Genomic DNA, 57,671 nt, shown 5'->3' with positions numbered 1-57,671 from the left:
CTGAACGAAAACAGCGCCTTGAAAAATTTCTTCATTAGGCAAATCAGATATTTATTTAAAGTGGCAGTATTCTAATCGAAAATGCTGGTTAAAATTTGAAAATATTGCAATCAAATGTGTGTTTTAGGTATAAAAAAAGATCAGCACAGGACTGATCTTTTTCACAACAAGACGAACTTACTTTTCTAAGTATTGTAATTTGTCTGGTTTGCCATTCCATTCTTCACGATCAGCAGGTTGATCGCCAATTTGTGTAATGTTTGGCCAAGTCTGTGAAAGTTCAGCATTTAGCTCGATAAACACTTCCTGACCTTCTGGTAATTCATCTTCAGAGAAAATAGCGTTGGCAGGACACTCTGGTTCACATAATGCACAGTCGATACATTCGTCTGGATTAATGACAAGGAAGTTCGGACCCTCGTAGAAGCAGTCTACAGGACAAACTTCAACGCAGTCTTGATATTTACATTTAATACAGTTTTCAGTGACAACAAATGTCATGGCGACAGCTACCTAAAAATATGGTTCTAATTCAGAATAGTCTATTTTAGGCAAAAATCACTACAACTAACAATCGCTTTTACTGATATTTGATATAGACAGTGCTGCTAAATTTGATAAAAGGGGGATAAAACCATCAAAAAAACTTATAAATGACAAAGACTCTCAATTGAGAGTCTTTGTTTAGCTCAAATATTTTAGAAATAACAGCGGCTAAGCGTTCAATTGTTCCTTTAAAGCATACAATTGTTCCAGCGCTTGTCGTGGCGTTAAATTATCGACATCTATACTGCGTAATAAATCTAAAGCAGGTGATGGTTTTTCTACCTCTATTACACGTTCAATCACTTCTGGTTCAGCTGAGCTTGTTGCTGGTGCAAATAGGTCATCTTGAACGGCTAAATTGACATTTTTGTGCTGCTGTTTTTCTAAAATTCTTAAACGGTTTTGCGCTTCTTTAATCACATTGGCTGGAATGCCTGCCAATTTTGCCACTTGCAAACCGTGACTTTGGCTTGCAGGACCTTGTTGAACTTTGTGCAAGAGAATCAGGTTGCCATTCATTTCTTTGGCGGTTACGTGGTAGTTATCCACCCCAGATTCTTTGCTTAATTCGGTCAATTCAAAATAATGCGTTGCAAATAGGCATAAACATTTGATGCGTTTGCTTAAATCCAACACACATGCCCATGCCAAAGATAAGCCATCGTAGGTACTGGTTCCGCGACCAACTTCATCCATCAGCACCAAAGACTGTGAGGTTGCATGGTGTAAAATTTGTGAAGTCTCAGTCATTTCGACCATAAAGGTCGATTTACCTGTCGATAAATCATCGGCAGAACCAATACGGGTAAACACGCGATCAATAGGACCTAATACGGCTGTTTGGGCAGGCACATAACTACCACAATAGCCAAGTAGGGCAATGAGTGCGGTTTGACGCATATACGTTGATTTACCGCCCATATTCGGGCCAGTAATAATTGCCAAACGATGATTGTAGTCGAGTAAAGTATCATTCGGTGTAAAGGCGGTTTTACTCAAGGCCTCAACAACAGGATGACGTCCTGCAGTAATTTTAATTCCAATTTCAGGGCTATATTCAGGGCGTGCCCAATTGCGTAAACGTGCTTGATGGGCAAAGTTTGCCAATAGATCAATTTGTGCAATCGCGCTGCTCATCATTTGTAATTGAGCAATGTCTTGGCGTAATTCATCCAATAGCATTTCAAATAGCATCTTTTCACGGGCTAAAGCACGGGACTCGCTAGACAGGACTTTATCTTCAAAACTTTTTAGCTCTGGGGTGATGTAGCGTTCTGCATTTTTTAAAGTTTGACGACGGATATAGTGTTCAGGTGCTTGCTCGGCTTGGGCGCGAGTGAGTTCAATGTAGTAACCACTAACACGGTTGTAGCCAATTTTTAACGTTGGGATACCGCTTTCTTGGCGCTCTTTGACTTCTAAATCAATCAGGAATTGCCCCGCATGATCACGGATTTTGCGTAGTTCATCGAGTTCACTGTCAAAACCCTCTGCAATGACATTGCCATCACGCAATAGTACAGGTGGGTTTTCTACAATTGCCTGCATCAGCCGTTGATGCAGTCCATGAAAATCGCCCAGTTCTTCATTCAGGTTTTGAATGAGTGCGGATTGTTGTGCAGAAACAATGGGCTGTAAGGCATGACGCAAATAGGGAATTTGCGCACAGGCCTGACGTAGTTGTACCAAATCACGTGGGCGTGCGCTACCGAGTGCGACACGACTCAGCACACGTTCAATATCACTAATTTCTTTCAGTACCAAACGCACAGGCGACTCATGGTAACCTTGTATTAAGGCTTGAATTGCATCCAGTCTTGCATCTAACAATGCCGTGTCACGCAAAGGTTGCATCAAGGTACGACTCAGTAAACGGCTACCCATGGCAGTTTGGCAATCGTTAATCAGTTGGAATAAAGAAGTGCCGTGTTCAAATAATGGTTCAACCAATTCCAAATTACGTCGGGTCACAGGATCAAGCGCAATAAAATCGCTGCTTTGTTCTAATTGAATACTGCGAATATGTGGTAAAGCCGTTTTTTGGGTTTCTTTGGCGTAGTGTATTAACGCTGCCGCTGCTGCTTTGGCTAAGGGCAAATGATCAATACCAAAACCTGAAAGTGACGATACAGCAAATTGATCACAAAGCGTTTTTTGTGCATTGTTCAGGTTGAAATCGACATTTGGGCGTTTAGTCACAGGGCAGTCAAGCTGCTTTTTAACCTGTTCAATAATATTCGGATCGACAATATCTTCATCGACCACAATTTCGCTTGGCATTAAACGAGAAAGTTCAATCGCGAGTTGTTCAGGCAAATAATCCATTTGCTGAACTTTAAAAATCCCTGCACTTAAATCCAGCAATGCGATACCAATTTGGTTTTGCTGTAAGCATAAAGAGACCAAGTTGGAAGATTGATGACTGTTGAGCAAGGCATCATCGGTGAGCGTGCCTGGGGTGATAATCCGTACTACTCCACGCTCTACAGGACCTTTGCCTGTCACCTCGCCAATTTGCTCACAAATTACCACGGTTTCGCCTTTTTTGACCAAGCGAGCGAGATAACCTTCAGCAGCATGATATGGCACGCCCGCCATTGGAATAGGTTTGCCACTAGTTTTACCACGGTGGGTGAGGGTAATGCCTAAAAGTTTGGCAGCTTTGTGTGCATCATCAAAAAATAATTCGTAGAAATCGCCCATGCGATAGAACATTAAAGAATGTGGATGTTCCATCTTCACCCGTAAGTATTGCTGCATCATTGGAGTGTGTGAAGATAGATCAGCCATGATTTCTGTCATGTTCATGCAGTTGAAGTCCTTTAATTTGAAGCGTAATTTAAGTGTAAGTATGTGACTAGCTTATTTTACGCCATCTTAGTCAAATTAGTGAACCTGCATGTCATTGTTGCTCGCTCTCTAACGAGTCGAACATCGAGCGGTTTAAGCTTTTAAATGGATAATATTCAATTGATCGGGTGTGTTAGTGAGCACACAGCCATAAAAAATATCGCCCATAAAATCTAAACCGACAGTTTCAAAAATGATATCGCATAGCTCAAAGAGCTTAGCTGTTGAAAATGTATGATTTGCGAAGTTAAAAGTGAAAATTATTGTGTCATTTGGCTGAATTTTACTGAGTTTTTCGTGTAATTCATCGTTATAAAAAGCATCGAAATTTGATTGTTTTCTATGGATTCATTTAGAAAGTAGTGCATGTTGTAACATTATGCTTTGCATGGTCTTATTTCTAGCTAAAAGCCGTACTTTGGAAAAACTTCATCACAATCAAAGTAAAAAGAGCCATCATCTTTTCAGATCATGGCAAGCTATTATTCAAACTCAAGCTATGTAGAACTTAAAAATTCAAACTATATGACACGCCCAAAATATTTTGGCTCATGCTTAAATTGGCTTCGCCACCACCAAAATCAGCGGGGATAGAGTTGTTACCTTGCACTGTTTCTTTGAGTGCGTGTGTATAAGCCACACTTACATTTTGTTGATCATCGAGTCGCCAAGTTGCACCAATACTTAAATGCTCTTGTACCACACCTGGTGCCAAAATATTTAGGAAGGTTTGATCATTTTTAACAGGCTGATCGTTATAGCTATAACCCGCACGTAAAGTCAGTTTTTCTGAGGCTTGATAAGTCGCTGAAATTTTATAGACATTGATGTCATCCCATCCAAAACCAGGACCTTGTGTTGTGCCAAATTTATTGTTTGCGAATAATTGATCCAGTTTATTGCCAACAGAATCTACATCTGAATAATTAATGCGTAAGTAATCTGTCGCGACTGATAAAGCAGGGGTAAGTTGATAATTTAAACCTAGACCATAGCTTTCAGGTACGTCAAAATCACCTTGTTTGGCAAATAAACCTTCATATTTCTTAAAGCGGCTGGCATTAATTTTAGATGAATAGCTTGCACCAAGGGTCAGTTTCTCATTTGGTTTTGCAGACCAGCCAATACGTGCACCTACACCGTATGAATCGTCATTGCCACGGTCGCTAATTGCTGCATCGTTGGACGAAGCACCACCAAATACATCACCAGCAAAACCTTGTGCGCTAAAACGTTGATATAAAATATTTGCAGCCAAAGCTATAGATTGATTTTCTGCATATTTCCAAGATAAAGCAGGTGAAATAAAGGCTTGGGTTAATGAAATACCTGCGCTTCCTGTATTATCATAAACTGCATAAGGATTATTTTTATAATTGGTATTCATGCCACCATTGCCATAAACCGCAATACCCGCAGTGACTTGTTCATTCACTGGGTGAACATAACCTACATCTGGAATTACAAAGTATTTACGGCTATTGCCATCATACTGACCATTTGCTCCATAACCATTTCCTGTAATTTCAGACTCACGATCTGGAGAGAAAATAGTTAAACCTGCATCAACACGCTTATCTAACCAGCTCAAACCCGCTGGGTTGCTTGCAATAGTCAGACTGTCCTGAAAATTGGCAATGGCTGTGCCTGCGTTTCCTTGAGATTTCACACTATATGCATGCATGAAATATCCTGTTGTTGCAAAAGCAGATGTTGAAAACAAAGGTGCGATAACAGCAATTGAGATAAAAGAAGATAGATATTTCATGAGAATATAGATCGAGTAAAAACAATATATGCGGCAGTATATTGAAAAGTTGTATTCTTGTATTTGAATATAAATTCATATCTTTATTCTATTTTTGAATATATAGCTATGAAACAGCAAGGGTATTCATTCTATATGTATATCAAAATGATGCTTCAACTCTTTTGACCAAAGAAGCTCCCTTGGGAGCTTCTTTATTGATTTACATTGCTTTAATTCATAATTATAAAGTGCTTTATGCCAAGTTTTCTAACACAAATTGTGGCGATTTAATAAATAATCGAATCAATGCTTGAGCAGAACTCGACGGTTGACGGACACCACGTTCCCAACTTTCTAAAGTTCGGGCAGAGATACACAATTTTGCCGCAAGTTCAGTTTGTGAAATATTCATTTTTTGTCGAACTTTAATGATCTGTTGTGCTAAATCCAAACAAGCCGTTTGCTCTACAGTATGATTCACATGATTATGACTGTGTTGAAGCAGATGCATAGTTATCTCCTCCTTAGGGTCGAATAAACAAGTCAATGAGTTATTAAAATAAGTATTGTCCTACAGCTGCATAAATTTGATACTGCAAAATTTACACTTTAGAGTGAAGCAAAGATGGCAACACTGTAAGAAATGATAAGAAAATTCAAGAGTCAAAACGAGGCGGAGCACGACCTTGTGGTAGAATAAAAAGCGGCTCAGTTTGAAATAGTGTTGGTGTAAACGATGTTTTAAAAGACAAAATCCGAATTTGCGTTCGGACTAAAATTGGTCTGAGTTTGTTTTCAAATAATGGTAGTGCAAAACTATAAACTAGACAGTATTCACATTCATGATCTGTATGCGCCGCATCTTCAGATGATGCATGTTCGTGTGAACTTTCAAGTTCCAATGCAACATGAGTCGCAGTTTCATGGTGTGTAGATGAATACGAAGAATGGGGTGCGGTGTGTTCTAAAAATAATGCTTGGGCAATAGTTTCACAGACAGAGGAAAAATGTTGTTTCTCTGGCAATAAAGGCTGTAGGAACACAGCGACTTGTAACAAGATTGCAAATAATCCTAGCAATCTGCCCAACATCATAAACACTGTATCAATCTTTTATTCAATTTATTCATGTAATACTATAACAAAAATGCCAATGATAAATATTGAAGTATTACACGAAGTTTTAATTAATATTTAACCTTAATATTGAGCGTTATTTAAGCACGCAGATTCAACAGACCCTAGTATCATCTTGTAAAAGAAACTGTCGGAAAACCTGCTTCCAGCCAAGCTTGCATACCACCTTGCATTGAATAGACTTTCTCGAAACCCATTCTTTGTAAGGCTTGAGTGGCAAGTGCAGAACGCGCACCAGTACCACAAAGTAAGTAAATATCTCGTTCAGCCAGATTGGTAAGGGCACGTTCAACATCGCAATAGTGGTTTACTACAGGGTGTTGTGCAATTTTCACTTCTAACATGCCGCGTGGAAAATTCACTGCACGGTCTATTGCACAAGCCTGATGTTCTTCAGGTTCTCGTACATCAATCAAAATAATATCGGGATGTTGCAAATATTTTTCATGCAATTCTTGCACGCTAATTTCTGTAATTTCACTTTTGGCTTCAGTGATTAGTTGATCTGGTGTTTTCATTCATCCACACTCATTTATTTTGAGTCTATATAATATAATCTTATATATTTAATAAGATTTTATTATTGTTAGCAAATGTGTCTGATCGAATATCGTTGTGATTTTCTATAAAAAACATTTTAAATCAGGTGTTTAAATCCTAATAAAATTTAAGCCATCAATTGATCAAAAAGTCATATCTTATTCAACTATAAGGTATATACTAGATTTAACACTTTTGTTCGATTGTTCAGGGGACGTAAAATGCCTGCAAGATTTTTTGGAATTTTTCTGGGTTTAATTGCAGCGGTATTAATCATTGGTGGATTATTCATCAATATGATCAGTGGTGAAGCTACCGTCGTGGAATACTGGATTTTATTGTTGCTTCCATGTTTCGGTGTGCCAATTTTATCTGCAGTGTGCCTAAAAGAAATTGACTAAGCACAAAAGTACAAGTTTTCTTTACATTAAAATTGATAGCTGATTTATTCATCGCATTTGATTTTAATAATACAAAAACCCATGAGATCATGGGTTTTTGTATTTATAGCAAAATAGTTTATCTCGAGTCTTTATGTGAATATTTGCAAAGCAGCGTTGCAGAATTGGGCTGTTCAGTAGCCTAGTCATAGTTATATGCTATTAAAATGTAACGACAATATTTAAGCTCAATAACATGCAAGCATTCCATTATCAGGCATTGCCAATCGATGTTCACTTTGGCGTAGGTCATCTGCAAAAAATCCAAGAGATTTTACGTCCTTATGCCTATCAGCGTATTTTAATTATTACTACTGCAGGGCAACAAGCCGCAAGCGAGCGTTTATTGGCACAAATCCAAGACATGGCTGTAGCGGTCTATCCTCATGCGGTGATGCATGTGCCAAAAGAGGTTGCAGATCAGGCCATTCAAGATGTGCAGCGTTTAGGAGTAGATTGCTGTTTGGCATTAGGCGGTGGCTCTGCGATTGGTTTAGCCAAAGCGATTGCCTTAGAAACTCATTTGCCGATTATTGCAATTCCGACCACTTATGCAGGTAGTGAAATGACAGCGGTGTATGGCATCACCGAAAACCAGCTGAAAACCACAGGCAAAGCAGCTCAAGTTTTGCCTAAAGTAGTGATTTATGATCCTGAATTGACACTCAACTTACCCACTGAAATTTCGGCATGTTCGGGCATGAATGCGATGGCACATGCAGTTGAGGCATTATATGCACAGGATAAAAATCCCATTGTAAGTTTAATGGCGCTAGAGGCGATTACTCAACTGGCACAGGCTTTACCTGAAATTGTGCAAGCGCCTCATAATATGCAGGCACGTGAACACGCTTTATATGGTGCATGGTTGGCTGGTGTGTGTTTGGGTTCGGTGGGGATGGCAATTCATCATAAAATTTGCCATAGCTTAGGTGGACGTTATCAGTTGCCACATGCGCAAACCCACGCCATTGTGTTGGCGTATTCAGTGTATTACAACCGACATGCAGATATTGCTGCAATGAATCAACTGGCAGCGGCTTTAAATGTGTCAGATCGGGAACAGTTGGGCTTGGCGATTTATCAGCTTAACCAAAGATTGAATATTCCAATGGCACTTAAAGATTTAGGATTACCCGAAACAGCACCTGCCCAAGTGGCACGTATTATCTGCGATAGTCCATATTATAATCCACGCGAATATGACTATGCCGAATTAGAGGCCTTATTGACCAAAGCTTATTGGGGACAAGCACCAATCTAATACTGCTGAGAAATAGCATGATAGATAAAAAACCGAAGCCACTTAGACTTCGGTTTTTTATTTGCCGTGACGGATTACGGTTTATACAAGCCTAAATCTTGCAAATGTAATCTAAGAATACGTCGCAGTTCCAATACAGCTTCTGGCGTTTCCTGAATGGAATGTCCGCCTTTAATAATTTTTTCTGAAACAGCGCCATCTAAGTGGGCACTGTTGTAATGCACCACATCGTCATTCATTAACAGATGCTCAGTGCTGTCGGTATTATTGCCAATAATACTGTGATATTTAAATCCTTTGACAGGCAAAATATCTTCAGTTAATTCCGTAAATTTGGAATTTTTACTTAAATCACTCGGTCCATTTTGAATGACGCCATGCCCAATTTCTTTGGTTAGATTTTTTAAATCGACTTCATGTTGCTGCAAGGTATCCGCAAACGCGCTTAAAAATGCAGTCGGTAAGCGAATGACTTTACGTGCTGCAAGGGTGAACCAGCGGTCTGCAAACTCTGTACCTTTATGCGGTGCAGCCAAGAATATTGCACGGTTAAAATTGGTGATGGGTTTAAGGCGCAAACGTGCTTGCAACAAAGGATCAGATTTAAAGCGTTCCAGACGTCGGTTTTTAAGCATTTGCATGGCAGGTTGAGTTAAATCAGTATCGCTGACCAACAAACGTGCCAAAATACCACCCATGCTGTGTCCAATTACTACAGCATCTTTTTTGGCTGCAGCAGAAGGACTGACCTGTTTAAAGCCTTGTTGAAGCAAGGCATAAATTTGGAAACGGCTTTCTAAAATTGGCATATTGGTCGAGTAAAACACTTGCCAGACTTGAAAGTTTTCCCGCAATACAGGATCGCCCATAATATCGTTGGTTAAGCGAATCCACGCTTCGGGGCTACTGGCCAAACCATGAATGAGGACAATGACTTTTTTATTCGGATTATACGGCTCAAGTAAGTACAAATGCGGCATACTGAGTCGTTCTTCACGATCAATTAAGGATAAATAAGCCGATTTACCTAAATTATTTTGCGCTAACCACAAGCCATAAGGTGCAGAAAAGTTAGCTGCAAGCGGGTAGTTCTTTTGTGCAATTTGGGCAGATTCATATTTATACGGATCATAAGCCTTGAGCTTAAAATGCGGCCGATTCAAAATATCTTCAATGGAATTGGCGCTATGTGGTTCTGCAGTGATTGTCGCGGCTAAATAGCGAGCTTGGTGAATATTTGGATTTTTTCCTGCAGGATAATCATATTTTAGCGGATCAATAATATATTTGCTTTTGCTCAGATCATCGTTTGGATTTTCAGGCAATACCACCAGAAATTCAGACCCAAAACCATCACGGCGCGTGACCGAGCGCAAACCCGAAAAGTTCAGGTTATAGGTTGACATCAACTGCTGAATTTTTTGTTGTTTCAGCTGCGGGTAGTACTCAAAATCAATGTCATAAATGCTGTTGCCAACACGAATTTGTTGTTGCAATTCATCGTGTTTATAGCGCAGCGCATAGCTGCTGACCAATTTGGCAATCGCCTGATTATAAAAATCCCGAATTTGGACTTGTCTGTTATCAAAAAGACGGTCTTGCGGCGCACGTTTGGTTTTAAACATGTAGGCGTAACTATAACGAATACTTTGATCGAGCATGTGCAATTGCTGATCTAAACATTGTTCATAATTGGCCTGATGAATTTTTTGTTGTTCTTCCGATCTTTTACTGTTCAGAATACTGATTTTACAGGACGATGAATTTGCCAGTTCAATCGCTTTCGCTAAATATAATTCACTGGCGGTTGAGAGCAGTTGTTCATCCTGAATTTGTGGGATTTGCTTGAGTGCACTCACACATTCTTCAGGTTTTTCGGCACAAATATTGGCTTCACGTCCTGTCATCGACAAGACATTTAAACTGGCTTCACTCAGTTTTTTGCGCGATAAAATACTATCACGTTCATTGGCAATACTAACTTTTAACGCCTGATTTTTAACACTGACCACCTGACAACCAGACAGCAGTGTTGTACTGAGCAATGCAGCAATCACAATTTTATTCATGGAAAGTCTGGCTTAATTTTTAAGATTTTTTTCCATCATACGTTTTTTTAAAGCTTTTTCAATTGCGTAGAAAGCAAAATAGACCGTCGAAACGGTCTATTTTTAGGTATTTTTGTATCGATTTTTTATTAAGTGCGTGGTGCGATCACTTGCCACACATTCCAGCGACCTTGCTTTTCAATTTCAGCAATCAAACGGTCAGCCACTTCGGCTTCTTGCGGGTATTTGATTTTATAGTTTTTCAAAGTTTGTACTGCATTTTTCTTTTGTTCCATGGCAATATAATTGTTTGCCGCAGACAAATAAGCTTCCTGCACACCTGCTTTCATGGCTTTGTCTAAATAAGGAATGGCTTCACGATGACCGCCACCTTCAGACAGACCGAAACCAAACCAGAAATTCGCTTCGGCATCTTCCTGATTAATTTTTAAGATACGCTGCGCATAGTTAAGTGAGCGTGTGGTGTAAACAGAGCCTAAGTCTAGGTTACGTGCCATAACACTGGCTTTAAATGCACGCATCAAAATATCAAAAGAGGCATTTTCATTGGCTGCCAAAGTGTCTAATTGTTGAGTCACTTCTTTGAGCTTTGCCTCGAAACCACGACGTTCCTGACGTTCGCTAAAACGTGGTGGATAGTGACGTGCTTTGCCTTCGACCAATTGTAAGAAGTCATCAATTTCGGTGATGTCAATTTCGTTTTCACCTGCCAAAACTGCAAACTTCAAGCTACGGGCATTGTTATTGACCGTAGGTACAATCAATTTGTTTTGATCTAAGGTAATGCTTTTGCTTGGATCATTTGGGTTAGTAACCACCATTTTAGTCACAGGCTGTGCTGCTGCTTTTTGTAGGTTAATTTCAAATGGTGGTGGGGCATCATAATTAAATGGATTTAAGGCATAGAATGGTGCACTTAATTCAGGTTCGGTAAATACGATAGGTGGTTTTACTTCTTGTTTTGGTGGTGCAACACAGGCGCTAACGAGCGTTGCGGCTAGAATACTGAGTGCCAAAGGCTTAAGAGTCATGGTGTTCTTCCGTTCAATTTATTTTAAAAGTGAGAGGTGATTGTGTCGGATTAAAATATTGCATGTCGGTCAGTCTAAGAAATCTGTTCCGAACATGCAATACAATTGAGGGGGCTTAGTTACACAGTGATACGAAGTTTTTTTAAGTATGTAGGATTGATCAAATAAACAGCCCTATTTACTTTGTGCTTCACACTCACGTCTAACATCTTCAATTATTTTTAATTCTTCTGCACTATAAGGTTGTTCATTTTGCTGTGGGTTTTTAAAGCTTGGGTCAAGTAAAGAGAGACGCTGACATAATAAATTCATACGTTTTTCATTTTGTTCCAAGCGATCTAGTAATACTCGCATGCCGTCCAATACTGGGTCAGATTGGTCCTGCGTTGCTGCATAAGGTTGGAAACCAATACTGGCAGCATAATCACGACGACGTGCTTCCTGATCATCGGCAGGTTTATTTTTCATAATAAAGCGCGCAGGGTTACCCACAGCAGTTGCGCCTTCAGGTACTTCTTTGGTCACAACCGCATTAGAGCCAACTTTGGCATTTTTATGTACGGTGAATGGGCCTAGAATTTTCGCGCCTGCACCGACTACTACGCCATCTTCCAAAGTTGGATGACGTTTGCCTTTATTCCACGTTGTGCCGCCTAAAGTCACGCCATGATATAAGGTGACATCATCACCAATTTCAGCAGTTTCACCAATCACCACGCCCATGCCATGGTCAATAAAAAAGCGACGACCAATTTTTGCACCGGGATGAATTTCAATTCCTGTAGCAAAACGGCTAAATGACGAGAGTAGACGTGCCGACCCCTTGCAGTCTTTGTTCCATAATTCATGCGCCACACGATGCATAATTAAAGCGTGAATTCCTGGATAAGTGGTTAAGACTTCAAGTGTATTTCGAGCAGCAGGATCGCGCGCGAAGACAGCTTGAATGTCTTCTTTGAGCTGTTTAAGCATTAGTTTGATCCTCGTCCTGTGTTGATGTAGATTTTTTCCATGAACCGTTATTCATTGCTTGTACGCGGCTAAAAATACCGCGAAGTAAATGGTATTCCATACGATCTAATTGTATACGTCCGAAAAGCCGACGCAAGCGCAAAGGCAATAATCGTGGATTTTTTGGATCCATAAATTCAATTTCTGCCAGCATTTTTTCTAAATGTGGATAGAACTGTTGCATTTGTTCATGGTTGACCAAAGGTTCATCCCATTGCATCGCTTCAGAATCTGTCACTTGCATCGTCGCTGCAGGATCGGCAATTTTTCCGACAATATCGATGGCAGCCATACGCATTTCATAGCAAATCACTTGAATGGCTTGAGCAACATTGAGCACACCATATTCTTCATTGACAGGAATCGTCACGTGATAATTCGCCAAAGCCAGCTCTTCATTGGTTAAACCACGATCTTCACGTCCAAAAATAATGGCAACATTTTGCCCATGCTGTGCCACAGCATTTAACGACTTTTCTGCCGCAGGGCGTGCATCTAAGAGTGGCCAAGGAATAGTACGACTACGTGCACTGGTGCCAAAGACCAAATGGCAGTCGGCAATTGCATCTTCGAGCTGTTCAACCACTTCAATCTGTTCAATTAAATCGGTTGCACCTGCCGCCAAAGCATCAATATCTGGATGCGGATAGGTTTTTGGATCAACCAAAACCAATTTACATAGCCCCATGGTTTTCATGGCGCGTAAGGCACTACCGATGTTGGCAGGCAGGGTGGTATTCACCATGACAATACGCACGTGGGAGAGGTGTGCGGCAACAGCTGCATTGTCGGTTTGACTCATAACAAATCCAGATGGGTTAAATTTTTAATTAAGAATATTGATCAACTTCGGTATGGTATAAATCCATAGCATCATCCATGCTCATATCAGCAGGTGGTGGAGCAATCGATGCAGGTTTCGCCACATCGACAGCTTTCGCGGCTTTGGATTTCACTTGATATTCGATATGCAGGCTTTCTTTACCAAAATAGTCACGCAATTTGACCAAGGCTTCATCTAAGGGTGCGATTTTCCACTGAATGCCCAAATGTAATTCTGCAGTGGCATAAGCATAGTCAAGGTGCAATAAAACAGGAATATGCGTGCATAAATCCACATTACAATAAGGCAGCAACATATTTTGTAAGTCTTGACTCAAGGTCTTGCTTAAATGTTCTGCATGCAAGTGAATTTGAATACTATTGGCGCGTTTTTGACGAATTTCATTCAAGCTAAACGCTTTGGTTAAGCGTCCCATTGGGCGGTCAAAACCTTCACGTTCGTAAATTTCGCCTTCAATCACCACCACTTTTTCAGTTTGTACAATATCTTTAAAGCGTTGGAAGCGCTCATGGTTGGCAGATACTTCAATACGTGCCGTACCATCATCTAAAGTGACCACCATCCGATTTGGGAAGTTGGCGACATCCACCACCAAGCCTGCAAAGACGGTGGTCACACCACGACGGGTTGGCGTCAGTTCATTAATTTTACTTGGAATAAAGGCTTTTAATTCATTGCGATAGACATCAATCGGGTGACCAGTGAGGTAAAGTCCAAGTGTGTCTTTTTCACCTTTAAGTCGGACTTCATCTGACCATGATTTTACAGGTTTGGCAGGCTTACGTTGTACTTCTTCAACTTCACCAAATAAATCCATGATGCCTGTTTCACGGTTGGAACGTGCTTGTTCCGCCGCTTGTACCGCTTCTGGCAATTGTGCCATTAAACTTGAGCGTTCGATGCCTAAACAGTCTAATGCACCCGCACGAATTAAGGCTTCAAGGGTTCGTTTGTTGATTTTTTTCAAATCAATACGATGACAGAAGTCAAATAAATCGCGGTATGGACCTTCTTTTTGGCGAGAATCAATCACCGATTGCATGGCTTGTTCGCCCACGCCTTTAATTGCGCCAAGTCCGTAGACAATGGTGCGTTCATCGCTGGCGTGGAAATGATACAAAGACATATTTACCGAAGGTGGTAAAACTTCCAGACCATTGTGGCGACAGTCATCAATCAGAAACACCACGTTATCGGTGTTTTGCATTTCCGACGACATTACCGCAGCCAAGAATTCGGCAGGGTAATGTGCTTTCAGCCATGCCGTCTGATAGGCAACGAGGGCATAAGCAGCCGCGTGGGATTTGTTAAAACCGTAGCCTGCGAACTTTTCCATATAGTCGAAAATATGGTTGGCTGTGGCGGCATCAATGTCTTTTTTCGCAGCACCTTCAATAAAGATTTGGCGCTGTTTCACCATTTCTTCAGGTTTTTTCTTACCCATAGCACGACGTAGTAAGTCCGCACCACCGAGGGTATAGCCTGCACAATACTGTGCCGCCTGCATTACCTGTTCCTGATAAACCATAATGCCGTAGGTTGGTTCAAGCACACCTTCTAGCAAAGGATGCAGATACTCAAACTCGCCACCGTGCATACGGTGAATAAAGTCTGGAATGAGATCCATCGGGCCAGGACGATACAAGGACACGAAGGCAATAATTTCCTCAAATTTGCTTGGGCGTGCTTCTTTCAGCATCTTTTTCATGCCCACGGATTCAAACTGGAATACCGCTGTGGTGTTGGCATTGGCAAAGACTAAATAGGCGTCTTTATCGTCCAATGGAATATGGGCAATATCTAGCGGTGTATCGGCTTGGATGCGTTTATTGATATTTTGTACTGCATCTTCAATAACCGTCAGGTTACGTAAACCCAAGAAGTCAAATTTGACCAAACCTGCCGATTCAACATCGTCTTTATCGTATTGTGCAACACGGGCGGTTCCATCAGCATCGCACATAACCGCAGAAAAGTCGGTGATTTTGGTTGGTGCAATGACCACACCACCTGCGTGTTTGCCTGTGTTGCGGGTAATGCCTTCAAGTTTTAAAGCCATTTCCCAAATTTCTGAAGCATCGTCATAGTCTGGGTTAGATGGATTGGTCACCACATCTTTCAGCTGTGGTTCGGCTTCAATTGATTCTTCCAAACTAAGCCCTAAAGGTTTAGTTGGAATCAGTTTAGAAATACGGTCTGCCAAACCATAAGACTTGCCCAAAACCCGTGCGACATCTCGAATCGCACCTTTGGCGGCCATAGTACCGAAAGTGGCAATTTGTGATACCGCATCACGTCCATAGGTGCGTGCCACATAATCAATGACTTTATCGCGTCCTGCAATACAGAAATCGACGTCAAAGTCGGGCATGGATACACGTTCTGGGTTTAAGAAACGTTCAAAGAGTAGTTCATAACGCAATGGGTCTAAGTCGGTAATTTTTAAGCTATAGGCGACCAATGAACCCGCGCCCGAACCACGACCCGGCCCAACAGGTACACCATTATTTTTAGACCATTGAATAAAGTCCATGACGATGAGGAAGTAACCCGGGAAGCCCATCGAATTAATAATATTAATTTCGTATTCAATTCGCTCATCATAAGGTTTGCGAATCTCTGCCCAGTCTTCATCGCGCTGCGCGACAGGATAGAGCACATTTAGACGTTCTTCTAAACCTTGTTTGGATAGGTGTGCGAAGTAGGTATCAATGGTGTGTCCTTCTGGAATTGGATAATCTGGAAGGAAATATTTACCCAATTGCAGCGTGACGTTGCAGCGTTTGGCAATGTGATAGCTGTTTTCAATAGCACTTGGAATGTCGGAAAATAATTCCGTCATTTCTACAGCGGTTTTAAAATATTGCTCAGGACTGTAAGTTTTAGGACGACGGTTATCTCCTAAAACATAACCTTCGGCAATGCAGACTCGCGCTTCATGCGCTTCATAATCTTCACGGCGGACAAAGTGCACATCATTATGTGCCACCACACCAATATTATATTTTTTAGCTAATTTAACTGCTTCGGCAATAAAAGCATCTTCATCGGGACGATCTGTACGGGTCAGTGCCAAATAAACCCGATTACCAAATTTTTCGATCCATTCTTCCAGCAACGGTTCGGCTTTTTGCGGATTGGACGTGATCAGCATTTTGCCGACATCACTTTGAATGCCGAGTAACAGAATCAGGTCATCGGCTTGTTCTAAAATCCATGCTTTATTGACGCAAGGGATGTTGAGTTGCTGACCTTCAATATAGCCACGCGACACCAATTCGGTCAGGTTACGCCAGCCGTGATTGTTCATCGACAATAAAGTCACACGATGATCGGCGTCATTTAAACGCAGCACTGAACCTAAAATCGGTTTGATGCCTTGCCCCAAACATTTGCCATAAAACTTTACGGCAGCGTGCAGGTTAGAGAGATCGGTCAATGCCAAAGCAGGCATTTCTTCATTGACTGCAGCTTTAATCAAGTCAGGTACGCGTACAATCGACTCGGTAATCGAAAATTCTGTATGTATACCTAAATGAACAAAGCGCATGAATCAGTCCCTTAAAAAATCACGGGTTAGTTTAGCATGCTCTGCTCAAGACAAAACATGCTGCAAAGTTTTTCCTACGGTTTTCGATGATCTTGACCGTATATCAAAATTTCAGTTTTTTGGATGTTGATATGGCGTGAATCACGTATGCATGGAGAAGGAGTGTGGTTTTAACCCCTTACACACTCATACGAGTAGCAAGGAGTTAAATGGTGAATCTATTTCTGATGTGTAGATGAAAGATTTATCTGAGTTTAGATAACCAATCGCCTAAACTTTGCACCAATTGCACTAAAATTAATAAGACCACCACGGTTAGCATCACGACACTACTATCAAAGCGTTGATAACCATAAGAAATAGCAAGGTCACCAATGCCGCCTGCACCGACTGCGCCTGCCATAGCAGTTGCGCCAATTAAGCTAATGGTGGCTGTGGTTAGGTTCAAAATGAGTGAGCTACGTGCTTCAGGTAAAATAAATTTGAAGATAATCTGTAAGGGTGTAGCACCCATTGCCTGTGCAGATTCGACAATCCCTTCATTGACTTCAAGCAGTGAAGTTTCTACCAAACGACCAATATACGGGCCGACATAAATGGTCAGTGGAACAATGGCTGCCCAAGTTCCGATGGATGTACCCACTAACAATTTAGTCAGCGGAATCACCGCAATCAATAAAATAATAAAGGGTAGGGAGCGTAGTGCGTTTACAATCGGGTTAAGCCCGTGATAAATCACACGGTTTGGCAAAATACCTGTCGGACGAGTCACTACAAGGGTAATGCCCTGAATAAAGCCCCAGATACAACCAAACAACATGGCAAAGAACACCATGTGAAAGGTCTCTTGTAAGGCTGTAACAAACTGGTCAATAGATAAAGAGCTTTTCCAGAAAGGCGCAGTTACTGAGGTCAGCCACTGTACAATTAAATCTCTCATGCTTGTACTCCTGACTGTTCAACTTCAACACCATTGGCTTGCAGAAATTCAAGTGCTTGTTGAATGACCCTTGCATCACCGAGCAATTGTATAAACATTTGCCCAATCACAGCGCCATCAATTTCGGTCATATTGGCAAATAAAATATTCAGGCTGATATCAAACTGTTTAATGACGGCTTGAATTACGGTTTCCTGAGCTGATTTACCTAAAAACTTCAGACAATAAATGCTGTGCTGATTTTGATTTTCCAGATTATTCAAAATATTGATAGGCAATTGCTGCTGCAACACGGTTTGAATAAAGCTTTTGGTGGTCGGATGTTGCGGTTGACTAAATATTTCTAGGGTTGAACCTGTTTCAATGACTTTGCCTTGTTCCATCACCGCCACATAATCACAAACCGATTCAATCACATCCATTTCATGTGTGACCATTACAATGGTAATGCCTTGTTCGCGGTTAATTTTTTTCAGTAATTCCAGCACAGATTTGGTGGTTTGTGGATCAAGTGCTGAAGTTGCTTCATCGCAGAGTAAAATTTTAGGATGATTGGCGAGTGCGCGGGCAATACCGACACGTTGTTTTTGTCCGCCTGAAAGTTCATCAGGGTAGGCGTCTTTTTTATGTTTTAAATCAATAAACTCAAGTAATTCATTTAAACGCTTTTCGCGTTCGGCTTTGTTCCAGCCTAACAGTTTCATCGGCATTTCAATATTGGCAGCCACAGTTTTGGTCTGCAATAAATTGAAGTGCTGAAAAATCATTCCAATATGGGCACGTTCTTGACGTAATTCGCGGGCATTGAGTGCAGTAAAATCTTTTTGATGAATGATGACTTGCCCAGCATTAGGACGCTCCAACAAATTGATCAAGCGGATTAACGTACTTTTACCTGCACCACTATAGCCAATAATGCCAAAAATACTGCCTGTTGGAATTTGTAGGTTAATTTGATCCAACGCACGCAGTGTTTGACCTTTGAGCTGATAGTGCTTTGAAATGTTTTTAAATTCAATCATATCGTCAAGAAATGTCCATAAATGAAAAAACAGGCAAAGTTCGCTTTGCCTGTTTTGTTTAACGCATTATATTACTATTTTGCTGCTTCAGTGAAATAGCTGACAGGTTTATTTACCGCAACTTTTGTTCCGCCAAAGTGCTGATCAATATATTGCTTCACCGCTTCGGTATGATACAACGCACCTACTTTTTGCAAGATTGGGTCATTTTGACGATCTGCAGCAGTCGCGAGAATGTTGACATTCATTTTTGTGCTCTGGTCAATTGGCTCGTAATAAATTGAATCTTTAAGTACGTTCAAACCACCTTCCATTGCAAGAGTGTTGCCCAAAACAATTGCATCGACTTCATCTTTTACACGTACAGCCGTTGCCATTTGAATCGGTTTGATTTGAATTTGCTTCGCATTTTCTACGATGTCTGCAGGCGTGCCTTGAACATTGTCAAAACCATCTTTCAGTTTAACCAAACCAGCCGATTGAAGTAATAACAGTGCACGTGATTCATTGGCACCATCATTTGGAATAGCAATGGTTGCACCTGTTTTGAACTCATCCAACTTTTTCACTTTGCTTGAGTAAATACCCATTGGCTCTAAGTAAGTTGTCGCTACTGGTGCAATTTGATCTTTATTGTTGGCATTAAATGCCACCATATAGGCATAAGATTGGAATGCGTTAAGATCAATTTCTTTATTTGCTACCGCCGTGTTCATTGACACGTAATCGGTGAAGTTTTTCACTTCAAGTTGAATACCTGCTGCTTTGGTTTTAGGTAAGTCGGCAATAAAACGCCAAATATCTGCATCTGAACCAGTCGATGCCATAGTGACAGTGTGTAGAGCAGAAGAATCTTTTTGTGCCGCGTCAGTCGCAGGCGCTTCTTGTTTGCCACAGCCAGCCAAGCCAACTGAAAGACCAAGTACAAGACCAAGGAGCTTTTTCATGAATATATCCCGAGCAAGTTTAAGCCGTGCCTAAAGTTGCCAATGATTGAGAAGAATCAAATCAGCACGATGGATGGAATCGCATGATGATGATTTTGTATGTTTCTCAAATATGTTGTAGGTATTGTTTGAGTACTGAAAAAGTCAGCCCACAGCTCAATCAATAATTTTGAGATGGATGGGCAATTCACTTTTTCAAAAGATGCACCATCATAACAATAAAAAATAATTCTATATAGTGCTGTGTATGTTATGCATATCACTGTTTTTACAACAGAAAGCGAATAAGTCAAAATAAGTTCTTATAAATAAATATATTCTGTAAAGATTGTGAATTTGAACAAGTGTTTAAATATTTGGGTGCTTTAGAATTTATTCTGAAATAGAAATATGAAAATAGCAATCAGGTGTTATTTAGGCTCATTCATCTATTGATGCCATAAAAAAGCTCGTACAGTGACGAGCTTTTTTATCGACTTAAATTTTTAGACTAAACTTTTAAACTAAAAACATTAAGCATTTTCACGAGCAATGGCACGATAACCAATATCTTTACGATATTGTACGCCATCAAAGGTAACTTTTTCACACAGTTCAAGGGCTTTGGCTTGCGCTTCGCCAATGGTATTACCGAGCGCAGTTACACACAGTACGCGACCACCATTGGTCACAATTTCACCATTGGCATTGCTTGCTGTACCTGCGTGGAATACTTTCGCATCAGCCATTTGAGTCTCTAAACCAGAAATCACATCACCTTTGCCTGAAGTTTCAGGGTAACCCGCAGTCGCCAATACAATCCCGACAGTTTTGCGTTCATCCCAGTCTGCTTCGGCAGGTAAGTTGCCTGCAATACCTGCTTCAACTAAATCTACCAAAGATGACTTTAAGCGCATCATAATTGGCTGCGTTTCAGGGTCACCAAAACGGCAGTTAAACTCGATCACTTTTGGTTGACCTTTGTCGTCAATCATTAAGCCAGCGTATAAGAAACCTGTATAAACATGACCGTCTTTTTTCATACCTTCAACAGTAGGACGCATCACTTCATTCATGGTTTTTTCAAATACGTCTGCAGTCACGACAGGGGCAGGAGAGTAAGCACCCATACCGCCAGTGTTTGGACCTTGGTCGCCTTCAAAAATACGCTTGTGGTCTTGTGAAGTTGCCATAGGGAGGATGTTGTCGCCATCAATCATACAAATGAAAGAAGCTTCTTCACCGGCAAGGAATTCTTCAATAACTACACGCGAACCCGCATCACCAAATTTGTTGCCTGCTAGCATGTCATCAATTGCATCGAATGCTTCTTGATTGGTCATCGCTACGATCACGCCTTTACCTGCAGCAAGACCGTCCGCCTTGATCACGATTGGAGCACCATTTTTTTCAACAAATGCTTTTGCCGCATCAACTTCAGTGAATACGTCATAGAATGCAGTTGGAATGTTGTGGCGTTTTAAGAAATGCTTGGCAAAGGCTTTAGAACCTTCAAGCTGCGCAGCAAACTGGGTTGGGCCCCAAATTTTTAAACCCGCTTCACGGCAGGCATCTACCACACCATTGACCAGTGGTGCTTCAGGACCAACAATGATTAAATCAACAGCATTATTTTTGGCAAAGTCGATGATTGCAGGGTTATTTTGAATATCTAACGCTACATTCTCGCATTTGTTTTCTGTTGCAGTACCCGCATTACCCGGTGCAACGAAGACTTTAGCGACTTTGTCATCTTGTGCGATTTTCCATGCCAACGCATGTTCACGACCGCCGCTACCTAAAACTAAAATATTCATCTAAAAATCCCTCAAAGAATAAAATCCCCCTAGCGAAGCTATGCTTTTCACCCTTGAAAAGGAAGGAGATTGTGCATAAAAACACAGTTCCCTTACGTGAAAAGTCCCCCTTTTATAAAAAAGGGGGATTTCGGAGGATTATTAAATACGACTTCTAATTAATGAGTTTAATTAGTGACGGAAATGACGCATGCCAGTGAAGACCATTGCAATACCAGCTTCATCTGCTGCTGCAATCGTTTCTTCATCACGCATAGAACCACCCGGTTGAATAATGCATTTGATACCAGCTTTAGCTGCGTTATCAATACCATCACGGAATGGGAAGAATGCGTCAGATGCCATTACTGCACCTTCAACCACTAAACCTGCATGTTCTGCTTTAATGGCAGCAATACGAGCAGAGTTTACACGGCTCATTTGACCTGCGCCAACACCAATGGTCTGACGGTTTTTCGCATAAACAATTGCGTTCGATTTTACGTATTTCGCAACTTTCCAAGCAAAGATCATATCGTCAATTTCTTGTTCAGTTGGTGCACGTTTGGTCACAACTTTTAAGTCATCTTTAGTGATCATGCCCAAGTCTTGATCTTGAACCAATAAACCGCCGTTGACACGTTTGTAATCCATTTGTGGAGCGCGTGCATCAATCGCAGGAAGTTCGCCACATACCAGTACACGTACGTTTTTCTTCGCGCCAGTCACTTCAAGTACGCCATCAGCAATGCTTGGTGCAATGATCACTTCAACGAATTGACGGTCTACAATCGCTTGTGCAGTCGCAACGTCTAACTCACGGTTAAACGCAATGATGCCACCAAATGCAGATTCAGGGTCAGTTGCATAAGCAAGGTCATAAGCTGCTTGAATACCGTCTAAAGAGACAGCAACACCACATGGGTTCGCGTGTTTTACGATCACACAAGCAGGTTTTGCAAATGATTTCACACATTCAAGTGCGGCATCAGTATCTGCAATGTTGTTATAAGATAATTCTTTACCTTGAAGCTGTTTCGCTGTAGAAACAGAAGCTTCAGTTGCAGCAGGGTCTACATAGAACGCTGCAGATTGATGCGGGTTTTCGCCGTAACGTAAATCTTGCGCTTTGTTCAATTGTGTATTGAATGTACGTGCAAATTGGTCAGCAGTACCTTCTTCTTTACCTACACGTGCACCTAAGTAAGAGGCGATCATGCCGTCATATTGTGCAGTGTGTTCAAATGCTTTCACTGCCAAATCAAAACGAGTTTCGTAAGACAATGCACAGTTGCTTTTCATTTCTGCAATAACAGTCGCATAGTCAGAAGCATTTACTACAATACCTACAGAAGCATGGTTTTTCGCTGCAGCGCGAACCATAGTAGGGCCACCAATGTCGATGTTCTCAATCGCATCTGCAAGTGAACAATTTGGTTTTGCAACAGTCGCAGCAAATGGATAAAGGTTAACAACAACCAAGTCGATGGCATCAATATTGTGTTCTGCCATGACTGCTTCGTCTAGACCACGACGAGCCAAGATACCGCCATGAATTTTTGGGTGTAACGTTTTTACACGACCATCCATCATTTCAGGGAAACCAGTATGCTCTGATACTTCTACGACAGCAATATTGTTGTCTTTAAGCAACTTATAAGTACCGCCAGTAGATAAAATTTCTACCCCAAGAGCAGCAAGGTCTTGTGCAAATTCAACAATACCTGTTTTGTCAGAAACAGAGATTAAAGCGCGTTTAATAGTCATGATCTTCGTCACAGTTTTCAATTACAGATTAAAACAAACTAGCAAAATGCAGGTAAAAAAAATGCCTGCGGAGGTCGCAAGCATTTTATCACTTATTCACTCATTAAACCGTGAGCTTTTAACTTTTTACGTAAAGTACCACGGTTTAGTCCAAGAATTTCAGCAGCGCGTGTTTGGTTACCGCGAGTGTATTCAAGAACAACAGATAAAAGAGGTTTCTCCATTTCTGCTAACACCATGTCATACACTTGTGAAGGTTGTTCACCTTGTAGTTGTGCAAAATAATGGCGAACTGCGCGATCTACGTGAATACGTAAAGCAACATCAGATTGTGCAGTAAAAATAGGAGATTTGCTATTCATGCGAATTAATCCGAAAATTAGATATCACTGGGATAAAGTGATATATCAATGTGGTCTATAAATTAAATGAACTCCGTTTTAGATCCTAAAACGGGAAGTTCTAAAACTGGAACATTTAGCTTGCCACAACTCTAGGCATTGGTCGAAATTTAAGCGTAACAATACATTAATAATTGTTACAGACCAAAATCAAAACAAAAAATCTACTCTGTACGCGATATATAAAAATAAAGCGCATTAGACAGATCTATATTTGTTGTGAATCTTGCGAGGAGTTTGCAGCACAAAGCTTTCGTGGCGCGTATGATACCATTGTATGAGAAAAAGTGAGCAAGAAAACTGCAATTTTTTTAATTTTTTTCGCTATTTTTTCACTATTTTTTTGTGAATTAAGGCTTGATAATTTCTAAAGTATAGGCATCGAAGTCGTTTCGTGATATTGGAACTAAAATGTCAAACTTAAATGGACTGTTTTTAGGAATACGTTGAATGCTCGAAAGACTTTCGACCAAATACTCCTGTGGGGAATAGATGTAAGTCGATAATGTTTGTTGTTTTTCTTTTAAAGTGACTTTGATATTAGGCAAAGCCAAGCTTTTATCATAGTAATTGATCAGCTCACCCGTAAATTGTGTATTCATACGATCTACACGTTTAACCTTCACGCGATTTGCTGAAATTAAGCTATAGCGTTCTTCTAAACTGCTACAGTTAAAAAATTGACAGACTTGGGTAAACACAGAATTCAGTGCAGGGCTGCTGTTTAAAAACTTTGGGTTAAACCACAAAATTTGGAAGATCAACAAGCCAATCAATAAAAGATTAATAATTCCCCAAAGTAAGTAGTAACCATTGCCATGCTTTTTTTCACTTTCAAGATCAGGCGCAGACAACTTCATGGCAGGAATGTTGCCAATCGGTTCAGTACTGAAATAATTGAGGTTATTCAGATAGGTTTTCAGATCAATATTGGAATGTTCAACTTTACGCTGAAAAATATCTAAAATATGTTGCGGTTGCGCAAGTTCAGCAGTTGCCTGCATAAAACTGCGGTTTTGAATGTGATGTAATTGTGATGTGACTGAGTTTTTATTTTGAGGAAAGGCAAATACCAAATGCGAAAGAGCATTAAAGGTATTGTCGCATTTAGGACAACAAACCATCCCTTGCGCAACGGTCAGCTGCGCAACGGATACTTTATAAACAGTTTGGCATTCAGGGCACTTGGTTTGCTTGTCACTCATAACTCAAAAATTACAGTTAGTGGGGATGGCGTTTCCCAGAAATTCGACACCAGTTTTCTTCACGTTTTTCGACTTGTACTATATCAAAAAATTCAGAATAAACACTAGAAACTTCAGCAACTTGCTCTTCAATTACACCTGCAAGTGCGAACTCGCCCTCAGATTTAATTAAAGTTGCAAACTCTGGCGCAAGCATCATCAATGGGCCTGCCAAAATATTGGCAACTAAAATGTCTGCTTTTTCATTACCGATGGTTTCATTGAACTCTTCTGGAAGTCCCACATATAAGTTTTTAAGTACACCGTTGAGTTCTGCATTTTGTTTGGTCGCTAAAACTGCTTGCGGGTCAATATCAGTCGCATAGACTTTTTTTGCACCGAGCAACAAAGCCGCTACTCCTAAAATACCTGAACCACAACCGTAGTCGATCACGACTTTATCTTTTACATTGGTTTTACCTAACCATTGCAGGCACAGGAACGTACTGGCATGGTTACCTGTACCAAAAGCCAAACCTGGGTCAAGTTTAATATTGACTGCATCTGCCTCAGGTGGTTCTAACCATTCAGGTACAATCCAGAATTTCTCTGCAATCTGGATTGGCTCGTAGTAATCCATCCATGAGCGTTCCCAAACCTGATCTTCCAAAAATTCACTGCGTAAAGGGGCATCTGGCATTTGCGCACGAATAAAGGTTTCTAAGGCTGCAACATCAATTTCTTCACCTTCGTCTTGTGCATAAATACCTGTCACAATGACTTTGTTCCAAAGTGGTGTTTCACCTGGCAGTGGCTCAAGTAAGTCCTGATTTTCCGCATCATCTAAGGTTACGCTGACTGCACCCAATGAACTGAGCAGGGTTTCAGTAAAATCGACTTGCGCTTGATCAACAGTAATATGTATTTGTAACCACTTCACGGAGATAACCTAAAATTTAATGCGAAAGCGCTATTGTAACTGAACTGCTGCAGACGCTGTTATTTTTTATTCGGATTGCGAAAGGGAAAACTCTATACGATTGGAAGTTTCAAATTCGCTTTATGCTTATAGTCGAATAATGTGACAAAAATATAACTCTAAAAAATATAAGTTAAGAATTTGTTTGAACCATCATCGCTCAATCATCCCCAAAACAGTCAAATTGCTGGATTGGGGGTGATTGAGAGACTTGTTTAGGATGCAGATTGCTCCGATGCAGGTGTCGGCACAAATTTATTTAGTAATGTGCCTAAAATTGCGGCAAAAATATACATGAAAATAGAATAAACCGCAGCAGGCATGGCAATGGTTGAGCTTGACATAACGGTTAGGGCGATAGTCATTGCAAGGGTACTGTTGTGAATGCCAATTTCAAAGGCGCAGGCTCGGGCTTGTTGGCTATTTACGCCAAAGAAACGCGGGACAAAATAACCAATCAATAAACTGCAGGCACAGAACAGGGCAGTGGCAAGTCCTACATCTGCCAAATAAAGCATGATGTTGTTTCGCTCTTTGGCAATTGCGCCAATAATAATCACAATTAGAAAAACCACAGCAAAAATACGCACAGGTTTGTTTAAGCGGTCTGCCGTTTGAGGGCTAAAATGGCGTACTAACATCCCTAAAGTGACAGGGATAATAATAATTAAAAACACCTGCAATACTTTGGCAAATTGTAAGCCAACTTGTTGCCCATCCTGCATAAAATGTTGAATGGCAAAGTTGACAATCAGGGGCAAGGTAAATGCTGCAATCACGGAATTCACGGCAGTGAGGGTGATGTTTAGTGCAATATCACCTTTATATAAGTAGCTAAATAAGTTGGCTGTTGGCCCACCTGGAGATGCTGCTAGTAGCATGAGTCCGACTGCAAGCAGTGGTGGTAAATTCAGCAGTTTACAAATAAAGAATGCAATTGCTGTCAGGACGACCAATTGACAAAATAAAGCAATAAACACTGCTTTGGGGTGTTTGCTCACCCGTTTAAAGTCGTTAGGAGTGAGTTCTAAGCCAAGTCCAGCCATGACCACGGCCAAAGCCAGCGGCAAAAATATTGTGATTAATCCTGAATCCATAAACACTCCTTTGTTTTTACATCTACAATAATTTATTTGATATTTAACTGTTTGTTTAATATGTAGTTAATTTTGCTCACGTTTTAAATTGTATTTTTATTGTGGTTTAAACTCTGCTCCTGTTTGTGTTGATGGGCAAGTTTGGCCGATTGTCTAGCTAACATACTCCCTAAAATAAAGCTGAACATATACATAAAAATGGTGTAAATCGCAGAAGGAATGGCAATTTCAGTGCTTTGCAAAACCGATAGCGCAACGGTTAAAGAAACAGCAGTGTTATGAATGCCAATTTCAAAACAACAAGAGCGTGCTTGTTGATCAGGCACACCCGCCAAATACGGCACAAGATAACCAATAAGTAAACTTAAAAAGCAAAAAAGCGCTGTGGCGATACCAATCGCACTGAAATAGTCAAAGACATTGGCGCGTTCGCGGAAAAGCGCATAAAAGAATAAAGCGAAAATGAAATAAATGGACATCAAACGCATAGGTTTGCCCAACTGTAATGCAATTTGTGGCATCGCATTACGCACCGCCATTCCTACACATACAGGCACAATAATCAGTAAAAAAACCTGTGCCATTTTTTCAATAGGCATGCCAATTTGTTGTTGATCGGTCATAAAATATAGAAAAGACAAATTAACAATAAAAGGCAGGGTAAAGGTTGCCATCACAGAGTTCATTGCGGTTAGGGTAATATTTAGGGCAACGTCACCTTTATAGACATAGCTAAATAAGTTCGCAGTAGGCCCCCCTGGTGAGGCAGCAAGCAGCATTAAGCCAATTGCCAATAGCGGTGGCAATTCTAAAAATAAACAAATTGAAAATGCTAAAACAGGCAAAATGACCAATTGTGAAAAAAGCGTTAAAAAAATGACTTTAGGAAATTGATTGACCCGAATAAAGTCTTTAGGCGTGAGTTGTAAGCCTAAGCCCATCATCATCACAGCCAAGGTCAGTGGTAGAAAAAAGGTAAAAAAGCCTGAATCCATAGCACATCCTTTATTTTTTTCTTATGGGTATAATTTTCCCTCTCTTTGCAGTGTAATTGTTTTTTGAGCTTGTGCAATAAACAAAGCAGTCACTTCTTATAAATGACTGCTTTGGTGTTATTTTCATGCTTTCAGTTTGAATGAATACCCGATCTGTTCATGAAAATATAGATTAAGTGATTGATCACATTGCAGCAGGGCGTGGTGGCGTAAAGCCTAAGGCACATTTGCCTTTTAACTCAGTACCATTGACTGTAATGACGGTGCTTTGCGCATCTGCCATACAAGAACGGTATAATTCAGGCTCATTGCCTTGTAATTGCACTGCTTTAGATGAACTAAAGAATTGTGGTTCACAGGTACCATTCCAGATAATCCCACGATAAGCAAAGCTTACAGGTGCGCCCTGAGTTTTACCTTTACAGACTTGCTGGAATTTTTGCGCGTTATAGACGGTTTCTACTTTATCATTTGCCTGCACTGCAAATAGACTGAAAAATAAGCCACAAAGCATAGAGGACAGCAAAATTTTCTTATTCATGATGTTTCCCTTTGTTTCTCATATCTGTGTTATCAGGATAAAAAATAGACAAATTAAAACAACGGTGATCTGGTTAATTTTTAGGTCTAAATGTTTTTATGTACAGTAAAAATGCAAATTTGGATTACAAAATATTAATTTTGTAGCGCGGTTAAGCCAATAAAATCGACTGAATCTGTCAACTTATGCCACAAGTTTTGCTATAATATTCCGTCTTTATTTTTTATCTCTCATTGACCATTATGCACTATCCTAAAGTTTACGATGTCATTGTTATTGGTGGCGGTCACGCAGGCACCGAAGCGGCGCTTGCAGCAGCACGTATGGGTCGTCAAACCTTACTCTTAACTCATAACATTGAGACTTTAGGGCAGATGAGCTGTAACCCTGCAATTGGCGGGATTGGTAAGTCGCATTTGGTACGTGAGATTGATGCCTTAGGCGGTGCAATGGCATTGGCTGCCGATAAAAGCGGGATTCAATTCCGTATTTTAAACTCGCGTAAAGGTGCTGCTGTTCGTGCAACACGTGCGCAGGCAGACCGAGTTCGCTTTAAAGCTGCGATTCGCGCCACTTTAGAAAACCAAGCCAATTTAGATATTTTCCAACAAGCAGCCGATGACCTGATTGTAGAAGGCGATACTGTAAAAGGTGTAGTCACTCAAATGGGGATTCGTTTTGATGCGAAAACCGTGGTATTGACCACAGGTACATTCTTGGGTGGTGTGATTCACATCGGTTTAGAAAAATCGAGCGGTGGTCGTGCAGGCGATCCTCCATCAATTGCTTTGGCGGCACGTTTACGTGAATTAAATTTGCCTGTTGGGCGTTTAAAAACAGGTACGCCACCACGTATTGATGCACGCTCAGTCGATTTTTCGGTCATGATTCCGCAGCCAGGTGATTTCCCATCACCAACCATGTCATTCATGGGTGATGTGTCGATGCACCCTGAACAAGTGAACTGCTATATCACCCATACCAATGAACGTACTCACGAAATTATTCGTGGTGGTTTAGATCGTTCACCGATGTATACAGGTGTGATTGAAGGTGTTGGCCCACGTTACTGCCCATCGATTGAAGATAAAATTCACCGTTTTTCTGATAAAGACTCGCATCAGGTATTTTTGGAGCCTGAAGGTTTAGATACACATGAATTGTATCCAAACGGGATTTCAACCTCTTTACCGTTTGATGTGCAGTTCGAGTTAGTTCGTTCAATTCGTGGTATGGAAAATGCGCATATTTTGCGTCCAGGTTATGCGATTGAATATGATTACTTCAATCCACAAGCCTTGAAATTCACTTTGGAAACCAAAGCCATTAATAACTTGTATTTTGCAGGTCAAATTAATGGTACGACTGGCTATGAAGAAGCGGGTGCGCAAGGTGTGTTAGCTGGTTTGAATGCGGCACGTCGCGCTTGGGATCAGGAACAATGGACACCAAAACGTGACGAAGCTTATATTGGTGTATTGGTTGATGATTTGATCACGCTAGGTACCAAAGAACCGTACCGCATGTTTACCTCACGTGCGGAATACCGTTTGATGTTGCGTGAAGATAATGCCGATCAGCGTTTGACGCCAATTGGTCGTGAGCTTGGTTTGGTGGATGACACTCGTTGGGCAGCTTACTGTGAAAAAATGGAAGCAGTAGAACGTGAAACAGGGCGTTTACAACATTTGTGGGCTGCACCAAACAACCCAATGGGTAAAAAATTTGTTGAAATGACAGGTGCAGATTTATCCAAAGAATGTTCTGCGATTGATCTGTTAAAACGTCCAAATATCAGTTTTGCGCAAATCGCAGAATTAACGGGTTCAGACGTTTCTGCACAAGTGGGCGATCAAATTGAAATTGCAGTGAAATATGCAGGTTATATCAACCGTCAGCATGAAGATGTCGCACAATTAAAACGCTTGGAAGAAACCAAAATCCCTGCCGATTTTGATTATGATGCAGTGTCAGGTTTATCGCGTGAAATCACGCTAAAATTGAAGCATGTTTTGCCTGAAACTTTGGCACAAGCCAGTCGTATTCCAGGTGTGACACCTGCCGCAGTTCAATTGGTGATGATCACCATTCGTAAAAATGCACAGTCACGTAAATCTGCTTAAGGTTTGATGGATTGATGAAGAAGCCCACAATTTAAATTGCGGGCTTTTTTATGCGCCAAAGTAAATCAGATGCTAAGCAAAGAAGAAGTTGCGTATAAGAATAAATCTGATTTCGACTGCATATCTTATGATTTCACAGCTAGATCAGGAGCATTTAAAGTGACACTTATCAACATAGATAGGAGCAAAATATGACTTTAAAAAGCATTCGTTATAGTACAGCTGAACTGGCATGCCTACGTTGTATGATGCCGAGTCAATGTTAACTTTAACTTCAATCACAATAATTTGATTTAAAAGAGAACGATAATGCTATCGCCCCAATATATTTGGGGCTTTTTTATTCCTGAGTTTGATGCACCGCATTGGCAACTTCTACAGGTTCAATCTGAATTAGCTTTTTACCAAAACTACGCAACCACCAAACCAATTGTGAGGTAAACGGCACAGTGGCAGTCACCAACACATTACCATTTTCCAGTGTTTCCATAGTTTGATCTTTGCTTAATTGGCTTTCATCGAAGTATATGGCATCAGCTTTTTGCATGGTAAGTTTGAGCTGAATATTTTCAGTAGCTTTACTGAAATCGACTCTAAAACCTAATTCGCCAGATTCAATATAGGCATCAATATCAAAATTAACAGGATGCAAGGCGCGTGAATCTAAAACTTTGGCTGCTTTAAAACGATGCAGGGCAAAGGTTTGAATGTCGGTTTTGTCAAATCGAGTACAGATTAAATAAATCACCGCACCTTTTTGCACCAAAGCCAAAGGATTCAGCACATAAGTTTTTTCTTCGCCTGAATTGCTGCGTGATTGATAAATACATTCTAGTTGTTTGTCTTGGAGCAAGCCTTCATATATCGCCTGTTGTGCATTGCGGTCTACGACTGGTGGAATTAAAGGTTGTGTTGCAGGCACAATTCGCACACGATTAATCCATTGGCGGACATTGTTTTGGGTCGATAGACTGCGTCGTGCCAAATCAAACCATGGGTTCATTTCTTCAATCAAACTTGGCGGCAGCAGATGTTTTAAATGTTCCTCGACCATCATAAACGTTACCGCTTGAGAGCTGGTCATGTGCGGTAAACTTTGAATCGGTGCATCTGAACGCCAGCGCCAACCTTGTGGTACGGTACCATTACTTTCAATTGGAAAGCGCTGAGAAATTTGATTTAAGTCACGTTGAATCGTACGCAAACTAATGTCGATACCTTCACGTTGCAGGACATCGTGTAATTCACGTGTGCCCATCCATTTACCTGTAGAAAGGCGCGATAAAATTTGCCATTGGCGATATAAACTATTCGATGTTTCTTTTTCTTGTATAGACATATTCAATATTTACTAGGTCAATTCATACGGATGAAAACTTGTTCTTCCACACAATAAGAAAACTCGGAATGATTAGCAAGTTTTTTACTGAAAAAGGGCAAAATATAACCGCAGATTTTGCAGTAAATATCACAAAATTTGGACGGGCAAAGTTAATCAAATAATAGAAGTGAATCAGAAACTATGACCTCAAGCCATACTTGGATCAATTAGAAAAGCAAGATTGAATAGTTGTGTTTAAGTGAAAACCCGTCATTGTTTTGTATGGTAGATACAGGTTTATGTAAATAAAAGCGGTCTGAGTGGATGAGTGCTGTAGGTTAATTGGGCAAGGCGATTGAGGTGCTTTATCGCGATGAATTATCAACAGACCTTAGAGTTAGGAGGATGAAACAACCGTGAATTTATCTAGCAGTGATGCGCGAGAAATTTTTTGGTTAGCCCGTTATTTAACCCGTATTCAATATGTATGTCAGCAATTTCCATTTAAACAAAATGATGCTGCTTTGACTTATGCACATGCCTTTTGTTTGCCTGCATTTGATGCAGCTTCTTTAAATGAATTGATTTTAAACGAAGAACAGCCTGCTTCATTTGCGATGCAGTTTGAGCAAACACGGACAAAAATTCAAAACTTGGCACAGGTGTTTTCTAAAGCTACTTATGTTGAATTACAGCAATGTATTCAAAATGCGTGCGATAACGCGAGTTATATTTGTGATGTGGTACAAGACTGCGAAGCACTATTAGATGCAGAACCACAGCAGATATATTTATTTTTCCAATTGGGGCAAAAAATTGAACAATTAGACCGACAAATTCGGTTAAAACAATCGACTGAAAAGACTTTGTCGCAATTGGAAATGATTGTGCAATGCCTAAAAGATTTAGGTTGGACGTCGTTTGTAGACGCATGGCAACAGCTGAAACAGCAACCCGATACCATGCATTTTTATCACTTTAGTGATCATATTCAGCACTTACTTTCGGTGGATTAAGCAGAACTTGTCATGTCAAATTAATCGACAACAATATTATTTTAAGCTCTGTGTAGTTAAAAAAATAGTGGAAGCCGAAGCTCCCATTATGTCTTAACTTATTACTGGCTTTGAACAGCTATCAAATTCAATAGCTTTGACTCGTGCAGTACTTTCGGCTCGGTTACTTAGTCGCGTTCAACCGCAAGTGCAACACCCATACCACCGCCGACGCAAAGCGTTGCGATGCCTTTTTTTGCATCACGGCGTTGCATTTCGTGTAGTAACGTCACAAGGATACGGCAACCAGAAGCACCAATCGGGTGACCGAGGGCAATTGCACCGCCATTCACGTTTACTTTATCTAAGTCTAAGCCTAGTTCTTTGGCAACGCCTAAAGCCTGAGCGGCAAAGGCTTCGTTAGCTTCAATCAAATCAACTTGATCTAAGCTCCAGCCTGCTTTATTCAGGGTTTTCTTTACCGCTTCAACAGGGCCAAGACCCATAATTTCAGGCTCAATACCCGACATTGCATAGGCTTTAATACGTGCTAAAGGTTGTAGACCTAAGGCTGCAGCTTTGTCTGCACTCATCATCAACACTGCTGCTGCACCATCGTTAATACCAGAAGCATTGCCTGCGGTTACGCTGCCATCTTTTTTGAACGCAGGGCGTAATTTATTCAGGCTTTCAAGGGTAGTATTGGCTTTGATGTATTCATCTTCAGCAAATACAATTGGGTCGCCTTTACGCTGTAGAATGCTTACAGCCGCAATTTCATCTTTAAATTTACCAGCCGCTTGTGCTGCAGCCGCGCGTTGTTGTGAAGTCAGTGCCAATTGGTCTTGTTCTTCACGGTTTAAACCAAGTTTTTCTACAATATTTTCTGCAGTAATACCCATGTGATATTGGTTATAGGCATCGGTTAAACCATCAGCCACCATGCTGTCGATCAACTGGGCATTCCCCATTTTTTGACAGTTTCGCAATTGCATATAGTGTGCGCTTTGTGACATTGATTCTTGACCACCAGCAACCACAATTTCTGCTTCATCACACTGAATCGCTTGTGCAGCCAAATGTACGGCACGTAAACCTGAACCACACACCACGTTAAGCGTTGATGCAGGTACTTGCACAGGAATACCTGCAGCAATTGCGGCTTGGCGTGCAGGGTTTTGTCCTACACCTGTAGTGAGTACGTTGCCCATAATCACCTGATCGACTTGTTCAGGCTGTACTTTGGCACTGTCTAATACCGCACGAATTGCTGTTTGCCCCAATTGTGGTGCAGATAAAGAAGCGAGGCTACCTAAAAAGCTACCAATTGCAGTACGTTTTGCAGCAACAATGACAACATCTTTCATTTTATATCCTTAAATCTTATGTTCACGTTTCTGTGGATGCACATGATATATAGCATGTGCATTACTGATGTTATATGACTGATTAAAATAAATTTACCAAAACATAGCGACCTGGTGCTGCTTCTATTGTTGGATATTGTGCATTACCTAAGGCACGGGCAGGGAATTGTTGGCCTGCATACGGTGTAACCCAAGCCTGCCAGCGTAGCCACCAAGACTCAGGATGATACTCTGCACCATCTAGCCATTGCTTGGTATTTTCAAACTTGGCAGAGTTGGTATAGCAGCCGTATTTATTACGACTTGGCGGATTCACAATGCCTGCCACGTGTCCAGATTCACCAAGTACCAGTGTAGATTCACCGCCTAAGTAATCTGCACCACGGAAGCTTGTATCCCAAAGTGCGATATGATCTTCCTGCGTTGCAATAAAGAAGCTTGGTGTTTTGACACGAGAAAGGTTGAGTCCAACACCGTTTACTTTCACTGCGTTTGGTGAAATCAATTCATTATTCAAATACAAATTACGCAATAAGAAATTATGAATTTTGGCAGGAATATTGGTGCCGTCGCTGTTCCAATACAAAATATCGAAATCTGAAGGCTCTTTGCCTTTTAAATAGTTCTCGATGTAGTAGTTCCAGTACAGGGTATTTTCACGTAACAAACTGAACGTAACTGCCAATTGGCGACCATCAAAATAACCGAATTGATTATTTAAGGTTTCTAAACCATTAATCACAGGTTCATTAATAAATACGCCTAAGCTGCCTGGGTTTTCAAAGTCGATAATGGTTGCCATATACGTGGCAGATTTCACATGACTTTTCAGGCGTTTTGCCACGTAATAAGCCTGCGTTGCAGCAAGTAAAGTACCACCAATACAATAGCCGATACAGTTGGCTTCTTTTTCTCCTGTAATTTCTTCAATAACACGCAAAGCTTCAACCGCACCTGCGGTGATCAGATCAGCGAAAGTGAGTTCTTTTTGTTCAGCATTTGGGTTACGCCAAGACATTAAAAAGACCGTATGACCTTGCTGACGTAACCAGTTCACCAATGAGTTTTGTTCGCGTAAATCCAGCACATAATATTTATTAATAAATGGCGGCACGATTAGAATCGGGGTTTGATATACATTTTCTGTCGTTGCTTCATATTGCAACAACTGGAAAATTTCATTTTCAAAGACCACTGCGCCTGGTGTATAGGCTAAATCTTTACCCAAGCTAAAAGAGTCACTATTGACTATGCGAATAGATAAATATTTTCCGCTATTGACCACATCATCATGGAAAATTTGCATACCACGGACAAGGTTTTCGCCTTGTTCGGTAATGGTTTGCTGAATCACTTCAGGGTTAGTCCAAAGAAAATTGCTTGGTGATAAAGCATTAATCATTTGACGGGTAAAAAAGTGAATGCGGTAACGCACTTTGTCTGGAATGCCTTCTACGACATCCACCATATTTTGTACCAGTTGGCTAAACAGCAAATAAGACTGCGATAACAGGTCAAAATTGGGTTGTTCTTGCCATAATGGGCTGTTAAAACGACGATCACCACTTTCAGGTTGAATGAATGGTTCGATGTCTTTTGCCACACTGCGCATCATCACATTTTGGTAGATTTGCATTTGACCTTGCCACCAGCTCCATTGCATTTCCATCAAGCGTGCTGGATTTTTAGACAAAGCTTCAAAGAACATAGACATATCTTCTTTGTTGAGCTGTGTTAAGGCGTCATTAATAGGGCTTTGCCCATAATAAAATTCTTGTAGTTTTTTCCAGATATCATCGTGGCTAGAGAAAAATTGTAATATATTTTCTTTGAATTGAAATGAGTTCTGTTTCATTTCATCGCTCCATAGCACATGGCTTTTAGCAATCAAATTGAGTGCAAGGCTGAAACTAAAACGGGGAAATTTTCACACTTCCCCGTAACATTCGTCCTGATAACGCATGGTTTTCAGAGCAGTGTTTATTTATTATTTGGCATTGAATCGCTGACTAACTTTTCAAATTCTGCTTTGACTTCTGAAGTCAGTGTTGCTAATTTTTTGCCATCTTCAATCATTTGCTGACTGAGTTTGTTCATAGTTTCTAATTGCTTGGTGGTGCAGTTCACCATGCTTTGCATGTCTTTCACTTCGCTATTGGCAAACATTTGTGCTAAACCAATGTTGGCATAGTTGCGTGCTGCTTCTAATTGTAGGTTGGTTAAGTTAGCAAAATTTTTTGCAACTATACTGTTGAATTTGGTGTACGGTTCAAACACGTTTTTGTATTGAGCATTCATGTTTGAAAATAAGTCGCCGTATAGCATGGGTGTCACTCCAGTAAATAAACTTGTAGATTAAAATGAGGTGTTACACGCTTAGTGCATGTATAAGCCGCCGTTGATTGATAAGGTTTCGCCTGTTACGTATGCAGCATGATCACTCACTAAATACATAACTGCTGCCGCAATTTCGGTAGGGGCGGCAAGACGTTGCAGAGGAATTTGTGCTTCAATGCTTTTAATTACTTCTTCGCGCATGGCTGTGACCATCGGGGTTGCGGTATAACCTGGTGCAACGACGTTCACGCAGATATTTGAACGTGCGCCTTCTTGCGCCAAAGCTTTGCTAAAGCCGATGATGCCTGCCTTAGTTGCAGAGTAGTTGGCTTGACCAAATTGACCTTTTAAACCGTTCACCGAACTAATGTTCACAATGCGACCAGACTTTTGTTCTAACATTTTGTTAAATACAGGCTGAGTCACGGTAAAAAGTGTTTTTAAGTTGGTTTCAATCACTTCAGACCACTGCGTATAGCTCATTTTTTTGAAAGTTGCATCGCGGGTAATACCAGCATTGTTGACCAACACATCTACACGACCTTCAGCATCAATTGCTTCTTGAATGGCTGCTGTAGCCGCTTCATGCTCATTTAAGTTGGTTAAAACAAAGCGCACATCACTTTCTGTAAAGCCTTCGTCTTTAAGCCATTGCTTTTCGCGATCTTCTTCTCTTGGTACAACCGTTGCAATAATTTTATAGCCTGCTGTAACCAGTTGACGGCAAATCTCACTGCCAATACCACCTAATGCACCCGTCACTAAAGCTACTTTTTGTTCAGACATATTCTTTTCCTAAGCAGAATAAGGTTATAAAAATTAAGGAGTTTTTCCTCTTTATTCTTGTTTAGAAATTAAGCGTTTTATATTTCAAAGAGGCTGCAGTTTGATGATGCTTTGAAGTCAAAAGTAAACAAATATTGGTAATAGATTATTTTCTTATCATGTGGATGCTTTTATAAATGGCTTAAATAGTCGTGAAGTCATTGATTCATCGTAGCGCGCAGCACAAACTTCTGAGAACTGGTGAAATGTGATTAATCCATGAATTTGAAGCGATGTGGCAGTTTAAAGACAGTGCGCGAGCATATTGTTTTTTCTTGAGATTTTGAGTGTGATTTTCAGCTAAATATTTGGATGACTGTAAAGCGCTAAATGCAAATGTGGGTGACCACAAATTTTTATCAATATGAATGGAAATAAAGTGAATTTAAGAAAATAAAAAGCGAAAAGAAAAATATAAGAAAGAAAAAGAGAATGGCTTAGACGATTGCATGCAGCAAAACTGCTACATGCAACAGATCGAAAAAAGAAAGTTAAATGCTGGTTGCCTTGCGCTGTGGGCGAGGGCTTAAACGACACAACAACTCATAGCCAATCGTACCATTGGCTGTGGCAACATCATCCACCAAACGGTGTTTGCCCCATAGTTCAACTTGTGTGCCTAATTCAACGTCTAAACCTGTGACATCAATGGCAATCATATCCATAGACACACGACCAAGCACAGGCGTTAATTTTGCACCAATCGCAACAAAATTTGGCTGAACAAATGTACGTGGATAACCATCGCCATAGCCAATTGAAACAATCGCAATTTGCATGGCTTGTTCTGCAGTAAAGGTTGAACCGTAGCCGACGTGTTCGCCTGCATCAATTTCATTTAGTGCGATCACTTCTGCGCTTAAAGTCATCACAGGCTTTAAGTCGAGTGTATGAACATTATGTGCGGCAAAAGGCGTTGCACCGTAAAGCATAATGCCTGGGCGTACATAATCAAAATGCAATTCGGGATAACGATAGATTGCAGCAGAGTTGCAGCAAGAAGCAAGAATAGGGCTGCAATTGTCTTTGACATGCAAAAATTGTGCGACTTGTTGATCATTCAAAGCATGGTCGCCATCGGCATTGGCAAAATGCATGGTCAACACACAGGTAAAACCTTCGGCTTTGAGCATGTGAATCACATCAATAATTTCAGGAATTTTAAAACCTAAACGATTCATGCCGCTGTTGAGTTTGACCCAGACTTTTAAGCCTTGTGCGATATAATCAGCTTTATGTTGTAGTAGCCAATCGAGCTGTGCTTGATGATGCACTACACATTCCAATTTGTGTGCCAACACACTTTGCATTTCATCGGCAGAAAAAACACCTTCAATCAGGGTGATGGGCTGCGTATATCCCAATTCACGAATTTCTAAGGCTTCTTCAACGCAAGCGACACCAAAGGCATCGCTGTCTTTTAAAGCTGCTAAGCAGTCTTTTACACCATGTCCGTAAGCATTGGCCTTGACCATGCTAACAATTTTTGCTGTTGGGGCAAGTTGTTTGACACGGTTTAAATTATATTGCAGTGCCTGACTGTCAATATAAACTGTTGCTTGGCGCACCCTAAATACTCCTTGGGAATGACAATTGGTAATTTGTGTTAGATACACTGTGGAGTGATAAATAAATACTAAAAATAGTTCTATTTAAAAATATTCACTATTGTAGACCTATCAACCTCAAATAGACATGAACATTTAAGTTTTTGATCATAAATTAATTTAAGATCGAAAAATCTATTAGGTTATTGATTGCAAATAATTTGTAAAAGTTTCAGACTTTATTTTTCATATAAAACTATACGTTCTAAAAGCTATTATGGTGTTAGATGCTCTCACTCAGGAAATTCTAAACTGTACGAGTTATGGCAAGATTCAGATGATTGTGGAGAGTGGGTTTGTAATTTAAATGAACTCAAAGAGAGATTAAACAATGCATTTTAAACTTGGATATGTTGAATAAATAATGAAAATATTTTGTTATCTGGGATGGAGTACTTTATTTTTTTGTCAGTCAGTTATGGCTTGTATGCCACATTCACCCAATGACGTTTTTATTGCCCGTTACCAAGGTTCACTGGCAGTACAGGAGAGTTCAGACTTCATTTTTGAACTCAGTTCAGGTCAATTTATTTTTCGCTCAATACTAGATGAGGTTAAATATAAAAAGCCTACTCAATGGTACAGTGGATTTTCAGGTAAAAGTACAGCTAAAAACCAATTAATTATTGGTTTAGCTTATGCACTAGATGGTGCTAAACCCCAGCAATATCAAGTAGTTTCATTTGCAACATTAAACTGTAAGAATGACCAGCTTGTTTTATCTAAACCGATTGTCCCATTTTTAGCTTGGAATAAGCAGACCTCAAATTGTTCTACAGTCGATAGATCAGAGGTTGGGATTTTAGATGGTTTTATAGACTATGATCAGACACATTATTTGGCGCAACTTCAACAACAATATCCAACATGTGAACAACTCAATAAAGCATTTCCATCATTTGAAATGGAAGACAATAGTCAAAATTTAAATTTAGTCTCAAGTTGGAAACTATGGTGGGCAAAGTTAATAAGTCAGATTAAATTATGGTTTTAATAAAAAAGAGTAATGCAAGCATTACTCTTCATCATCATACTGAGCATAATACTCAGGAGATAAGTTACTAAAACGCGTGTATTGTCCTTCAAAGGCAAGACGTACCGTACCAATTGGGCCGTTACGCTGTTTACCAATAATAATTTCGGCAGTGCCAGCTTCTTTAGATTCTTTATTATAAACTTCGTCGCGGTAAATAAACATGATTAAGTCAGCATCCTGCTCAATCGCACCAGATTCACGCAAGTCTGACATTACAGGGCGTTTATTAGGTCGGTTCTCTAAGGAACGGTTCAGCTGCGACAAAGCAATCACAGGGCAGTTCATCTCTTTGGCTAAGGCTTTTAAACTACGTGAAATTTCTGAAATCTCGCCGACACGGTTATCGCCCATGCCTGGGACTTTCATTAACTGCAAGTAATCGACCATGATGCAGCCAATTTTACCGCCATGTTGTTTGGCAATGCGTCGTGCACGTGCACGTACTTCCGTAGGTGGTAGGGCAGATGAGTCATCAATATACAAATGCTTTTCTTGCAGTTGTAAAATCGTGCCTGTGACTTTTGACCATTCATCGCCACTGAGTTTGCCTGAACGTAAATTCCCCTGATGCACTTTGCCGTAAGCAGAAATCAAACGCATTGCAATTGAGTCTGCAGGCATTTCCATAGAGTAGACAAGGGCAGGCAAGTCATTGTTAAACAGAACACTTTCGACCAAATTCATGGCAAACGTGGTTTTACCCATAGATGGACGCGCAGCGACAATAATCAAATCACCCGCTTGCATGCCTGAGGTTTTATTATCTAACTCTACAAAGCCTGTGGTTAAACCTGTGATGTTACCTTCCATTTTAGAAAGTTCGTCAAGCTTGTCGAATACGTCGGCAACGACGCTCGATATGGCTTTTGGGCCTTGTGCTTTTGCATTGTTATTGTGTTGTTCGGCAATTTGGAAAATATTAGTTTCAGCCAAGTCTAAAATTTCACTCACGCTACGACCTTTGGTGTCATAGGCATTTTGTAAAATTTCAGAACTGACTTTAATCATGTTTCTGAGGGTCGAGAATTCTTTAATTTTCGTGGCATAGGTTTCTAGGTTATAAAAACTAGAAGGTGAGTCCGCCATGAGCTGCATTAAATACTCTTCACCGCCCGCAGCTTCAAGCAAATTTTGTTTAATCAGCCAGTCATTCACCAATACGGCATCATAAGGTGAGTTTTCCTTAGATAAAGAATCAATAGCACGGAAAATATATTTGTGGCGTGTCGCGTAAAAATCAGATTCTTGTAATACATCACCCACTTGTTCAAAAGATTCGGCCACAGTCATCAACGCAGCCAAAACAGCTTGTTCAATGGCTAAGTTATGCGGTGGGGTACGAAACTCTTTAAGCGGGCTGTTCTCATTTGGTTTTAGATCAGACTTTGCAGTATGTTGCTTTGCGCTAGCAGTCGCCTGTGACATATAAATCCCTGATTTTTAAAACAGTAAATGCTGAATAATGCACGGGGGATAGAATTTGAAACTCATATTCTTTCCACTTCCCGATGATACGCCCTCTAGAAAAAAAAGCGAGTAGATTTTGGCGAAGGAGAAGTCAAAGCGTGCAGGACTGTTTAGGAAATTTGTATAATTTGCATATTATAAAGATAAAAAAAGAGCATGCGATTAGGCATGCTCTTTCTTTTTGCAGAAAATTACTCAGATACGATAGTAACGAGAACTTCAGCAACAACATCATGGTGCAATTGGATTGCGATGTTGAATTCACCAGTGTGACGAAGCGCACCGTTTGGTAAACGAACTTCTGCACGGTCAACTTCAAGACCAGCATTCGTTAACGCGTCAGCGATGTCACGAGTACCGATAGAACCGAAAAGTTTACCTTCATCACCAGCTTTAGCGGTGATTACGATGTTAACTTCGTTCAATTGGTCAGCACGTGCTTGAGCAGCAGCTAAAATTTCAGCTTCTTGCTTCTCAAGTTCAGCACGACGAGCTTCAAATGCAGCAGTGTTTGCTTCAGTTGCAGCAACTGCTTTACCTTGAGGGATCAAGTAGTTACGGCCGTAACCAGCTTTAACTGAAACTTTATCGCCTAATTTACCAAGGTTCTTAATGCGTTGTAATAAGATAATATCCACAGCTCAACCTCACTTATGATTGTCAGTGTAAGGGATCAACGCTAAGTAGCGAGCTTGTTTAATAGCAAGCGCTAATTGACGTTGGTAACGAGCTTTAGTACCTGTAATACGGCTAGGAACAATCTTGCCATTTTCAGTGATGTACTGTTTTAGTGTATCGATATCTTTGTAGTCGATGTACGTAACGTTCTCAGCTGTAAAGCGGCAGAACTTGCGACGACGGTAAAAACGTGCCATTGATGTTCTCCTTAAGCTTCAGCAGAGTCTTGGTTAGCGTGTTGTGCTTCTTCACGTTGAGCTTTACGCGCACGTTTTTCTTCAGCACTCTTAGCCAATAATGACTCTTCAGTGATAGCGTTTTCACGACGGATGATCAAGCTACGAAGGATCGCGTCGTTATAACGGAACAATTCTTCTAACTCGTCAAGCGTAGTTTGACCACATTCAACGTTCATAAGAATGTAGTGCGCTTTGTGAATTTTGTTAATTGGGTAAGCCAATTGACGACGGCCCCAATCTTCTAAACGGTGAATTTGACCTTCAGCTTCTTTGATGTGAGTTAGGTAACGTTCTACCATACCCACAACTTGATCGCTTTGGTCTGGGTGTACCAAAAGTACGATTTCGTAGTGACGCATTGTCAGCTCCTTACGGTTTATGCAGCCCCTGACTAAATTGAGCCAGAAGCAAGGAGTCACAACCGAAGTTGTGTCGCAAAATTGCGAAGCGTGAATTTTAGAGCTTTTACCAAGTAAATTCAAGGCTTGGTCTAAGAAAAGATCGGCTTGGGTAAAAAGGGAATGTAATATTTTGCATCTATGATTGGAATTTAAATTTTATGCTTTGTATTTGTATGTCACTAACTTTTAGAGTGTTTAATGCAAAAATTATTAAGGACGAATAATTCAAAGACAGATAAATTGTTATTATTTAAATATTGAAGTGTGGAGAGGGTAGGCACTCCATTAAAAGATAGAGCTAAACTCTATCTTTTAAAAAAGTATGATTTGCGTGCTTGGTGCGGTTGCTGTAAAGCTAAAACATAAACTCACAACAGTAATTAAAATAACCGAAAATAGGAAAAAGCGTTTTGCCCATAATTGATCATTTACTGCTTTGAAGCCAATGACGCCAATATAGAACCAATAAATACAAAGTGCATTCAAAATAACCAGATATAGCCAGTTTGCATAACCAAATACAAACAGTCCATTCATGGCAACGGTAAATAACACCACATAAATTAGTGATTCAATTTTCGTTCGTAAAATTGAACGAGCAACTGGCAAAATTGGAATCCCCGCATTTTTGTAATCATCAAAACGGTAAATTGCAATCGCCCAAGAGTGGGGCATTTGCCAAAGTGCATAACCTAAAAAGATAAGTAGTGCAGCTAAGTCAAATTGATTTGCAACAGCGGTATAACCAATGACAGGTGGGCTTGCGCCTGAAATACTGCCAATAATGGTTTGATGAATTGTTGTGCGTTTGGTCCATAGACTGTAAAAGCCGACATAAACCACGAAACCAATCAGTGCAAAAAGAAAAGCGTATGCGTTAACTCCAAACCATAAAATGCTAAAACCAATTATGCCCAATACCACTGAATAAATCAGCGCAATAGGAACAGAAACAGTTTTTTTCACTAAAGCACGGTTTTGTGTGCGTTGCATTTTTTGGTCGATGTCTTGGTCAATAATATTGTTGACCACACATCCTGAGGCGACAACAAGCGTTGTACCAAGCAGAGTAAGCAGTAGGAGAAGGAAATCTACAGAACCTTGGGCAGCTACAAAGTAGCCACCCAAAGTGGTAATAAAATTACCAAAGAGAATTCCTGGCTTTGTCAGGAATAAATACTTTTTCAGCATGACAACCAGTTTAGATCATCATGTTGTAGTGTAGGTAGTTCATGATCCATACAGAACCAACCAAAAGGATGGCAATGGTCAGAATGGTATACACGAATGCAATCACGTTCCAACGTTGCTCTGAAGAAGAATTCATATGCAAGAAATAAATTAATTGAATAAGAATCTGAGCAACTGCTGTAATCGAAATAACAGTAATCAAAATACCACGGCCAAAACCACCTGCCATAACCATACCAAAAGGAATAATGGTAAGGATAACAGAAAGGATAAAGCCAATCGTATATTGCTTAGTGTTACCGTGTGATGCACCAGCAGAGTTGTGATCGTGACTCATTAGAGAACTCCCATCAAGTAAACTACGCTGAATACACAGATCCAAACGATGTCAAGGAAGTGCCAGAACAAGCTTAGGCAAGCTAAACGACGCATGTTCGGAATAGTCAAACCATATTTCTTGATTTGAACCATTAACACGATCATCCAAACTAAACCTGAAGTTACGTGAATACCGTGCGTACCAACCAAAGTAAAGAACGCAGATAAGAACGCACTCGCACTTGGACCATGTCCAGCGTGAACTAAATGGTTGAACTCATAAAGTTCCATACCAATAAAGATCGCACCGAAAACCCAAGTCACGCCTAACCAAGTTAGAACTTTAGCAACATCTTTCTTGTAAGCAGCTAAAACGGCAAAACCGAAAGTTACAGAAGAAATCAACAGGGCAAAAGTTTCTGTTAAAACGAAGCCTAATGACTCGCCAAACAAATCTTTAGCTGTTGGAGTGCCTACTGGAACGTGGCTACTTAATACAGCGAACGCGATGAAAAGTGTACCAAAAATTACAAGGTCACTCATCAAGTAGGTCCAGAAACCAAAGACGGTGATGTCTGTATCATCGTGGTGATGATCATCATGTCCGTGGTTGTCGTGATGAAGTACTTCAGCCATGTCTTAGTCCTTCTTCAAGTGTTTTTCAAGGATCGCATAGCGTTCGTTTTCAATACGCTCAACTTCAGCAGCAGGAACATAGTAGTCCACTTTCTTCGTGAAAGAACTCACGATGAAGCTGATGATTGCCGCAATGAACGTAACGATTGCTAGCCACCAAATATGCCAGATTAATGCGAAGCCCATAGTTGTAATAAACATTGCAATTATGAAGCCAGCTGCACGGTTAGTTGGCATATGGACATCTTCATACTTAGTTGGACGAGCGTATGCAACACCATTTTCTTTGTCAGTCCAGAAAGTATCAATACCATTGATCTTTGGAAGGTGAGCAAAGTTATAGAACGGTGCTGGAGAAGAAGTAGCCCACTCAAGCGTACGGCCATCCCATGGATCTCCAGTAAGGTCTAAGCGTTGGTTGCGTTGTAGGAAGCCAACCACAATCTGCATAACGAAGCAGAATAGACCAATAGCAATTAACACAGAACCGAAGAACGCAATTGCCAAGTATGGATCCCATTCTGGGTTGTCATATGTATTCAAACGACGAGTCATACCCATGAAACCAAGGATATAAAGTGGCATGAATGCAAAGTAGAAACCGAAGAACCAGAACCAGAATGCTGCTTTACCCCAAGTTTCATTGAGTCTCCAACCAAACATTTTTGGCCAGTAGTAAATGATACCTGCGAACATCGCGAATACTACACCACCAATAATTACGTTATGGAAGTGAGCAATTAGGAATAAAGAGTTGTGTACAAGGAAGTCCGCTGGTGGAACTGCCATTAATACACCTGTTAAACCACCGATACCAAAAGTCACAAGGAAGCCAAGTGTCCAAAGCATTGGGGTAGTGTAGGTAATACGACCCTTGTACATGGTGAATAACCAAGAGAAGATTTTCACACCAGTAGGAATCGCAATAATCATGGTCATGATACCGAAGAACGCGTTAACGTTGGCACCTGCACCCATGGTAAAGAAGTGGTGAACCCATACAACAAGTGATAACACACCAATTGCAACAGTTGCGTACACCATTGATTTGTAACCGAACAATGTTTTGCGAGCAAAAGTCGCAGTTACTTCTGAGTAAATACCAAATGCTGGTAATACTAAGATATAAACTTCTGGGTGACCCCATGTCCAAATCAAGTTTACATACAACATTGGGCTACCACCCATGTCGTTCGTAAAGAAGTGGAAACCGAAGTAACGGTCAAGCGTTAACATTGCAATTGTCGCAGTTAAAACTGGGAATGTTGCAATGATAAGTACCGCAGTAACTAATGTTGTCCAAGTGAAAACAGGCATGTCCATAAGTTTCATGCCAGGCGCACGCATTTTGATGATGGTAACGAAGAAGTTAACACCAGTAAGAAGCGTACCTAGACCAGAAACCTGAAGTGCCCAAATATAGTAGTCAACACCAACACCTGGAGAATATTCGATACCAGATAGAGGAGGATAAGCCATCCAACCTGTAGCAGCGAATTCACCTAATGCAAGTGAAACCATCATTAAACCTGCAGCACCAGCGAATAACCAGAAGCTTAAAGAGTTTAATAACGGGAAGGCTACGTCACGAGCACCAATCTGTAATGGTACAGAGATGTTCATTAAGCCAACAACAAGACCCATTGCCACGAAGAAGATCATGATCACACCGTGTGCGGTGAAAATCTGGTCATAGTGTTCTGGGTGTAAATAGCCTTCACCACCACCTTTCGCAAGGAACTGTTGAAGACGCATCATGATCGCATCTGCGAAGCCACGAAGTAACATGACTACAGATACAAAGATATACATGATACCAATTTTTTTATGGTCTACAGATGTGAACCATTCGTTCCACAAGTAGCCCCATTTTTTGAAGTAGGTAATACCAGCAATCGCTGCAAGACCACCTAAGATCATCGCTGCAACAGTTACCAATACGATTGGATCGTAAGGAATTGCATCTGGACCTAACTTACCTAATAAGCTCATGTCTTATTCCCCTTGAGAAGCAGTCGCATGTTCAACTGCTACATGAGTTTCAGAAGCAGGCGCTTCACCAGCCACTACAGGAGCTGAATGGTCAGCACCATGGTAGTTACTCATATAGTTATTGATCACTGATTCAAACAAGCCTTGCTCAACAGAAGAGTAATAAGTCACAGGATGTGGCTGAGTCTTATATGGACCTTCTTTTAAAGCCGTTGCAGCAAGTTTTTTCTCTAATTCAGTTTTGGCGTTACGAACCATTGCATCAATTTGTTTCTGTGAACGGTTACCGTCACGTAAAGAAGCAAATTCAGCTTGATCTAAAACTGTTTTTTGAACAGCTTGAGGATTGATAGTCGTACCTTGACCTGCTTTAACAGCTGTTACCCATTGCTCAAAATCAGCTTGAGTTACAGAGTGAGCTTTAAAGCGCATTTGCGAGAAACCATAACCTGAGTAGTTAGATGAGAAACCACGGAATTCGCCCGTGTTGTCTGCTAAAACGTTCAAGTGAGTTTGCATACCCGCCATTGCATAAATCTGACCAGATAATGCAGGGATAAAGAACGAGTTCATTGTGAAGTTAGATGTTAAACGTAAGCTTACAGGCGTTTGCTCTGGGAAGCGTAATTCGTTAACAGTAGCAATGTTCTGTTCTGGGTAGATGAAGATCCATTTAAATTGTTCAGCAATAACTTGAACAGTTAAAGGAGCTTTTTCGGATTCTAGCGGACGGTAAGGGTCGTACTTGTGGGAACCCCACCAAGTTAACCAAGCTAAAATACAAATAATAATAACAGGTATACCCCATACTACAATTTCAATTGCAGTAGAGTGTGACCATGTTGGTTGATAGTCTGCGTCTTTATTCGATGCGCGATATTTCCAACCGAACCACAATGCCATAATTGCAGATGGAATAACCACCAATAGCATTAGGTAAATCGCAGTCATCATCAGGTTACTTTGACCTGCTGCAACTGGACCTTTTGAGTTCAGAAGTACTAAATCACCGCCACACCCAGTTAAGAGTGCAGCCATCGTAGATAAAGACAATACAGCTAAAATCGTTTGTCTCATTTTACAACCTCGGTGAAGAGTCCCATTCCCTAATTTAATATGGGATAGCGATTAAAGTGTCGCATGATTAAAAAGACATCAAAAAAGATGAAAAAGTCTTCTTAATCATCGGACACCGCTACGTTGTAGGGCATTATGCCTGATATCGACAAACTAAGCTACACATAAAGCGGCTTTAAGTGGAGGGAATAAAAACCAATTTTTATACTCGGAATTATTTGTGTTAATTTTAATTTATTTATATTTATCAATATTATAAGAAAAAAGGGATGATCAATCATCCCTGAATAAATAAAATCAAATTATTGCTTTACGACTTTGGTTTTGGCGAGTTTATCGTGCAAAGCCTGTCGTTTTGCACCAAATGCAAAGCCATAATCTAAAATTGTGATGAAGGGCATAAACATCATATTCAAAATAATGAAAATGATAGAGCGAATAGTAAACACACGCATTAGGCTGACTTTTTCATCGGTTTCAGCATCGACAATCTTAATTTTAGTCAGACGTTTGCCAATACTTTGTCCAGTTTTAGCCAGCAGGAAGGCTTGTATGCCCAGCATAATCAATAAATAAATTGCCACCGCTTGCCAAGCTTGCATTGGAATGAGCTGAAAGAGTTCAGTTTGCAATTGCATGGCTTGATCAGACGTTGTCGCTGCCTGCATTTTTTGTTGTAAACCAGACAATTGTTCAAACTGGTCCGCATTTAAGAAAAAAGAGGGAAGTGCTGCTGCAGGCAACCATAACAACATGTCTATAATTTTGGCTAAAGCACGTTGGTTAATGCTCGCCAATTCATTTTTTGTTGCCTGTGTTCTTGAATTTGATGATGCTGAGCTTGGTCGTGATGTGTTTGTAGCCGTGTAATCTGTATTTTGAAAAGGTGAATGTTCAGGGGCAGGTGGTGTGCTGACGTAGCCTTGTGGTTCATATACAAGTTTACCTTGGGTGAGTTCACCTAAAGCTTTCCATTCGCTCATGCCTTGGTGCCAAGCCAAATCTGTCAGCAACACTTGTTGGCTGGCGAGCATTTGGTTGAGCTGCTCTAAGGTGTATGGCCCAGCTTGTTGATTATTTCGTGCCAAGTAAATTTGCATAAATATAAAATCTCAAAAAATGAATTTGAAAAAAAACCCACGCAGGTGCATGGGTTTTCTTTTAACACGTTTTACTACGCTTGTTGAGCTTTTTCTTCAGAAAGGAAGAACCAAGTGTCTAAAACTGAGTCTGGGTTTAAAGATACAGATTCAATACCTTGTTCCATTAACCAACGTGCAAGGTCAGGGTGATCTGAAGGGCCTTGACCACAGATACCGACATATTTACCTGCTTTACGGCATGCGTGAATTGCCATAGAAAGTAATGCTTTCACTGCAGGGTCACGTTCATCGAACAGGTGAGAAACAATGCCTGAGTCACGGTCTAAACCAAGTGTTAACTGAGTTAAGTCATTTGAGCCGATAGAGAAACCATCGAAGTGCTCAAGGAATTGTTCAGCCAACAATGCGTTGGTTGGTAATTCACACATCATGATCACTTTCAGACCATTTTCACCACGTTTTAAACCATTCAGCGCAAGCAATTCGATCACACGTTTTGCTTCAGCAACGGTACGTACAAATGGAATCATAATTTGTACGTTGGTTAAGCCCATTTCGTCACGTACTTTTTTCAAGGCACGACATTCAAGCTCGAAGCAGTCACGGAAATTGTCAGACACATAACGACTTGCACCACGGAAGCCCAACATTGGGTTTTCTTCTTCTGGCTCATATAACTTACCACCAATTAAGTTTGCGTATTCGTTTGATTTGAAGTCAGACATACGCACAATCACTGGTTTGTCAGCGAATGCAGCAGCAAGGGTAGAAATACCTTCAACCAATTTTTCTACATAGAATTCGATTGGCGATGAATAGCCCGCAGTACGCGCCATAACTGCTGCACGTGTTTCACGTGGTAAGCTGTCAATATTAAGCAATGCTTTAGGATGCACACCAATCATACGGTTGATGATGAATTCTAAACGTGCAAGACCAATCCCTTCGTTTGGAATTTGAGCAAAGTCAAATGCGCGGTCTGGGTTACCAACGTTCATCATGATTTTGAACGGAAGTTTAGGCATAGATTCGATTGAGTTCTTTTGAACTTCAAAATCTAAAGCACCTTCATAAATGAAACCTGTGTCGCCTTCGGCGCAAGAAACTGTAACTTCCTGACCATCAGTCAAAACTTCAGTTGCATTACCACAACCTACAATTGCAGGTACGCCTAATTCACGGGCAATAATTGCAGCGTGACAAGTACGACCACCGCGGTTAGTGACAATTGCAGCAGCACGTTTCATCACTGGTTCCCAGTCTGGATCAGTCATGTCTGAAACAAGAACGTCACCTTCCTGAACTTTGTCCATTTCTTTAATAGACGTTACAACGCGGACTCTACCAGAACCGATACGCTGACCAATTGAACGACCTTCACAAATGACCGTACCTTTTTGTTTCAATAGGTAGCGTTCCATAGTACCGACGTTTTCACGGCTTTTTACAGTTTCAGGACGTGCTTGAACGATGTAGATTTGACCGTCATCACCATCTTTTGCCCATTCAATATCCATAGGCGCTTGATAATGTTCTTCAATAATTAACGCTTGTTTCGCTAATTCTTGTAGTTCGTGATCATTTAAAGAGAACTGTTGGCGATCTTGTTTTTCAACATCGACCACAACTACAGATTTACCAGCCGCGCCTTCTTCACCATAAATCATTTTTTGGTGTTTAGAGCCAAGGTTACGACGTAAAACTGAGTGTTTGCCTGCTTTTAATAAAGGCTTAGAAATATAGAATTCATCTGGGTTAACTGCACCCTGAACCACCATTTCACCCAAACCATAAGAAGCAGTAATGAATACAGCATCACGGAAACCAGATTCTGTATCTAGGGTAAACATTACACCAGCAGCGCCAGTTTCTGAACGTACCATACGTTGTACGCCTGCGGACAAAGCAACGACATCGTGGTCAAAGTTTTGGTGTACACGGTAAGAAATCGCGCGGTCGTTGTACAAAGATGCAAAAACTTCTTTAATGGCAATTAATACGTTGTCAATGCCACGGATGTTTAGGAATGTTTCTTGCTGACCTGCGAAAGATGCGTCTGGTAGATCTTCTGCAGTTGCAGATGAACGAACGGCAACCGCGATGTTTGGGTTGCCGTTAGAGAGTGCTTCAAAAGCAACTCGGATTTCTTGTTCTAGTGATGCAGTAAGCGGAGTGTCGACAATCCATTGACGAATTTTTGCACCAGTTTCAGCAAGCGCATTCACGTCATCTACATTGAGTGTTTTTAGCTCTGCTTGAATTTTAGCGTTTAGGCCACTTTGCTCGAGAAATTCACGATAAGCAGCAGCTGTTGTTGCAAAGCCACCTGGTACCGATACACCAGCATTAGATAAGTGGCTGATCATTTCGCCCAAAGATGAGTTTTTCCCACCCACGAGCTCAACATCGTGTTTCCCTAATTTTTCCAGACCAATTACGCGCGCTTCCAAAGTTGTTACTCCACTTTTGCAGTATTAATCACTATCTTGTCATGAAATTATAATAAATCTACTTAGCAATTTGGTTTTACTAAGCGACAGTCATGTAAGATCGGTTTACTATAAAGATTATATAGCACTAAGACAAATGTTTAAGGAGAATTTTAATGTCAGATGGTAAACAAATTAAGCGGAGTGTTTTTTTTATTTCCGATGGAACTGCAATTACGGCTGAAACCCTTGGACATTCACTCTTAGCGCAATTTCCAAATGTGGACTTTGATATTCATATTCATCCTTATATTACGTCTGAAGAAGCGGCTATGAATGTGGTGGCAGAGATTAATGCCCGAGCACAAATTGATGGTCAATTACCTTTGGTGTTTGATACCTTGGTTGACCAATATGTGCGTGACATTATCAACACTGCCAAAGCAATTAATTTAGATGTATTTGAAGGCTTAATTAGTAAGCTTTCTGAAGAGTTAGGAACACCACCAACCACTTTGGTCGGGCAGACGCATGCCGTAACAGATTCTGAATCTTACAAGGCACGTATTGATGCGGTGCATTTTGCCTTAGATAACGATGATGGCGCACGTACACGCCATTACGACAAGGCCGATCTGATTCTGATTGGGGTGTCGCGTTCGGGTAAAACGCCAACTTCCATCTACCTTTCTTTACAGTTCGGGATTCGTGTGGCGAACTATCCATTGACTGAAGAAGACCTCGATGACAACCGTTTGCCAGCCGTATTAAAGCCGCATAAACATAAGTTATTTGGCTTGATGATTGATGCTGAACGCCTTGTGGCAATTCGTACTGAACGTAAAGCCAATAGCCGTTATGCAAGTTTTAATCAATGCCAAATGGAATTGCGTGCGATTGAAGGTATTTATATTTCAGAAGGGATTAAATATTTAAATGTTTCAGAAATGTCGATTGAAGAAATTTCAACACGTGTTTTACAAATGACAGGTTTAAAACGTCGTATTGGTTAATGAAACTATATGTATTAAAAGAGCCAAAATTTTATTTTGGCTCTTTTTTATTGGATTTAAATAGAATAAAAATCAAGCTACTATTTATTTAAATGATAATGCTTTTAGTGTGACTTAAAATGTAGTGATAATGGTATCAATTGGATGTTCTTGTCCATCAATACTATGCACGCTATGTGCACAGACTTTGACAATTGGCCAAGTAATCAAATGGCAATTTTCGCGTTGTAAAGCTGAATAATAATGATCAGATTTAAAATAGCGTTGATGTGTATCTGCAATGTTTGGTGTGAGTTGACGTTTAAGCCACGTGTCTTTGACTTGAGCATCTAAAAAGCGTAAAGCCAAAATATTTTTGACGCGGTTATTAAACAAACGTCGATTTTTAAACACCAAAGGATGGCTAATTAGGCGATGGATGCCACGTTCTGTACTTGGCAGGACAAAATGCGGTGCAATTTGAAAGACTTGAACAGATGTTGCTTGCTGACAAATTCTATCGAGTTGTGCCACGCTGTCCTGATTTGCACCAATAACTGCAACGCGTAAACCTGTGACGTCATGCTGTTTGATTTCAGTTGCAGGAATGCATTCGCCTTGGAATTCTTGAAAATCTGCCAAGCAGTTTTGAAAAGCGTGTCTATGTACGTCGTGTTTAGGACTGACCATGCTGAATCTCTTGATATATTCATTTTATAAATTAGAACATTTACTCTATTTTGTTGGGGCAGTACTGTTTGGTAAAGTCTTTTGTGCAGGCGAGCCAGTCATTCCTAAAGATTGAAAATTAATTCAACTGAGATTACTGAGATTTAAGCGAAAGAGAACAAGAAAACGGATTTAAGTTATTTATTTTAAATGTTTTTAATTGATGAAACCTTGTAGCTCAATAGAACTACAAGGTCGGAGCTAATTAAGTATCTAACTTCATTTGCATGAGCAAATCAAAGTTATGTAAGCGTTTTTCTGTGTCATAGATGTCACAGGTAAAAATAAACTCATCGACATCATACTTCGCCAATAAGTTTTCCAATCCTGCTTTGACAGTCGCCTTTGAGCCAATTTGCGCCATGGCATAAAAACTATCAACTGACATTTTTTCTGCAGGTGACCATAAGCCATCCATACTTTCGACTGGAGCTTTGAGTTTTAGGCTTTGTCCACGCATTAAACCTAAAACACGCTGATAGGCACTAGTCGCCAAAAATTCTGCTTCTTGGTCGGTATCTGCAACCACTGTTGGCACACCCATAGACACATAAGGCCGCTCTAAATATTCTGAAGGCTCAAAATTGTCACGATATAACTGAATGGCTTGAGCAAGCATACGCGGGGCGAAGTGTGAGGCAAATGAGTAGGGTAGTCCTAATTTTGCAGCAAGTTGTGCGCTAAATAAACTTGAACCAAGCAACCATACAGGAACGTGTGTCCCTTGTCCTGGCGTAGCAACAATACGTTGTTGTGGTTCAGCATCTTTAAAGTAATGCAAAATTTCTAAAACATCTTGCGGAAATTGATCTTCAGTTTCCTGTCGCCCACGACGCAGCGCACGCATGGTCACTTGATCTGTGCCTGGTGCGCGACCTAAACCGAGTTCAATACGGTTAGGATATAAAGTCGCTAAAGTTCCAAACTGTTCAGCGACCACTAACGGTGCGTGGTTGGGGAGCATAATACCGCCAGAACCGAGTTTAATTTTTTGCGTATTTGCTAATAAATAACCCAAAAGAACTGCGGTTGCTGAGCTGGCAATGCCATCCATATTATGATGTTCCGCCAACCACAAACGGTCATAGCCGAGTTGTTCTGCGTGTCGTGCTAATTCAAGTGCATGATGCAGTGAAAACTGTACTGATTGATCATCACGTACAGGTGCGAGTTCAAGAATGGCAAATTTTGTGTCTTGCAGGGAACGCATCATTTATTCCAGCTTGATTAAAGAGAGTTTTATCATACGATGCTGCACTGATTTTGTATATCGAAAATTTTCGATATATGGGCGAGTCATGAGATATTGCCATTTAACAACGCGCGACATTCATCCAAAAAGCACGCTTTATAAAAAAACATTTATCCAAGCAAGTAGTCAGCAAACAAAAAGCACCCGAAGGTGCTGATTGTTAGAAGTATCGTGAGAAATTAACGACGTTTACCATTTTTATAGTGACCTAAATGTAAGCCATTGTCTTTGCGGTAACGGTCATTATAACGGTAGTCATTGTAGCGATAGCCACGGCTATCATAGCGGCGGTCATAACGATCATCACGACGGTCTTCACTAACTTTTTGACCTAATACTGCACCACCTGCAGAGCCGAGTCCTGCACCGACATAGCCACCATTGTTGCCTGCCATATTGCGACCAACGCTATATCCACCTGCACCGCCCAAGGCAGCACCAATCATGGCACCGTTACGGTCACGTTTATTGGCAGAAGCTGCAGCACCGCCCGCACCACCAATGGCTGAACCAATCATCGCGCCTGTTTGTCCACCCATTTGTTGACCAATTGCTGCTCCGACAGCACCACCCAAGGCAGAACTTACGGCAACACGTGTATCGTTTGCATGCGCAGTACTCATAAGCAAGGCAGAACTTGCGATAACGCTACCCAATAAAATACGATTAAGTTTCATGCAGATGCTCCAAATATTGATTAATATGTTTTGTAATGAAGATATAGAAACAGATGGCAAAGATCGTGAAGAGCAATGAGGTAAATCTGCAAAGTTTGGTAAAGACTTTGTAATTGCACTGCTAAATTTCTTCATATTGATTATGGTCGTTTTTGAATTGATATATAAAAAACGGCTATACGGAATAACGTGTGGACAAGCTTGTATGAATCTTATGAAAAATATACGAGTAACAACGGGGGGTAATAATGTTTACGTCTATTTTATTAGGCTCTTTTTGCTTAATAGCTTTAAGTGCCTGCGGTGGAAAAAATGATTCTTCAGCACCACAAAATGAAAAAATAACGATAAAAGAGCAAGTCTTTCAGAAGTTAGAGGATGAAGGAAAATTACCAAAATTTGAAAAAACAGATTCAATTTTAGGGATTGATAAGGACCAAAATGGCATCCGTGATGATATTGACGCTCATATTGAACAAAAATATAAAGATGAACTTGAAAAAAAAGCGGTTCAACAATTTGCAAGGAATAGTCAGCAAAAAATGGCTGTTAATTTAGAGAATGAAGTTGAATTACAAGCATCATCTCATGAAGCTGATAGAGCAACGACTTGTGTTTATAAAACATTCAAAAGTAACCCGAATATAGACGCATCCGATGTAATTGATGAAATAGGAAATATGACTACAAATACCAAAAAACGCCTACAGGCTTATTACAAATATAGTGATGCTTTAGATGGTTTTGTGTTCACGATACCACAAAGAGATTACTGTGATGAATAAGAAAATTTATTTGAGTGCCATTTCTCTTTTAATGGTTGCATCTAGCATCACTAATGCTACAGACGATATAAATGATTTGTGCAACAAGTCTGATGTAACTATAGCCTATTTCAATGGTGTTCTTACGGATGAGAAAACAGCTCGTAAGAATCTTAATGAAATAGAAGAACGCTATAGTGACCAAATGGCTATACGGAATATTCTTAAAACTTAAATTCCACTACTTATTCCGCATAGCGAGACTGTAAATAAAACTGTGTAAACGCTTAAACTATCCCTCAACGCTGTTGGGGGCAACACAGGTGTTTACCATGAAAGATGAAGCAATGCTGGCATTGGCAAAAGAATTTGCCAAGAACTTAAAAACAGAAGCTGACCTGAATAATTTCAGTAAAGCTCTAAAGAAACTCACCGTTGAAACTGCACTCAATGCTGAACTGACTGAACATTTAGGCTATGAGAAGAATAGTCCTCGTATAGGCAAAAATACGCGTAATGGCTATACAACCAAACGGCTATTTACTGATGATGGTGAATTTGAACTAGACACGCCTAGAGATCGTGATGGCACTTTTGAGCCCCAGCTGATCAAGAAGATGAGAAGCAGCGCTTCGCAAGGCGTATCACACAAATGGATAGCCAAATCCTATCCCTATACGCCAAAGGCATGACGACACGAGATATTGTTGCCACATTCAAGGAAATGTACGATGCGGACGTCTCCCCAACGCTTATTTCCAAAGTGACGGATGCAGTTAAAGAACAAGTAATAGAATGGCAAAATCGACCATTGGATGCCCTTTATCCTATTGTCTATATGGATTGTATCGTCGTGAAAGTGCGTCAAGATAATACGATTATTAACAAAGCGGTGTATCTAGCATTAGGTGTCAATACAGACGGACAGAAAGACTTATTAGGTATGTGGATGTCAGAAAACGAAGGTTCTAAATTTTGGCTCTCAGTCCTTACAGAACTGAAAAATCGTGGTTTAAAGGATATTCTGATTGCCTGCGTAGATGGACTGAAGGGCTTTCCTGATGCAATCAATACAATTTACCCTGATACGCATATTCAGTTGTGTATCATCCACATGGTACGCAACAACCTTAAATATGTGAGTTGGAAAGACTACAAAGCTGTCACAGCCGATTTAAAAAAGATATATCAAGCTGTTACAGAAGACGCAGCCTTACAGGCTTTAGATGAATTTGGACAAAAATGGGATGAGAAGTATCCTCAAATCAGCAAGTCATGGCTTGCCAACTGGTCGAATCTCAACACGTTCTTCGCTTACTCTATGGATATTCGCAAAGCGATTTACACGACGAATGCGATTGAATCATTGAACAGCGTTATCCGCCATGCAACCAAGAAAAGAAAAATCTTCCCAACTGATGATTCCGTGAAAAAGG

At 40.5% G+C, this 57,671-nt stretch carries 51 protein-coding genes and 1 pseudogene (1 of these 52 running past the window's edge); 9 read left to right on the top strand and 43 right to left on the bottom strand.

Annotated elements, in window-relative coordinates; all coding sequences use genetic code 11:
• The 7 genes from VF675_RS04780 to VF675_RS04750 all read right to left on the bottom strand — a co-directional run.
• Positions 1-35 carry the start of a D-Ala-D-Ala carboxypeptidase family metallohydrolase gene (locus tag VF675_RS04780; RefSeq protein ID WP_004973092.1) on the bottom strand. It extends 685 nt beyond the left edge of the window, so only the first 35 of its 720 coding nucleotides appear in the window; its start codon is at positions 33-35; its stop codon lies off the left edge, out of view.
• Positions 36-177: 142 nt separating this feature from the next.
• Positions 178-501 (bottom strand): ferredoxin FdxA, encoded by a 324-nt coding sequence (fdxA, locus tag VF675_RS04775; RefSeq protein ID WP_004973093.1) that lies wholly within the window; start codon positions 499-501, stop codon positions 178-180.
• A gap of 213 nt (positions 502-714) precedes the next feature.
• Positions 715-3,354 (bottom strand): DNA mismatch repair protein MutS, encoded by a 2,640-nt coding sequence (gene mutS / locus VF675_RS04770; RefSeq protein ID WP_096900922.1) that lies wholly within the window; start codon positions 3,352-3,354, stop codon positions 715-717.
• A gap of 550 nt (positions 3,355-3,904) precedes the next feature.
• Complete coding sequence (locus VF675_RS04765; RefSeq protein ID WP_440204856.1) at positions 3,905-5,164, bottom strand: OmpP1/FadL family transporter; 1,260 nt, start codon at positions 5,162-5,164, stop codon at positions 3,905-3,907.
• A gap of 235 nt (positions 5,165-5,399) precedes the next feature.
• Positions 5,400-5,657: a helix-turn-helix domain-containing protein gene (locus tag VF675_RS04760; RefSeq protein WP_004973099.1), complete on the bottom strand. Its 258-nt coding sequence runs from the start codon at positions 5,655-5,657 to the stop codon at positions 5,400-5,402.
• A 145-nt stretch (positions 5,658-5,802) separates the two neighbouring features.
• The gene (locus VF675_RS04755) at positions 5,803-6,237 is read right to left on the bottom strand and encodes a DUF2946 family protein (RefSeq protein ID WP_440204861.1); all 435 of its coding nucleotides are present in this window, start codon (positions 6,235-6,237) and stop codon (positions 5,803-5,805) included.
• A gap of 155 nt (positions 6,238-6,392) precedes the next feature.
• The gene (locus VF675_RS04750; RefSeq protein WP_440204855.1) at positions 6,393-6,800 is read right to left on the bottom strand and encodes a rhodanese-like domain-containing protein; all 408 of its coding nucleotides are present in this window, start codon (positions 6,798-6,800) and stop codon (positions 6,393-6,395) included.
• A 243-nt stretch (positions 6,801-7,043) separates the two neighbouring features.
• Between VF675_RS04750 and VF675_RS04745 the strand changes: the two genes are divergently transcribed.
• Together VF675_RS04745 and VF675_RS04740 are read left to right on the top strand one after the other, a co-directional pair.
• Complete coding sequence (locus VF675_RS04745) at positions 7,044-7,223, top strand: hypothetical protein (RefSeq protein WP_096900920.1); 180 nt, start codon at positions 7,044-7,046, stop codon at positions 7,221-7,223.
• Between the two features lie 235 nt (positions 7,224-7,458).
• The gene (locus VF675_RS04740) at positions 7,459-8,526 is read left to right on the top strand and encodes a maleylacetate reductase (protein ID WP_440204854.1); all 1,068 of its coding nucleotides are present in this window, start codon (positions 7,459-7,461) and stop codon (positions 8,524-8,526) included.
• 74 nt (positions 8,527-8,600) lie between these two features.
• Here VF675_RS04740 and VF675_RS04735 read toward each other — a convergent pair whose 3' ends face one another.
• The 16 genes from VF675_RS04735 to VF675_RS04660 form a co-directional block, all read right to left on the bottom strand.
• Complete coding sequence (locus VF675_RS04735) at positions 8,601-10,595, bottom strand: esterase/lipase family protein (protein ID WP_096900918.1); 1,995 nt, start codon at positions 10,593-10,595, stop codon at positions 8,601-8,603.
• Positions 10,596-10,723: 128 nt separating this feature from the next.
• Positions 10,724-11,626, bottom strand: a complete 903-nt coding sequence (locus tag VF675_RS04730; RefSeq protein WP_004973117.1) for an ABUW_2363 family tetratricopeptide repeat lipoprotein — start codon at positions 11,624-11,626, stop codon at positions 10,724-10,726.
• Between the two features lie 174 nt (positions 11,627-11,800).
• Positions 11,801-12,598, bottom strand: coding sequence for a serine O-acetyltransferase (gene cysE / locus VF675_RS04725; RefSeq protein WP_004973118.1), 798 nt, complete (start codon positions 12,596-12,598; stop codon positions 11,801-11,803).
• Positions 12,591-13,439 (bottom strand): RNA methyltransferase, encoded by an 849-nt coding sequence (locus VF675_RS04720; protein WP_004973119.1) that lies wholly within the window; start codon positions 13,437-13,439, stop codon positions 12,591-12,593. Before VF675_RS04720 ends, cysE begins: the two co-directional genes overlap by 8 nt.
• Before the next feature lie 28 nt (positions 13,440-13,467).
• Complete coding sequence (dnaE, locus tag VF675_RS04715; RefSeq protein ID WP_440204853.1) at positions 13,468-17,031, bottom strand: DNA polymerase III subunit alpha; 3,564 nt, start codon at positions 17,029-17,031, stop codon at positions 13,468-13,470.
• Between the two features lie 244 nt (positions 17,032-17,275).
• Entirely contained in the window at positions 17,276-17,971 is a 696-nt protein-coding gene (locus tag VF675_RS04710) for a methionine ABC transporter permease (protein WP_004973122.1), read from the bottom strand.
• Positions 17,968-18,993, bottom strand: coding sequence for a methionine ABC transporter ATP-binding protein (locus VF675_RS04705; protein ID WP_096900916.1), 1,026 nt, complete (start codon positions 18,991-18,993; stop codon positions 17,968-17,970). Before VF675_RS04705 ends, VF675_RS04710 begins: the two co-directional genes overlap by 4 nt.
• 74 nt (positions 18,994-19,067) lie before the next feature.
• Positions 19,068-19,940: a MetQ/NlpA family ABC transporter substrate-binding protein gene (locus tag VF675_RS04700; protein WP_440204852.1), complete on the bottom strand. Its 873-nt coding sequence runs from the start codon at positions 19,938-19,940 to the stop codon at positions 19,068-19,070.
• 512 nt (positions 19,941-20,452) lie between these two features.
• Positions 20,453-21,736 (bottom strand): phosphoribosylamine--glycine ligase, encoded by a 1,284-nt coding sequence (gene purD / locus VF675_RS04695; RefSeq protein WP_225555698.1) that lies wholly within the window; start codon positions 21,734-21,736, stop codon positions 20,453-20,455.
• A gap of 171 nt (positions 21,737-21,907) precedes the next feature.
• Positions 21,908-23,482 (bottom strand): bifunctional phosphoribosylaminoimidazolecarboxamide formyltransferase/IMP cyclohydrolase, encoded by a 1,575-nt coding sequence (gene purH / locus VF675_RS04690; protein WP_440204851.1) that lies wholly within the window; start codon positions 23,480-23,482, stop codon positions 21,908-21,910.
• 92 nt (positions 23,483-23,574) lie between these two features.
• Positions 23,575-23,844, bottom strand: a complete 270-nt coding sequence (fis, locus tag VF675_RS04685) for a DNA-binding transcriptional regulator Fis (RefSeq protein ID WP_001086304.1) — start codon at positions 23,842-23,844, stop codon at positions 23,575-23,577.
• 389 nt (positions 23,845-24,233) lie between these two features.
• A complete protein-coding gene (locus tag VF675_RS04680; protein WP_004973129.1) occupies positions 24,234-25,088 on the bottom strand; it encodes a DUF3426 domain-containing protein in 855 nt (284 codons plus the stop codon).
• Positions 25,089-25,104: 16 nt separating this feature from the next.
• Positions 25,105-26,007, bottom strand: coding sequence for a 50S ribosomal protein L11 methyltransferase (gene prmA, locus VF675_RS04675; RefSeq protein ID WP_004973131.1), 903 nt, complete (start codon positions 26,005-26,007; stop codon positions 25,105-25,107).
• 254 nt (positions 26,008-26,261) lie between these two features.
• Positions 26,262-27,143 (bottom strand): bile acid:sodium symporter family protein, encoded by an 882-nt coding sequence (locus VF675_RS04670; RefSeq protein ID WP_004973133.1) that lies wholly within the window; start codon positions 27,141-27,143, stop codon positions 26,262-26,264.
• An 83-nt stretch (positions 27,144-27,226) separates the two neighbouring features.
• On the bottom strand, positions 27,227-28,138 hold the full coding sequence (locus VF675_RS04665; RefSeq protein WP_004973134.1) for a bile acid:sodium symporter family protein: 912 nt from the start codon (positions 28,136-28,138) through the stop codon (positions 27,227-27,229).
• Positions 28,139-28,322: 184 nt separating this feature from the next.
• Complete coding sequence (locus VF675_RS04660; RefSeq protein ID WP_440204850.1) at positions 28,323-28,679, bottom strand: hypothetical protein; 357 nt, start codon at positions 28,677-28,679, stop codon at positions 28,323-28,325.
• Between the two features lie 242 nt (positions 28,680-28,921).
• Here VF675_RS04660 and mnmG point away from each other — a divergent pair, with 242 nt between their 5' ends.
• On the top strand, positions 28,922-30,802 hold the full coding sequence (gene mnmG, locus VF675_RS04655) for a tRNA uridine-5-carboxymethylaminomethyl(34) synthesis enzyme MnmG (protein WP_096900911.1): 1,881 nt from the start codon (positions 28,922-28,924) through the stop codon (positions 30,800-30,802).
• A 340-nt stretch (positions 30,803-31,142) separates the two neighbouring features.
• Here the strand turns inward: mnmG and VF675_RS04650 are convergent, their stop codons facing one another.
• Positions 31,143-32,141 (bottom strand): helix-turn-helix transcriptional regulator, encoded by a 999-nt coding sequence (locus tag VF675_RS04650; RefSeq protein WP_004973137.1) that lies wholly within the window; start codon positions 32,139-32,141, stop codon positions 31,143-31,145.
• Between the two features lie 398 nt (positions 32,142-32,539).
• On the opposite strand from VF675_RS04650, the gene VF675_RS04645 reads away from it, so the two are divergent.
• The gene (locus tag VF675_RS04645; RefSeq protein ID WP_004973138.1) at positions 32,540-33,139 is read left to right on the top strand and encodes a hypothetical protein; all 600 of its coding nucleotides are present in this window, start codon (positions 32,540-32,542) and stop codon (positions 33,137-33,139) included.
• 167 nt (positions 33,140-33,306) lie between these two features.
• Here VF675_RS04645 and VF675_RS04640 read toward each other — a convergent pair whose 3' ends face one another.
• The 5 genes from VF675_RS04640 to alr all read right to left on the bottom strand — a co-directional run bounded on the left by VF675_RS04640 (position 33,307) and on the right by alr (position 39,215).
• A complete protein-coding gene (locus tag VF675_RS04640) occupies positions 33,307-34,485 on the bottom strand; it encodes an acetyl-CoA C-acetyltransferase (protein WP_440204849.1) in 1,179 nt (392 codons plus the stop codon).
• An 82-nt stretch (positions 34,486-34,567) separates the two neighbouring features.
• Positions 34,568-36,340 carry a class I poly(R)-hydroxyalkanoic acid synthase gene (locus tag VF675_RS04635; RefSeq protein ID WP_440204848.1) on the bottom strand — a complete coding sequence of 591 codons (1,773 nt, stop codon included), beginning with the start codon at positions 36,338-36,340 and terminating at the stop codon, positions 34,568-34,570.
• Positions 36,341-36,465: 125 nt separating this feature from the next.
• Positions 36,466-36,810 carry a phasin family protein gene (locus VF675_RS04630; protein WP_004973142.1) on the bottom strand — a complete coding sequence of 115 codons (345 nt, stop codon included), beginning with the start codon at positions 36,808-36,810 and terminating at the stop codon, positions 36,466-36,468.
• 51 nt (positions 36,811-36,861) lie between these two features.
• Positions 36,862-37,608 carry a beta-ketoacyl-ACP reductase gene (locus VF675_RS04625; protein WP_004973144.1) on the bottom strand — a complete coding sequence of 249 codons (747 nt, stop codon included), beginning with the start codon at positions 37,606-37,608 and terminating at the stop codon, positions 36,862-36,864.
• 530 nt (positions 37,609-38,138) lie between these two features.
• A complete protein-coding gene (gene alr / locus VF675_RS04620) occupies positions 38,139-39,215 on the bottom strand; it encodes an alanine racemase (RefSeq protein ID WP_004973145.1) in 1,077 nt (358 codons plus the stop codon).
• Between the two features lie 466 nt (positions 39,216-39,681).
• On the opposite strand from alr, the gene VF675_RS04615 reads away from it, so the two are divergent.
• On the top strand, positions 39,682-40,248 hold the full coding sequence (locus VF675_RS04615) for a hypothetical protein (protein WP_440204860.1): 567 nt from the start codon (positions 39,682-39,684) through the stop codon (positions 40,246-40,248).
• A gap of 21 nt (positions 40,249-40,269) precedes the next feature.
• On the opposite strand, the gene dnaB is transcribed toward VF675_RS04615, so the two are convergent.
• The 11 genes from dnaB to ppsA all read right to left on the bottom strand — a co-directional run bounded on the left by dnaB (position 40,270) and on the right by ppsA (position 51,842).
• Positions 40,270-41,715, bottom strand: coding sequence for a replicative DNA helicase (gene dnaB / locus VF675_RS04610; RefSeq protein WP_004973149.1), 1,446 nt, complete (start codon positions 41,713-41,715; stop codon positions 40,270-40,272).
• 233 nt (positions 41,716-41,948) lie between these two features.
• Complete coding sequence (gene rplI / locus VF675_RS04605) at positions 41,949-42,395, bottom strand: 50S ribosomal protein L9 (protein WP_004973150.1); 447 nt, start codon at positions 42,393-42,395, stop codon at positions 41,949-41,951.
• 9 nt (positions 42,396-42,404) lie between these two features.
• Positions 42,405-42,632, bottom strand: coding sequence for a 30S ribosomal protein S18 (rpsR, locus tag VF675_RS04600; RefSeq protein WP_004719336.1), 228 nt, complete (start codon positions 42,630-42,632; stop codon positions 42,405-42,407).
• Positions 42,633-42,643: 11 nt separating this feature from the next.
• A complete protein-coding gene (rpsF, locus tag VF675_RS04595; protein WP_004973153.1) occupies positions 42,644-43,033 on the bottom strand; it encodes a 30S ribosomal protein S6 in 390 nt (129 codons plus the stop codon).
• A gap of 354 nt (positions 43,034-43,387) precedes the next feature.
• A complete protein-coding gene (cyoE, locus tag VF675_RS04590) occupies positions 43,388-44,266 on the bottom strand; it encodes a heme o synthase (RefSeq protein WP_225543328.1) in 879 nt (292 codons plus the stop codon).
• A gap of 10 nt (positions 44,267-44,276) precedes the next feature.
• A complete protein-coding gene (locus VF675_RS04585) occupies positions 44,277-44,603 on the bottom strand; it encodes a cytochrome o ubiquinol oxidase subunit IV (protein WP_004973158.1) in 327 nt (108 codons plus the stop codon).
• Complete coding sequence (gene cyoC, locus VF675_RS04580; protein WP_004973159.1) at positions 44,603-45,220, bottom strand: cytochrome o ubiquinol oxidase subunit III; 618 nt, start codon at positions 45,218-45,220, stop codon at positions 44,603-44,605. The genes VF675_RS04585 and cyoC overlap by 1 nt, the downstream gene beginning before the upstream one ends.
• 3 nt (positions 45,221-45,223) lie before the next feature.
• A complete protein-coding gene (gene cyoB / locus VF675_RS04575; protein WP_096900904.1) occupies positions 45,224-47,212 on the bottom strand; it encodes a cytochrome o ubiquinol oxidase subunit I in 1,989 nt (662 codons plus the stop codon).
• Positions 47,213-47,215: 3 nt separating this feature from the next.
• Positions 47,216-48,289, bottom strand: coding sequence for a ubiquinol oxidase subunit II (gene cyoA, locus VF675_RS04570; RefSeq protein ID WP_004973169.1), 1,074 nt, complete (start codon positions 48,287-48,289; stop codon positions 47,216-47,218).
• A gap of 302 nt (positions 48,290-48,591) precedes the next feature.
• Positions 48,592-49,389, bottom strand: a complete 798-nt coding sequence (locus tag VF675_RS04565) for an RDD family protein (RefSeq protein ID WP_004973172.1) — start codon at positions 49,387-49,389, stop codon at positions 48,592-48,594.
• Positions 49,390-49,463: 74 nt separating this feature from the next.
• Entirely contained in the window at positions 49,464-51,842 is a 2,379-nt protein-coding gene (gene ppsA / locus VF675_RS04560; protein WP_004973175.1) for a phosphoenolpyruvate synthase, read from the bottom strand.
• 155 nt (positions 51,843-51,997) lie between these two features.
• On the opposite strand from ppsA, the gene ppsR reads away from it, so the two are divergent.
• Complete coding sequence (gene ppsR, locus VF675_RS04555) at positions 51,998-52,834, top strand: posphoenolpyruvate synthetase regulatory kinase/phosphorylase PpsR (RefSeq protein ID WP_004973178.1); 837 nt, start codon at positions 51,998-52,000, stop codon at positions 52,832-52,834.
• A gap of 114 nt (positions 52,835-52,948) precedes the next feature.
• Here the strand turns inward: ppsR and VF675_RS04550 are convergent, their stop codons facing one another.
• The 3 genes from VF675_RS04550 to VF675_RS04540 form a co-directional block, all read right to left on the bottom strand.
• The gene (locus VF675_RS04550; protein ID WP_440204847.1) at positions 52,949-53,503 is read right to left on the bottom strand and encodes a flavoprotein; all 555 of its coding nucleotides are present in this window, start codon (positions 53,501-53,503) and stop codon (positions 52,949-52,951) included.
• A gap of 244 nt (positions 53,504-53,747) precedes the next feature.
• Positions 53,748-54,752, bottom strand: a complete 1,005-nt coding sequence (locus tag VF675_RS04545; protein ID WP_004973182.1) for an LLM class flavin-dependent oxidoreductase — start codon at positions 54,750-54,752, stop codon at positions 53,748-53,750.
• Between the two features lie 221 nt (positions 54,753-54,973).
• Positions 54,974-55,471 carry a hypothetical protein gene (locus VF675_RS04540; protein WP_004973185.1) on the bottom strand — a complete coding sequence of 166 codons (498 nt, stop codon included), beginning with the start codon at positions 55,469-55,471 and terminating at the stop codon, positions 54,974-54,976.
• A gap of 248 nt (positions 55,472-55,719) precedes the next feature.
• Here VF675_RS04540 and VF675_RS04535 point away from each other — a divergent pair, with 248 nt between their 5' ends.
• The 3 genes and pseudogenes from VF675_RS04535 to VF675_RS04525 all read left to right on the top strand — a co-directional run.
• On the top strand, positions 55,720-56,256 hold the full coding sequence (locus VF675_RS04535) for a hypothetical protein (protein WP_180005684.1): 537 nt from the start codon (positions 55,720-55,722) through the stop codon (positions 56,254-56,256).
• Positions 56,249-56,470 carry a hypothetical protein gene (locus tag VF675_RS04530; protein WP_180005683.1) on the top strand — a complete coding sequence of 74 codons (222 nt, stop codon included), beginning with the start codon at positions 56,249-56,251 and terminating at the stop codon, positions 56,468-56,470. Before VF675_RS04535 ends, VF675_RS04530 begins: the two co-directional genes overlap by 8 nt.
• A gap of 97 nt (positions 56,471-56,567) precedes the next feature.
• Positions 56,568-57,671: pseudogene (locus tag VF675_RS04525) on the top strand (IS256 family transposase); the annotation flags it as partial.

The sequence above is a fragment of the Acinetobacter sp. Lyrl_1 genome, assembly GCF_051948795.1.
Taxonomy (GTDB): Bacteria; Pseudomonadota; Gammaproteobacteria; order Pseudomonadales; family Moraxellaceae; genus Acinetobacter; species Acinetobacter towneri.
The sequence above is the reverse complement of the archived record's forward strand: the minus strand, read 5'-3'. Positions and strand labels throughout refer to the sequence as shown.

What these genes read in the sequence shown, in the direction of transcription:
- fdxA (WP_004973093.1), bottom strand. Translation starts at nt 501, where the DNA reads ATGACATTTGTTGTCACTGAAAACTGTATTAAATGTAAATATCAAGAC.
- mutS (WP_096900922.1), bottom strand. Translation starts at nt 3,354, where the DNA reads ATGAACATGACAGAAATCATGGCTGATCTATCTTCACACACTCCAATG.
- VF675_RS04765 (WP_440204856.1), bottom strand. Translation starts at nt 5,164, where the DNA reads ATGAAATATCTATCTTCTTTTATCTCAATTGCTGTTATCGCACCTTTG.
- VF675_RS04760 (WP_004973099.1), bottom strand. Translation starts at nt 5,657, where the DNA reads ATGCATCTGCTTCAACACAGTCATAATCATGTGAATCATACTGTAGAG.
- VF675_RS04755 (WP_440204861.1), bottom strand. Translation starts at nt 6,237, where the DNA reads ATGTTGGGCAGATTGCTAGGATTATTTGCAATCTTGTTACAAGTCGCT.
- VF675_RS04750 (WP_440204855.1), bottom strand. Translation starts at nt 6,800, where the DNA reads ATGAAAACACCAGATCAACTAATCACTGAAGCCAAAAGTGAAATTACA.
- VF675_RS04745 (WP_096900920.1), top strand. Translation starts at nt 7,044, where the DNA reads ATGCCTGCAAGATTTTTTGGAATTTTTCTGGGTTTAATTGCAGCGGTA.
- VF675_RS04740 (WP_440204854.1), top strand. Translation starts at nt 7,459, where the DNA reads ATGCAAGCATTCCATTATCAGGCATTGCCAATCGATGTTCACTTTGGC.
- VF675_RS04735 (WP_096900918.1), bottom strand. Translation starts at nt 10,595, where the DNA reads ATGAATAAAATTGTGATTGCTGCATTGCTCAGTACAACACTGCTGTCT.
- VF675_RS04730 (WP_004973117.1), bottom strand. Translation starts at nt 11,626, where the DNA reads ATGACTCTTAAGCCTTTGGCACTCAGTATTCTAGCCGCAACGCTCGTT.
- cysE (WP_004973118.1), bottom strand. Translation starts at nt 12,598, where the DNA reads ATGCTTAAACAGCTCAAAGAAGACATTCAAGCTGTCTTCGCGCGCGAT.
- VF675_RS04720 (WP_004973119.1), bottom strand. Translation starts at nt 13,439, where the DNA reads ATGAGTCAAACCGACAATGCAGCTGTTGCCGCACACCTCTCCCACGTG.
- dnaE (WP_440204853.1), bottom strand. Translation starts at nt 17,031, where the DNA reads ATGCGCTTTGTTCATTTAGGTATACATACAGAATTTTCGATTACCGAG.
- VF675_RS04710 (WP_004973122.1), bottom strand. Translation starts at nt 17,971, where the DNA reads ATGAGAGATTTAATTGTACAGTGGCTGACCTCAGTAACTGCGCCTTTC.
- VF675_RS04705 (WP_096900916.1), bottom strand. Translation starts at nt 18,993, where the DNA reads ATGATTGAATTTAAAAACATTTCAAAGCACTATCAGCTCAAAGGTCAA.
- VF675_RS04700 (WP_440204852.1), bottom strand. Translation starts at nt 19,940, where the DNA reads ATGAAAAAGCTCCTTGGTCTTGTACTTGGTCTTTCAGTTGGCTTGGCT.
- purD (WP_225555698.1), bottom strand. Translation starts at nt 21,736, where the DNA reads ATGAATATTTTAGTTTTAGGTAGCGGCGGTCGTGAACATGCGTTGGCA.
- purH (WP_440204851.1), bottom strand. Translation starts at nt 23,482, where the DNA reads ATGACTATTAAACGCGCTTTAATCTCTGTTTCTGACAAAACAGGTATT.
- fis (WP_001086304.1), bottom strand. Translation starts at nt 23,844, where the DNA reads ATGAATAGCAAATCTCCTATTTTTACTGCACAATCTGATGTTGCTTTA.
- VF675_RS04680 (WP_004973129.1), bottom strand. Translation starts at nt 25,088, where the DNA reads ATGAGTGACAAGCAAACCAAGTGCCCTGAATGCCAAACTGTTTATAAA.
- VF675_RS04670 (WP_004973133.1), bottom strand. Translation starts at nt 27,143, where the DNA reads ATGGATTCAGGATTAATCACAATATTTTTGCCGCTGGCTTTGGCCGTG.
- VF675_RS04665 (WP_004973134.1), bottom strand. Translation starts at nt 28,138, where the DNA reads ATGGATTCAGGCTTTTTTACCTTTTTTCTACCACTGACCTTGGCTGTG.
- VF675_RS04660 (WP_440204850.1), bottom strand. Translation starts at nt 28,679, where the DNA reads ATGAATAAGAAAATTTTGCTGTCCTCTATGCTTTGTGGCTTATTTTTC.
- mnmG (WP_096900911.1), top strand. Translation starts at nt 28,922, where the DNA reads ATGCACTATCCTAAAGTTTACGATGTCATTGTTATTGGTGGCGGTCAC.
- VF675_RS04650 (WP_004973137.1), bottom strand. Translation starts at nt 32,141, where the DNA reads ATGTCTATACAAGAAAAAGAAACATCGAATAGTTTATATCGCCAATGG.
- VF675_RS04640 (WP_440204849.1), bottom strand. Translation starts at nt 34,485, where the DNA reads ATGAAAGATGTTGTCATTGTTGCTGCAAAACGTACTGCAATTGGTAGC.
- VF675_RS04635 (WP_440204848.1), bottom strand. Translation starts at nt 36,340, where the DNA reads ATGAAACAGAACTCATTTCAATTCAAAGAAAATATATTACAATTTTTC.
- VF675_RS04630 (WP_004973142.1), bottom strand. Translation starts at nt 36,810, where the DNA reads ATGCTATACGGCGACTTATTTTCAAACATGAATGCTCAATACAAAAAC.
- VF675_RS04625 (WP_004973144.1), bottom strand. Translation starts at nt 37,608, where the DNA reads ATGTCTGAACAAAAAGTAGCTTTAGTGACGGGTGCATTAGGTGGTATT.
- VF675_RS04615 (WP_440204860.1), top strand. Translation starts at nt 39,682, where the DNA reads ATGCCACATTCACCCAATGACGTTTTTATTGCCCGTTACCAAGGTTCA.
- dnaB (WP_004973149.1), bottom strand. Translation starts at nt 41,715, where the DNA reads ATGTCACAGGCGACTGCTAGCGCAAAGCAACATACTGCAAAGTCTGAT.
- rpsR (WP_004719336.1), bottom strand. Translation starts at nt 42,632, where the DNA reads ATGGCACGTTTTTACCGTCGTCGCAAGTTCTGCCGCTTTACAGCTGAG.
- rpsF (WP_004973153.1), bottom strand. Translation starts at nt 43,033, where the DNA reads ATGCGTCACTACGAAATCGTACTTTTGGTACACCCAGACCAAAGCGAT.
- cyoE (WP_225543328.1), bottom strand. Translation starts at nt 44,266, where the DNA reads ATGCTGAAAAAGTATTTATTCCTGACAAAGCCAGGAATTCTCTTTGGT.
- VF675_RS04585 (WP_004973158.1), bottom strand. Translation starts at nt 44,603, where the DNA reads ATGAGTCACGATCACAACTCTGCTGGTGCATCACACGGTAACACTAAG.
- cyoC (WP_004973159.1), bottom strand. Translation starts at nt 45,220, where the DNA reads ATGGCTGAAGTACTTCATCACGACAACCACGGACATGATGATCATCAC.
- cyoB (WP_096900904.1), bottom strand. Translation starts at nt 47,212, where the DNA reads ATGAGCTTATTAGGTAAGTTAGGTCCAGATGCAATTCCTTACGATCCA.
- cyoA (WP_004973169.1), bottom strand. Translation starts at nt 48,289, where the DNA reads ATGAGACAAACGATTTTAGCTGTATTGTCTTTATCTACGATGGCTGCA.
- VF675_RS04565 (WP_004973172.1), bottom strand. Translation starts at nt 49,389, where the DNA reads ATGCAAATTTACTTGGCACGAAATAATCAACAAGCTGGGCCATACACC.
- ppsR (WP_004973178.1), top strand. Translation starts at nt 51,998, where the DNA reads ATGTCAGATGGTAAACAAATTAAGCGGAGTGTTTTTTTTATTTCCGAT.
- VF675_RS04550 (WP_440204847.1), bottom strand. Translation starts at nt 53,503, where the DNA reads ATGGTCAGTCCTAAACACGACGTACATAGACACGCTTTTCAAAACTGC.
- VF675_RS04545 (WP_004973182.1), bottom strand. Translation starts at nt 54,752, where the DNA reads ATGCGTTCCCTGCAAGACACAAAATTTGCCATTCTTGAACTCGCACCT.
- VF675_RS04540 (WP_004973185.1), bottom strand. Translation starts at nt 55,471, where the DNA reads ATGAAACTTAATCGTATTTTATTGGGTAGCGTTATCGCAAGTTCTGCC.
- VF675_RS04535 (WP_180005684.1), top strand. Translation starts at nt 55,720, where the DNA reads ATGTTTACGTCTATTTTATTAGGCTCTTTTTGCTTAATAGCTTTAAGT.
- VF675_RS04530 (WP_180005683.1), top strand. Translation starts at nt 56,249, where the DNA reads ATGAATAAGAAAATTTATTTGAGTGCCATTTCTCTTTTAATGGTTGCA.